Source organism: Henriciella aquimarina, assembly GCF_002088975.1.
Classification (GTDB): Bacteria; Pseudomonadota; Alphaproteobacteria; order Caulobacterales; family Hyphomonadaceae; genus Henriciella; species Henriciella aquimarina.
This window is the reverse complement of record NZ_NCST01000062.1, coordinates 55474-111511: the sequence shown is the minus strand read 5'-3', so window position 1 is coordinate 111511 and position 56038 is coordinate 55474. Positions and strand designations below refer to the sequence as shown.

Below are 56038 nucleotides of genomic sequence, written 5' to 3'. Positions count from 1 at the left end.
TAGAGGGCTTCGACGGGCCGCTCGACATAGGCGAGGTCACGCGCCCGCCGGTTCGAGTTGCAGGCTGCCAGCAGGAGGACGGCGCTCGCAATTGTCAGGCTAGTCTTCAGCTTAAACGTCATGGTCGGGTCCGAATTGGGTCATCAACGCCCCGCACTTTGACCGGGAGCGCCCTGATGTAAAGACCAGGATACAGGAACTTCCCGTCATGTTGCTTGTTTGAAATGTGAGGGCGGACTAGTTTCCCCCTTGGAAGTACGCCGAAACCGGGGATTACTGGCGCCCGTGCAGGAAGGCGAAAGACAATGCAAGAGAAGGACGAGAGCGGCTTTACGGCCACCGAGGTTGATACGATTGTCGGTGAGCGCATCCGCCGCCGGCGTATCCTGACAGGGCTGACCCAGGACCAGCTGGGCGAAGCGCTGGGTGTATCCTATCAGCAAATCCAGAAATACGAGACCGGCTCGAATCGCGTGAGCGCCGGACGGCTCTATCTGCTGTCCCAGACGCTCGACGTATCGCCAGCCTGGTTTTTCGACGGACTGGATGATGAGACCGAGCCTGAGAGCGATGACGACATGCTGTCTTCCTCGCGTCTGGCCATAGAGTGTGTGCGCAACATGTCGCGCATCAAGGACGAGAAGGTCCGCTCGGCCATTCTCACCATGATCCGCACGCTTGCAGAATCGGATTCGCCGGATACGGCGATCATTGCCGGCTCGCTGAGCGATGCAGGACAAAGGCCGGACAGCTAAGGCCAGGCCTTTCCCTTCTTTGACTTTCCGCAGAAATGTCCCTCGCCGCGTCTAGCGGCTGAGGGCTGTTGCCCGTGTCTGGGCCAGGCTTTCCAGCTCGTCGGTTTCCCAGCACCAGGCCGACGGCGTCTCGAGCAGGGCACGCACGAGCTTGTTGTTGAGTGCATGGCCCGGCTGGCGGGCTTCATAGACGCCCGCAATCGGCGCGCCGGCGAGCATCAGGTCGCCCACGGCATCGAGGATCTTGTGCCGGATGAACTCGTCGCCCGAGCGCAGGCCTTCGGGATTGACGACCTTGTCGCCATCGAGAACGACCGCATTTTCAAGCGACCCGCCGCGGGCAAGCCCCATGGCCTGAAGTTTCTCCACGTCCTGGGCAAAGCCGAAGGTACGCGCAAAGGCGATGTCGCGCGCGAACATGCCCGGCAGGAGCCTGAGCGACATCTGCTGCGTGCCGATGGCGCGGCTCTCGAATTCGATGCGGGCATGGATGGACAGGTAATCGTCAGCCGAGGGCGCCAGCCGCGCGGTCTTCACGCCGTCGCCGACCTCGACGGTGTCGAGGATACGGATACGGCGGCGCAGCGCGCCCTGGCGGCGCAGACCGGCCGAGAGCAGCAGCTCGCAATAGACCGCCGAGGAGCCGTCCATGATCGGCACTTCCGGGCCGTCGATCTCGATGATGAGATTGTCCACGCCGACACCGGCGCAAGCGGCCAGCAGGTGTTCGACCGTCGCGACGGTGACACCGGCCTCGTTGCGCAGCGTCGTGCCGAGCTGAACCTCGCTGACACGGTCGCCACGGGCCACGATGACATTGTCGCGGTCGGTGATGTCGCTGCGGCGGAAGCGGATGCCCGTGCCCGGCTGGGCCGGCTTCATGACGATCCGCGCGCGCTCACCGCTGTGAACGCCGACGCCCGCACACACGACCGGGCAGTTGATGGTCTGCTGAAACTGTACGCTACTCATGGGATACGCACCCTTTGGCTTACCCTGCTTAGAAAGGGAGTCGCGGGAGAACTTCAAAACAAGGAATGTTTCGCAATATGACAAACAGGGCTCCGATCACCTCAGAGCCCTGTTCTTGAAGGGAATTTATTGTAACAGACGGGGCTGTTTTCAGTGGTTTGCAGACCGTCTCAGGAAGGCCGGAATCTCGAGGTCGGCATCGTCGAACGGGGCCGCATCCGGATGGTCTTCCGGCGAGGAGACGATCTTCTCCGGCAGGTCGACATCATCTTCGTCATTGTCGCCCTGAGCGGTGCCCTTGCGCCAGCCGAAAAGGTTCGCGAACCCCGCCCCGCCATGATCGTCTTCCGACTTGGCGGCCGGCTTCGGCTTGCTGCGTCCGAAGGCCTGGTCGGCAGAGACCTGCTCATCGCCTTCCTGACGCTCCATATGGGCGGGCGGAAGCTGGCGGCCACGGAAGTCCGGGCGCGGATCGGTCTCGAACATGTCTTCCTGGTCGCTCTCAGGCTCGGCCTTGGTCTCGCTGACGACCACTTTCGGGCGTTCGGCCGGCTCGGAAACCTCTTCGGTTTCAGGGGTAGCGACCTCGACCGGCTTGGCCATCTCGACGGTTTCCTCGGTATGGATCCCGAGCGCCTGGCCGGCCTCGAGACCGGCGGCAACCACGGAGACCCGCAGGCGGCCTTCAAGCTCGGCGTCGAAGGTCGAGCCGAGAATGATGTTCGCGTCCGGATCCACCTCGCGGCGGATCTCGTTGGCCGCTTCATCCAGCTCGAACAGCGTCATGTCATAGCCGCCGGTGATGTTGATGAGCACGCCCTTGGCGCCCTTCATCGAGACATCGTCGAGCAGCGGATTGTCGATGGCGGCGCGGGCGGCTTCGAGCGCGCGCTCCTCGCCCTCGCCTTCGCCCATGCCCATCATGGCAGAGCCCATGCCCTTCATGATGGTGCGCACGTCGGCGAAATCGAGATTGATCAGGCCCGGCATGACCATGAGGTCGGTGATGCCGCGCACGCCGGAATAGAGCACGTCGTCGGCCATGCGGAAGGCTTCGGCGAAGGTCGTGCGCTCATTGGCGACGCGGAAAAGGTTCTGGTTCGGCACGACAATCATCGTGTCGACGGCGGTGCGCATCCGGTCGAGACCGCCTTCGGCGATCGCCATGCGGCGTCCGCCTTCAAAGCTGAACGGCTTGGTTACGACGCCAACGGTCAGGATGCCCTTGTCATGCGCGGCCTTGGCAATGATCGGCGCAGCGCCTGTGCCCGTCCCGCCGCCAAGCCCGGCAGCGATGAAGACCATGTGTGCGCCTTCGAGATAGGCGTTGATATCCTCGATGGACTCTTCGGCAGCCGCCGCCCCGACATCGGGACGCGCCCCTGCGCCCAGGCCGGAGGTGGTTTCCAGGCCGAGCTGGATGCGGTTCTGGGTGGTCGCCCGCTCAAGCGCCTGCGCGTCCGTGTTGGCGACGACGAACTCGACCCCCTGGAGCTTGGCTTCGATCATGTTGTCGACAGCGTTTCCGCCAGCACCACCGACACCAAACACGACAATCCGGGGCTTGAGTTCCTGAGTCATTCTGGTCTGCCTTTGCAAGTCTACATACGGGGCTTCAGGCAACAAACTGACCGTCTCAGACTAAAAGACAGTTAAGTCAGGCCTACGCGGCTCAAAAATTTTCACTGAGCCAGCGAAAGATCCGATTCAGAAGTCCGCCCTTGCCCGGCACTCCTCCACTGTCGGACGCGCTGCCAGCCTTCGCCACGTCCGTGAATCCCCTGAACTCGTAGGATAACAGACCTGCGGCTGTGGAAAAGACGGGATTGGCATGCGATTCGCCCAAAATGTCGGCTTCCACAGGCTTTCCGAGGCGAACGGGCTGATTCAGCTGCCGCGCGGCGATGTCGCGGACGCCCGGGAGCAGGCTTCCGCCGCCTGTCAGTACGGTGCGTCTCGGCATGATTCGTCTGAGGTCGCTGCCGGAAATCATCTTCGCGGCATATTCGAAGGTTTCCTCGATGCGCGGCTCAATGATGGCGGCAAGATCGCCGCGGGCCATCTTGCTGGCATTGAGCCGGCCATCGTCGCCAAGGCGGGCGGCCTCGATGCGTTCGGCCATGCCCGCGCTCTTGGTGTCGGCATTGCCATAGACCGTCTTCAGGCGCTCGGCAGCGGCAAAGGTGGTGCCGATGCCCTGGGCGATATCGGAGGTGACCTTCGCCCCGCCTGCCGGAACGAGGCCGAGCCAGGCCGGCGCGCCGTTGATGAAGGCGCAGGCAGACGTCACACCAGAGCCCATATCGATGCAGATGGCGCCATTCTCGATTTCATCGTCGATCAGCGCGCCGGCCCCGCTGGCCACGGCTGACGGGATGATGCGGTCGACATGCAAGTGCGCGCGGCCAACGCATTCGACGAGGTTGCGCACCAGCGATTTCGGCGCGGTGATCACGGAAATAAGCACGCGCAGCTTGTCGCCGATCATGCCGGCCGGATCCTTGATGCCTTCCTGGTCGTCGAGTTGATAGACGACCGGATGGGCCGAGAGCACTTCAAGCTGTTTCGGATTGACCTTGCCGAGCGCGACGGCGTGCAGCTTCTTCATGTCCTTGCGCGTGATCTCGCGCCCGCCAATGTCCATGGCGGCGGTGACGAAATCGCAGGTCACTTTCGGCCCGGTGATGCCGAGCACGACCTGCTCGATGCGTTCCCCAGCCTGGCGTTCGGCGTCTTCCACGGCGAGGCGGATGGAGCGTTCCAGCGCTTCCATGTCCTTGATCGAGCCGCCATTGAAGCCGCGGCTCTGCTGGCGCCCGCCGCCAAGGAAAGTGAAGCCGGCCTTCGAGGACGGATCGTACCGCCCGATCAGGCAGGTAATCTTGGATGAGCCGATATCCAGCGACGCAATCGCATTGCCGATGCGAGCGGCTTTGGCGGGCTTCAGTCTTGCGTCTGCTCTGGCCATTCTAGCTATCCGCCGGCGCACTGCCCGCGCCAACGCTCCTTGTCGGTTTCAGATAGGTCTTTCCCGGCACGCGCAGGTCGATGCGGTCGACGGCGCGCGATGTCAGTTTCTCTGACTGGTCGAGCTCCGCCAGCGCCACGGCGGCGCGGTCGATGCGCGCGTCCGAAGGCAGCTGGATGGTCATGCCTGACTTCAATTTGAGATCCCAGCGGCGCTGCGAGACGCGCTGGGCATAGGACACCTTGCCGGCGAGATCGTGATGACGGGCAAAGGCGCGCATCAGGGCCGGCGTGCCATCGGGCGCGGCCTTTCCGGCAATGCGCAGCAGCCTGGCATGATCCTTCGGATCGGCAGCCGTCATGATCCGGCCGAGACTGTCGACCACTTTCCATTCCTCGCCATTGTGCCAGAGCGCGACCGGCTCGGCGGGCGAGGCATGGACCAGGATCTGGTTCGGCCAGAGACGGTAAACGCGCGCATCGGTGACTTGTCCGGTCGCCATGATGCGGCGGCGAATGGCATGCGGATTGGCGCGGAACATGTTGTCGCCATGCTCGATCTCGGTGAAACGCTCGACCATGCCGGCCAGCTGGCGGTCGGTTTCCAGCCCGACGACCTTCACGTCGGCCACGCCAAAGCCGAGCGCGCCGGCCGTGCCGTCAATCGCGCCGCCGAACCGGTCGCCGATCTTGGCGAGCGAGCCGCCCATCAGGGCCGCACCCGTGACGATCACGGCAAACACCATGACCAGGCCGAAGACCACCGATGAGGCCTCGACGCGATCATATTCCGGCTCGGGCGGGGGCGGCGGCGCCTTGCGCCGGCTGCGGCCCTTGCCGGTCTGCTGGGTCTGTCTGCCTCTTACCTGCGGCATGAAGCGTCCTCGATCATCCACGCGACGAGGTCCTCGAAGGTCATGCCCGTATGGGCGGCCTGTTCGGGGACAAGCGAGGTCGGCGTCATGCCTGGCTGGGTATTTGTTTCCAGTATCACGAGCCGGTCCTTTTCCTCGTCAAAACGAAAATCCGACCGCGACACACCCCGGCAGCCCAGGGCTTCATGTGCCTTGAGCGCGGCCTCCAGAGCCTGTTTCGCTACGGACTCCGGAACGTCTGCCGGCACCTCGTGACGCGATCCGCCAGCTGCATATTTTGCATCAAAATCGTAAAACTCCCTTAACGTTGTGATCTCGGTGACAGCCAGCGGCCTGTCGCCGATCACGGCAACGGTGAGTTCGCGCCCGGGGATGTATTCCTCGGCCATGAGATTGTCGCCATAGTGCCACTCCTCCGACAGCACGATCTGGGACGGGCCATTGCTCTGCTCGCGCACGAAAACCACCCCGAAGCTCGAGCCTTCATTGACCGGCTTGATGACATAGGGCGGCGCCAGCGGATGGGCGCGGGCAGCCTCTTCGCGGGTGACGGCGACATCCTTCGCCACATCGAGCCCGGCCTGGACATAGACCGCCTTGGACTTGCGCTTGTCCATGGCGATGGCCGACGCGGTGACGCCGGAATGGGTGTATGGAATGTCGAGAATCTCGAAGAGGCCCTGCACGCAGCCATCCTCGCCCCAGGGCCCGTGCAGGCCGTTGAGGATCACATCGGGCTTTGCTTCCGCGATCTGGCGGGCAAGGTCACGGGTCGCATCGATGCCGACCGCGTCATAACCGGCTGCCTTCGCCGCGCGCAGCATCTGCTCGCCCGACGAGATGGACACCTCCCGCTCCGACGACCAGCCACCATAAACGACCGCGACACGCTTCATGTCTTCCTCCAGAATTGTCTCAGGGCCCCAAACCGGCCCCGGACTTAACCAATCATGGTGAGGGCGAGAAATTAAGGCAGTCCTTCCGGACACTGCACACGCGGAATGAAATGAACATTGCCGCGCGCCCGGCGTTGAGACCCTCATGTCAGGTACGGTCCAGAAATCCCCGGAACACGCAGAAGAAGACCAGATTACCGAGGAGGAACGCTTTGAAGCCGCGCGGCTGACCAAGCTGAAATCCCGGATGGTCTATGAGGTTATCCGCCAGGAGGGCCGCTCGGAGCTCTCGCGCCCGCAATCCTCCATCTGGTGGTCGGGCATCGCCGCGGGCATCAGCATCTCGATATCGCTCGCCATGGAAGCCATGCTGCGCACCGGCCTGCCGGACCGGGAGTGGCGCCCCCTGATCGAGAATTTCGGGTATGCCTCCGGCTTCCTCATCGTGATGCTCGGGCGCATGCAGCTGTTTACCGAGAACACGCTGACCGTTGTCCTGCCAACACTGGCAGACCCGTGCAAGCGCACCATTCTCGGCACGGCGCGGCTGTGGAGCACGGTCTTCCTTGCCAATATGATCGGCACGGCGGTGGCGGCTGCCTTCTTCGTTTATGGCGGCGCCCTGCAGCCCGAGGTCAAGCAGGCCGCTGTCGAAATCGGCCACCATGTCGCCGGCTGGACGGCCTGGGAGACCTTCCTGAAAGCCATGCCGGCGGGCTTCCTCGTGGCCGCGCTGGTCTGGATCCGGCCCGGTTCGGAAGGCAATGAGTTCTGGGTGATCGTCTTCTTCACCTACCTCATCGCGCTTGGCGATTTCGCCCACGTTGTGGTGGGCGCGACGGAGCTGTTCCTGGTCGGGTTCGAAGGCGATCAGAGCTTTCTGAAACTGATCGGGGTCAATCTGCTGCCGACCCTGATGGGCAACATTATCGGCGGGGCCGGCCTCTTCGCCATGCTGGCCTGGGGACAGGTCCATGCCGAAGTGCAGGAGCCGGAGAAGTCGCGCTGAACCGGGCGCCTATTCGGGCGCTTTCAGTCGCCCGATGCGGCGGATCTCCCAGCGCAAATCGACGCCGGTGACATCCAGGACGCGGGCGCGCACGAGCTCCCCCAACGCCTCGATATCGGCGGCGCTCGCCTCGCCGGTATTGATCAGGAAGTTGCAGTGCTTCTCGCTGACCTGCGCGCCGCCCACTTTCAGGCCCCGGCAGCCGGCCGCATCGACCAGCTTCCAGCTTGAGCGCTGGTTGGGCGTGCCGGGCGGATCGGGATTGGCGAAAGTGGAGCCTCCGGTCTTTTCGCGGATCGGCTGGGTTTCGGCGCGGCGCAGCTGATGCTCGGCGATCTCCTGGTCCAGTGCGGCCGGATCGCCATCGCCCGAGCCTGTCAGCAGGATGCCGGTGACGATGATGTCGTCCGGGAAATTGGAATGGCGGTAGGAGAAGTCGATCTTCGGATCGCCATATTGCGCGATCTCGGCTTCGAAACGCACTTTCTCGCCGGACCGGGTGATGCCCTCGATCTGGTTGGCGACGTCCTTCAGCTCGCGGCCATAACAGCCGGCATTGGTGCGCACCGCACCGCCCACCGAGCCCGGAATGCCGGAGAAGAAGGAGAGCCCGGCAATGCCTTCCTTCGCGGCGGTCTTCGCAACCGCCAGGTCGAGCGCCCCGGCGCGGGCAAAGAGCGAATGCGGCCCGGCCGGCTCGACCTTGCCCCAGTATCCGCCCATCAGCCGGATGGTGACGCCCTCGATCCCGCCATCACGGATGATCGAGTTCGAGGCCACGCCCATGAAATGGACCGGCACCTCTTCGGGCAACGCCTTCAGGAAGTCGGCCAGGTCGTCCTCATCCTTCGGCAGGAAGAGCACATCGGCCGGCCCGCCGACCCGGAACCACGTATAGGGCGCGAGCGCCTGGTCGCGTAGCAGCTTGCCACGCACGGGTGGGAGATTATCACGCCACATGGCAGACCCTTTCCGGATTGGCTGTCCCACGGCTTGTCCGTGGGATCCATCTCATGCATGGGCGTCTTGCTGCACCGGCATGAGATGGGCACCACGGACAAGCCGTGGTGAAGCGGGACTGAAACCTTCCGCAAGCCTCATCCTTCGACAGGTTCAGGATGAAGGTCGGGAGATTCAGGATGAGAGACGCGCTTGCCTGCCATCCGTCTCTTGGAAAGACCTCATGCTGAGCTTGTCGAAGCATGGGCCTCACGCCCCGAATTTCCCGGCGAGCGCATTGGCATGGGCGGTGATGTCGCCCGCGCCGAGGCAGACGATCAGGTCGCCCGGCTGCACGATCTCGCGGATGACATCCGGCAGCTCATCCAGCGATGAGAGCGTGCGCGCATCCTTGTGGCCATGCGCGGTGATGCTGTCGACGAGTTCGGTGTGCGTCGCGCCTTCGATCGGGTCTTCGCCAGCGGCATAGACCGGCGCGATGAGGGCGATGTCGGCCTCGCGGAAGCATTGCGAGAAGTCCTCGAACAGGTCGTGGAGGCGCGAATAGCGGTGCGGCTGGGCGACCGCGATGACGCGGTTCTGGCCCTGCATGGCACGCGCGGCTTTCAGCACGGCGGAAATCTCGACCGGGTGGTGGCCATAGTCATCGATAACGCGCACGCGGCCATCCGGCCCGGCGCCTTCGGGCACCCATTCGCCAGCCGGGGTAAAGCGGCGCTTCACCCCGCCAAAGGTCTCGAAGCTGTGCTTGATCTGCTCGACGGTGGCGCCGAGTTCGAGGGCGACGGTGATCGCGGCCAGCGCATTGGCGACATTGTGATCGCCCGCCATGGGCAGGCGCACACCGGTAATCGTCCGGTCCTCGCGGCCCTGCCGGCCACGGACCATGACGTCGAAGGTCACCCCGTCCGGATCGGACTGCAGGTTCACCGCGCGCACATCGGACTGGCGGTTGAAGCCGTAAGTGATGATGCGCCGGTCGGAGACGCGGCTGACCATGGCGGAAACTTCCGGATGGTCGGTGCAGAGCACGCCGAAACCATAGAAGGGAATATTGCCGACATAGGTGTCGAACGCCTTCCTCAGCGCCTCCATGGAGCCGTAATGCTCCATGTGTTCGGGGTCCATATTGGTGACGATGGCAATGGTCGGGCGCAGCTTGATGAAGGTGCCGTCGCTTTCATCGGCTTCCAGCACGATCCAGTCGCCCGTGCCGGCCTTGGCGTTGGAGCCATAGGCGTTGATGATCCCGCCATTGATGACGGTGGGGTCGATGCCGGCGCCGTCAAGCAGCGCGGCGACCATGGTGGTCGTGGTCGTCTTGCCATGGGTGCCCGCGCAGGCGACCGTCCACTTCATGCGGATGATCTCGGCCAGCATGTCGGCGCGACGCACCACCGGAATGCCCCGGGCGCGCGCGGCCTGCACCTCGACATTGTCGCCTTTGATGGCAGACGAAATGATCACCGCCCCGGCACCGGCGACATTCTCGGGCTTGTGACCGATATGGACAGTGGCGCCCTTCTCGCGCAAGCGCTCGACATTGGCGCTCTCCTTCACGTCGGAGCCCTGCACCTTGTAGCCGAGATTCATCATGATCTCGGCGATGCCGGACATGCCGATACCACCGATCCCGACAAGGTGGGCCGGGCCGATATCGAAGGGAGAAGGTTTCAGGGTCATGTGCGCGGTGTCTTCAAAAGGCATGGGTGAGATCTCCTCGCGATAGCGTGCACTGCCCGGCCTAGGCAAGGACCGGATGCTGAGCATGGCGGCAGGAGGGCATTTTCAGGGCATATAACGCGTCTTTCACTTGCAATGGGCCGCGCTTCCATAAGGTTACCCTGAGGAAACGCACTGAAAGGCCCGCCCATGACCATGCACCTTGCCGAGCTGAATGTCGGCCGCCTCATCGCTCCGCCGGGTGACCCGCGGGTCAAGGACTTCATGGACAATCTCGACCTCATCAACGGGCTGGGCAAACGCATGCCGGGCTTTGTCTGGATGATGGAGGGCTCGGGCGAGCCGGGCACCGGCAACACCGAAACCAAGATCGGCGGCGACCCGCAGCTCGTCTCCAACCTCACCGTCTGGAAGGACGTCAAAAGCCTCGAACGCTTCGTCTGGGGCACCATCCACAAACGTTTCTATGAGCGCCGGGCCGACTGGTTCGAGGTGCTGGGCGAGATGCATTTCGTCATGTGGTGGGTGCCCGAAGGCCATCAGCCGACGCTGGAGGACGCGCTGGCACGGCTGGAGATGCGCCGCCAGCATGGCGACAGCGAAGAGGCGTTCGGCTGGGACTGGCTGAAGGACGCCGAGATGCACATCAGTCATGCCTGCCGCTCGGCGGCCTAGCGTTTCGCCACCTGTTCGGCGAGATCGGCCAGGTCGCTCGCCGCTGTCACCGTGCCCGTCACCCGTGCGAGCGCGGCCCGGTTCTTCAACTCGCCGGCATCGCCCAGACGCGCGGCGATCAGCTCCCCCAGCAGGTTCGGATAGAGATTGTCCTCGACAATCATGTCGGCGGCACCCGCCTCGACCAGCGCCTCGGCATTGGCTTCCTGGTGATTGTCCATCGCGATCTTGAGCGGGATGAGGATGGAGGGCCGGCCCACCGCGGCTATCTCGCTGACGGTGCCGGCACCCGAGCGCGCAATGATGAGATGGGCGGCGGCCAGCCGGTCGGGCATGTCGGAGAAGAAGGGTTTCAGCTCGTGGCGGAGCTGGACCTTGTCATAGACCGCGCGCACCTGATCCATCTGCTCCTCGCGCACCTGCTGGACGACTTTCAGCCGCGCGCGCAGCGTCGGGGGCGTGTGGTTCGCAATCGCCAGCGGCAGGATGTCGCCGAGGATCTTCGCGCCCTGGCTGCCGCCGGTGATGAAGATGGTCAGCTCGCCATCGGTCGGCGGATAGGGCACCTCGCGCTTGGCGGCGACGGCAGACCGCACCGGATTGCCGACGGCATGGTGTACCGCCCCGCCCGGCAGACGGTCGAGCCGCTCGAAGCCGGAGGCGACGATGGCCGCCTTGCCCGCAAAGCGCCGGTTCACCCGGCCGAGCACGGCGTTCTGTTCATGGATCAGGATCGGCACCTTGCGGCGCGTCGCGGCACTGAGCGCCGGAAAGGCCGGATAGCCGCCAAAGCCGGCCACCAGCGCGGGCTGCAGCCGTTTCATGGTGCGCGCGGCGGAATTGATGCCGCCCCAGATTTTCAGTGCCGCGCCGGGCAACGTCCAGGGCTTGCGCATGTTGGGGCTGGCGGCGCGGACCTCTTCCTTCCAGTCGGCGGGAAAGTCCCCGGCATAGCGCAGGCCGCGCGCATCGCTCATCAGGCCGACAGCCCAGCCGCGCGCGCGCATCTCGTCGGCAAAGGCCGCCGCCGGAAACATGTGTCCGCCGGTGCCCCCTGCCCCGATGATGACGAGCGGTTTGTCTGTCTCGCTCTCAGCCATGCTCACTCCAGGCCGCTGCTGTGCTCTGACGCCGAATTAGCGCCAGGGCGAGGCCCAGAGTCAACGCGATCCCCAACATCGAGGAGCCTCCATAGGAAATGAAGGGCAAGGTCATGCCCTTCGGCGGGATGAGGCTCACATTCACCGCGATATTGATGGCAGCCTGAAGGCCGAAAAGGGCAAAGAGTCCGGCCGCTGCCGAGCGCGGATACGGGTCACGCACCCGCGAGGCACCGCGCAGGCCGCGCCAGCAGATGAAGCCGTAAAGCGCGATGAGTGCGAGCGCGGCGATATAGCCGAACTCCTCGCCCAGCACGGCATAGATGAAGTCGGTATGGGCATCCGGCAGGTGCGTCTTCACCGTCCCCTCGCCCGGCCCGGCGCCGAGAAAGCCGCCGCGCGCAATCGCTTCGGATGCCTTGTCGATCTGGTAGGTGTCATAGTCGGACGGGTTGATGAAGCTGTTCACCCGGTGGCGCACATGCGGCAGCAGCCCGTAGAGCGCGACCGACAGGCCGAGCCCGCCACCGAAGAACATGGCCGCCCAGCGCCAGGGCAGGCCCGAGACGAAGAAAGTCACGATGAAGGCGGCTGTCAGCAGCGCCGACTGGCCGACATCCGGCTGCAGCAGGAGCAGGCCGAGCGTGACGACATAGAAGACCAGCGCGACGACCGCCCACGGCCCGCCGGGATAGAGCTGGCGCTGGGCGAGCAGCCAGCCCGCCATGACGACGAGTGCCGGCTTGGCGAACTCGGACGGTTGCAGCGTGAAGCCGCCAAGCTCGATCCAGCGCTGCGCGCCCTTGGCCTCGTGGCCGATAATCAGGATGGCGGCCAGCATCACGAAAGAGCCGCAGAAGACGACCGCCGAAATCCGCCGCACCCAGACGCGGTCGAGCATGCTGGTGCCAACCATCAGGACAAGCGCGGCGCCGGCGAAGACGACATGGCGTTTGACGAAATAGAAGGCGTCGGTGAGGTCGAGCCGTTCAGCCGCCGGCGGACCGGCCGCCAGAGACAGCATCAGGCCCAGGCCCAACAGCATGGTCGAGGCGGCCAGGATCTGCCAGTCGACGCTGCGGCGCCATTCGGTAACATGCGAGCCATCGGCCCGGGGCAGGATGAGGCTGTCGCCCATCTGCACGCTCATGCCGATTCCTTGATCTTCACGAGCGAGTTGCCGCCAAGGTCCTCGACGATATCGCGGAAGGCGTCGCCGCGTGCTTCGAAATCCTTGTACTGGTCGAAGCTCGCACAGGCCGGCGACAGGAGCACAACCGGATTGGCCTCACCGGAGGCGCGCGCATCCTCATAGGCCGCCGAGACGGCATTCTCGAGCGTGCCGCACTTCTCATAGACGGCCTTGCCATCCAGCGTGCGGGCGAAGGCGTCGGCGGCGTCCCCGATGAGATAGGCCTTGGCGACATGATCGAAATAGGGCGCGAGCGGGCCAATCCCTTCGGCCTTCGGGACGCCGCCGGCGATCCAGTAGACCTTGGGATAGGCGCGCAGCGCCTGTTCGGCGGCTTGGGCATTGGTCGCCTTGGAATCGTTGACGAAGCGCACACCGTCGATCTCGCCGACCTGCTCCATGCGGTGGGCGAGACCCGGGAAGCTGAGGATGGCGGCGAAGATCCGGCCCGGCTCGAGCCCGAGCGCGCGGCAGGCGGCATAGGCAGCCGCCGCATTCTGGAAATTGTGCCGGCCGGGCAGCGTGGCGGCATCGGCAAGATCGCCGACCCGGATCGCATTGCCGAGCAGGCTGTCATAGAGCTTGCCGTTCACCGCGCTGATGCCGCGGCCAAGCGCAAACTCCGACGAGACCTGGCTGACGCGCACGCCGCCGCGGGTCGCGAGATCCATGGCGAGCGTCTGGGTGATGGTGTCGTCGACCGCGATGACGGCGGTGTCGCCCGGCTGCTGGTTCAGGAAGATGCGGCGCTTGGCATCGATATAGCCCTTCATCCCGCCATGCCGGTCGAGATGGTCCGGCGAGATGTTGAGCAGGACCGAGACGTCGCAATGCAGGCTTTTCACCAGGTCGAGCTGGTAGGAGGAGAGCTCCAGCACATAGACGGCATTGGCATGCAGCGGCGCCATGTCGAGCACGCCCTTGCCGATATTGCCGCCGACGCGGGCATCCATGCCGCACTCTTTCAGGATATGGCCGATCAGCGCGGTCGTGGTCGACTTTCCGTTCGTGCCGGTGACACCGATCACCTTGGGCCGGCCGCGCTCGGGCAGCGACTGCACGGCGCGCGCGAACAGCTCCATGTCGCCGACCACCGGCACATTGGTCATCTGCGCGAGGCGGACCAGGCGGTGCGGCTGCGGGAAGCGGTAGGGGATGCCCGGCGAGAGGACGAGCGCGGCAAAGCTCTGCCAGTCGCGCTTGTTGAGATCCGACAGCGGGATCCCGGCGGCTTCGGCCTTGGCCCGGGTCTCTTCATTGTCGTCCCAGGCATGCACGCGCGCATTGCCGGCCCTGAGCGCCTTTGCGGCGGCCAGCCCGGTGCGGCCCAGTCCGAAGACTGCCACATCGCGTCCTGCATACTCGGTAATCGGGATCATGGGTTCGGCCTCACCTCAGCTTCAGCGTTGCGAGGCCCGCAAGGGCGAACAGAACGGACAGGATCCAGAAGCGGACCACGACCCGGGTTTCGGGCCAGTTCTTCTTCTGGAAATGGTGGTGCAGCGGCGCCATCAGGAAGATGCGCTTGCCGGTGCCGGTGAGCTTCCGGGTGATCTTGAACCAGGAGACCTGCATCATCACCGACAGCGCTTCCAGCACGAACAGGCCGCCAATGATGGCGAGCGCGAATTCGTGCTTCACCGCCACGGCGACAACGCCGATCAGCCCGCCCAGGCCGAGCGAGCCGGTGTCGCCCATGAAGACCTTGGCCGGATAGGCGTTGAACCAGAGAAAGCCCATGCCCGCCCCGATCATCGAGCCGAGCAGGACACCCATTTCCCCGGCGCCCGGCGTGAACTGGATGCCGAGATAGTCGGAGAAGATGAAGTTGCCGGTGAGATAGGCGATCAGGGCATAGGAGGCGCCGGCGAACATCATCGGCACGATGGCGAGGCCGTCGAGGCCATCGGTGAAGTTCACCGCATTGGCCGCACCGACGATGACGATCATCGCAAAGACGATGAAGAGCCCGCCCAGCGGGACGAAATAGTCGTTGACGAAAGGCACCGCGACGCCGCCGGAGAAGCTTTGATCGTTCGGCTCGACGGTGGTTTCCGGCGCAATCGCGGCAATGGCCTGCGCGACATCGTTGAGCGGCCCCCACTCGGCATGGCCGAGCGGCGTGTTCGCGCCGTGCAGGCCCATTATGAAGGCGCCGGCAAGCGCGGCCACGACAAACTCGACCAGCAGGCGCACCTTGGCCGAGACGCCGGCATCGTCCTGCTTGGTGACTTTCGCATAGTCATCGAGGAAACCGAGGAAGGCGTAGGAGACGCTGACGAAGAGGACCGTCCAGATATAGGGGTTGCCCAAATCGGCCCAGAGCAGCGTGGCGACGATCAGGCCGATCCAGATGAGCAGGCCGCCCATGGTCGGCGTACCCTGCTTGGAGAGCTGGGCTTCGAGCGAGAGATCGCGGATCGGCTGGCCCTTGCCCTGGCGGGCACGCAGCTGCGTGATCACCCAGTCGCCGACGAGAACGGAGAAGAGGAACGCGGTGACGACCGCACCGCCGGTGCGGAACGTCGTGTAGTTGAAAAGACGGAATAATCCGTCGTCTGATGCCAGCAGCTCATACAGCATCCATACCCCCTGCAGCCCCTTCTGGACCGCGATCCATCACTTGCCCGTCAGCGGCCACACTCCATTGGCGCAGCCTGTCTGCGAGCAAACCCATCCCGGATGCATTCGAGCCTTTGATCAAGAGGAGATCGCCGTTGGTTAATGAGTTTTTAACAACCGAATCCAGCTCTTTTGCGTTGACCGCCCAATGCGTCTCGATTCTCGTCTCAAGAGAATCGGCCAGCGGCTTCATCCCCTCTCCCGCGAAGAAGGCAACACTCGCGCCCGAGGCCAGGACCGGCTCGGCCAGGCCCTTGTGCTCTGCCTCTGACGTTGAGCCGACCTCAAGCATTTCGCCCAGGGCCACGATGTGGCGCCGGCCTTTCCGGCTCGCAAAACTGGCAAGCGCCGCGCGCATCGATTCGGGGTTGGCATTGTAGGCGTCATCGACCAGCAGGATCCGCCCGCCTTGCGGCAGCTCGAGAACTTCAGCAGCGCCCCGGCCCGGCGGCGGCGTATAGCCCGACAGGTCGAGCGCGGCCTGGTAAAGATCGAGCGGCGCGTTCAGACGAGCCGCCAGCAGCGCGCAGGCGACATTGTCGGCCCAGTGGGCGCCAACGGCATGGATCTCGACATCGAGCTGGCAGGTCAGCGTGTCGAGCCCGATCCGGCTCATGCCGCCCACGCTCTCGTAGGACTCGATCACCGACCAGCCGTCGAGATTGCCAAGCCCGGTCTCCCGGTCCCAGGTCTCGCGCCATCCAAACAGCGCAATCGGCGCGTCGGGCTTCAACTCGCGGATGCGCTTGGCGAGCACGGGCAGCATCGGATCGGCCTTGGGCAGGACCATGATGCCATCCGGCTCGACCAGCCCGGCGGCGATGTCGGCCTTTTCGCGCGCCACGCCCTCGATGGAGCCGAGGCCCTCAAGGTGGGCGGGCGCGATCTTGGTGATCACGGCGACATGCGGCTGGACCATGTGCGAGCGCGGCGCGATCTCGCCCGGCGTCGACATGCCGATCTCGAAGACGGCGAATTCGGTCTCGGCGGGCATGCGGGCGAGCGTCAGCGGCACGCCCCAATGATTGTTGAAGCTCTTGACCGACCAGTGCGCCTTGCCCTGTCCGCGATGGATGCGCGCGATCATCTCTTTCACGCTGGTCTTGCCGACCGAGCCGGTGACGGCGATGCGCACGGCGTCCTTTGCCCGCTCACGGGCATAGCGGCCCATGGCTTCCAGTGCCGCCATCACATCCTCGACAATGATGAGCGCCCCTGGAACGCCCTTGATCTCGCGGCTGACCAGCGCGGCACTGGCGCCAGCTTCAAAGGCGCTCGGCACGAATTCGTGGCCGTCGCGGATATCCTTCAGCGCGACGAACAGGTCACCCTTTTCCAGCGAGCGGGTATCGATGGACACGCCGGTCGCTTCGAAGGCGCCGGTGACGCGCCCGCCCGTGGCGTCGGCGATCTCCTCGGAGGTCCAGAGCGGGCGGCTCATGCGTTCACCCCCTCCAGTGCGGCCTGGGCGGTCTCCTGGTCGGAGAACGGGATGACGGTGGAGCCGACGATCTGGCCGGTCTCGTGGCCCTTGCCCGCGATCAGCAGCGTGTCGCCGGCGCGCAAATCGGCCACCGCCTTGCGGATCGCCTCGCCACGGTCGCCGATCTCGATGCCGTTCGGCACCGCTTCAAGGATCGCCTTGCGAATGCTGGCAGGATCTTCCGAACGCGGATTGTCGTCGGTGACGATCACGAGATCGGCATGCTTGGCGGCCACCTCGCCCATGAGCGGACGCTTCTTGCGGTCGCGGTCGCCACCGGCGCCAAAGATGACGACGAGCTTGCCTGCCGTGTGCGGGCGCGCCGCCCGGATCAGCACGTCGAGGCCGTCGGGCGTATGGGCATAGTCGACAAAGACCCCGGCCCCGTCTTTCGTCTCGCCGACATATTCAAGCCGGCCCTTCACAGGCTGCAGCGCGGCCATGCCCTCGCAGACATCCGCCAGCGACGTGCCGAGCGAAAGGGCGAGCCCGGCGGCGGTCAGCGCGTTCAGCGCCTGGAACTCGCCGATCAGCGGCAGCTCGACCTCGACTTCTTCGCCGCGCCATTTGAGGAAGAGTTTCTGCCCCGTCGCGCGCGGCATCAGTTCGCAGATCTTCAGGTCCTCGCCGCGCCAGCCGACGGAGACCGGCTTGAGCCCGGCGGCCCTGGCGGCCTCCTCGAACGCCCCGCGTTCATTGCTGTCGGCATTGACGATAGCCGGCGCGCCTTCCGGCATCAGCTCGCTGAAGAGCCGAAGCTTGGCGGCGCGGTACTCGTCCATGTCGTGGTGATAGTCGAGATGGTCCTGCGTCAGATTGGTGAAGGCGCAAGCGGCGAGCTTCACCGCATCGAGGCGGTATTGCGCCAGGCCATGCGAGGAGGCTTCCATCGCGCAATGTGTGACGCCCTGCCCGGCCAGCGTTGCGAGCGTCTCGTGGATGGCGACCGGGTCCGGCGTGGTGTGGCCGAGATCGATATGGCCCTGCGGCCCGATGGCACCGAGCGTGCCCATGGAGGCCGCGCCGAGCCCGGCGCTCTCCCAGATCTGGCGCAGAAAATCGACCGTCGAGCTTTTGCCGTTGGTGCCAGTGACGGCGACGACGGTTTCCGGCTGGCGCGCGAAGAAGGCCGCCGAGGCGACCGCCAGGGCGAGACGCGGCTCGTCGACCTCGATGGCGGTGATGGTGCCCGTGTCCGGCAGGTCCTTGCCGAGAATGGCGACCGCGCCATTGGCAATCGCTTGCGGGATATAGTCCCGGCCATCGGCGGTCACGCCTTGCAGGGCGGCAAAGACAAAGCCGGGCTTGATCTTGCGGCTGTCGGCCGAGAGGCCCGTCACTTCGGTGACGGCATCGACATCGTGTCCGGGGAACAGGGCGGTCAGTTTCATAGCGAGCTCCTTCTCTCAGAGACGGAGCGGACCATCGGCGCCTGCCGACCCCGGCCCAGATCCTCGAATTTCGGCTCGACACCCAGCATGGGCGCAATGCGTTCGATCACCCGGCCAGCCGTCGGCGCAGCATTCCAGGCTGCCGTGCGTCCGCGGCCCTCTCCTTCTTTGGGATCATCGAGCACGATCAATACGACATAATCAGGGCTGTCAGCCGGGAAGATTGCAGCAAAGGAGGCCATGTTCGCATCGTCGGAATAGCCGCCCGGCACAGGCTTTTCGGCGGTGCCCGTCTTGCCCGCGACGCGGTAACCGGCGACAGCAGCATGCTCGCCCGTGCCGGTGAGCACGGTTTCGCGCAGCATCTGCGTCACCAGCGCGGCGGTCGGCGCGGAGATCACACGGCGCGAGCGCTGGCGCTTGCGGTCCAGAACCAGGGTCGGGTCGACGACTTCGCCGCCATTGGCAAAGACGGAGAAGGCGCTGGCAAAGGCGATGGGCGACACGGCGATGCCGTGGCCATAGCTGACCGTGGCGGAGTGGATGTCATCGAATTGCTGCGGCAGGATCGGCGCGGCGCTGTCAGCGAGCTCGATCGGCGAGCGGTCGAACAGACCGAGATTGGCGAGCATCTCCTGCTGGCGGCGCGCACCAAGCATGATGGAGATTTTCACCGTCCCGATATTGGAGCTTTCCGAAACGATGGTCGACGGCGTGGCCGGCCCGTCGATAGCATGGGTGTCGGTGATGGTACGCCCGGAAATCACGACCGGCTCGCGAACGTCGAAGCGGTCACTCGGGCGGATCGCGCCGGTATCGAGCCCGGCGGCCACCGTGATCGGCTTGAAGACCGAACCCAGTTCAAAGACGGCGCCAGCGGCACGGTTGAGCTTGGCCGGGTCGTTGCGGTCAAGCTCATGGGCGCGGTTCGGATCAACCGGCGGCCAGCTGGCGAGGCCCAGCACTTCGCCATTGCGCGCATTCAGCACGATGCCGGCGGCGCCTTCGGCTTCATACTCGCCGGCAGCGGCGGAAAGCTCGGCCTCCAGCGCGAACTGCACATTGGAATCGACGGTCAGCTTCAGCGGATCGCCACCATCGGCCAGGTCGGTGTCCATGGAGTATTCCACCCCGGAGAGCCCCTGCCCGTCAGTATTAGCATAGCCGAGCAGATGGCCGGCGAGCGTGCCGCGCGGATAGGCCCGGCGGCTTTCCTCGCGAAAGCCCAGCCCCTCCAGACCAAGCTCGAAGACGGCGCGGCGCTGGCGCGGGGTCAGCCCGCGGCGCACCCAGACAAAGGCCCGGTCCCGGTCCGAAAGATCGGCGGTCAGCTCTTCCACGTCGATATCCGGCAGGACGCCGGCGAGCCCGTTGGCAACTTCGGCCGGGTCCCAGATGGCGCGCGGATCGGCAAATAGCGAGTAGACCGCCACGGATGTGGCCAGCAGCTCGCCATGGCGGTCGACAATGTCGGCCCGGCGCACCGGCTCCTCGAAGGCGTGCGAGACCCCGGTGCCGCCTTCCGACCCGGTCATCGCGACGAGACCGGCCTTGGCGGCAATGACAGCAAAGCCGAGGCACATGGCCAGCGAGACGAGCTTGGTGCGCATCGAAGAACCATCGACGGGGCCGGCGAAACGGAACTCATCCATTGTCGGCCTCCTTCCGGTTGCGGCGGGGCTCGCCGGTTTCGTCGCTGATGACAGGCGGGCCGACCAGCTGTTCGAGGTCTTCCGGGCGGGCGAACTGTTCGGCGCGGGCCGGAGCCATGCCGAGCTCCTCGCGGGCATATTCCTCGATCCACTCCTGACGCGAGAGGTGGCTCAGCTCCCCGAGCAGCACCTTGCGCTCCTGGATGGCGTCCTCGATCTCGGCCTCGACGGCGGCGATCTCCTCGGCGCTTTCCTGCGCGCCGTATTTCGCGCGGTAGAGGCTGAAGATCAGCAGGCCGATAATGACCAGCCCGGCGATGAAGGCGCGGCGGCTCATGAGCTGGCCTCCAGACGGGCGAGATCCGGCAGGTCGACACCGGTCGAGACCGGCAGATCCATGGCCGGCGCGGCTGTGCGCACAGCGACGCGCAGCCGCGAGGAGCGGGCGCGCGGGTTCTCGGCAAGCTCTGCCTCTGACGGCTCGATGGCCTTTTTCGAGGGCATGTCGAAGCTTGGGCGCGGGCCATCACCCTTCTGCGGCAGGTGGCGCGATCCGCCGCCCTGCAGGCCGGCGCGTTCGCGCATGAAAAGTTTCACCATCCTGTCCTCCAGCGAATGGAAGGTCACGATGACGAGCCGTCCGCCCTCGCTCAGAAGGTGCTCGGAGGCTTCCAGCGCCCGGGCCAGTTCGCCCAGCTCGTCATTGACGAACATTCTGATCGCCTGGAAGGAGCGGGTGGCCGGATGGGTCTTCGCGCCCCTGCGTCCCCCGAGCACTTCCTCGATCAGGCCTGCAAGATCGAGGGTTGTGGTGAAGGGAGCCTTAAGGCGGCGCTGGACGATGGCGCGCGCGATGCGGCGCGACTGCTTTTCCTCGCCGAGCCGGAAGAAGATGGTGGCGAGATCGCGCTCGTCCATCTGGTTGACGACGTCGGCCGCGCTGGGCCCCGAGCGGCCCATACGCATGACGAGCGGCCCGTCGCGCATGAAGGAGAAGCCGCGCTCGGCCTGGTCTAGCTGGAAGGAAGAGACGCCAAGATCGAGCGTAATGGCGTCGACGCTGGAGAAGCCCGCCTCCTCGACCAGCCGGATCATGTCACTGAAGCGCCCGAGGATCGGGGTCAGGCGTGGCTCTTTCTCGGCGGCGAGGCCGGCGCGTTCGATGGCGTCGAGATCCCGGTCGAGGCCGAGGACCCGGCATTTCGCCGCCGCCAGCAGCGCGCGGGCATAGCCCCCGCCGCCATAGGTGCCGTCGACCAGCACCTCGCCATCCTTCGGCGCCATGGCGGTGACAACCTCATCGAGCAGGACCGGCTTGTGACCCATCACTCACCTCCTGCCCGGTCGAGGCCCGGCAGTCCGCCGGCAGCCATGGCCTGCTGGAAGGGTTCGGCCAGCGCATCCTGGTTTTCCTTGGCGGTCTCGGCCATCTGCGCATCGAAGGCGGCAAAGCGCGACGGCTCCCAGATGTGGAAACGGTCGAAGCCGCCGGCGAAGACCAGCTTCTTCTCGATACCGGCCGCGTCCAGCAGGCCCTGCGGGATCGAGATGCGGCCCGTATCGTCCATCTTCAGGTCAGCCGAGCGGGTGAAGATCGTATGCATGAAGGCGCGGCGGTTCGGATCGTTCGGCGCCATGCGGGCCAGGGTCTGGCGGTAGAGCGCCATCAGCTCGTCGCCGCCGCCCTCGAGGCAGCCCGACCCGTCGATGGCCGGCCACAGGAAAATCCGGTTTCCGCCAGACAGGGCCGCGCGAAAGGGTGCGGGTACCGATACCCGTCCCTTCGCATCAAGCGATGTCTCATAGGTGGAAACAAACACCAGCCGTATCCCTTATGCCCCGTTACCCCATTTCTTGGGATAAGTTCATCAAGAATTGGGATAGCATGGGCAAACTTGGGAACCAATGGGGAAGCAACACGATTCGCTCCCTCCACAAGAGGCCAAAGCAAGAACAGAAGCAGAAAATAGATGAACGCCCTCAATAGGCATGGGGCGTCCAGCGCGTTAATCAATTGAAAAGGCTTTGTTTACAGAGCATTAAGGATAGCGAAGAAAAGCACAGATTTTTTTGCATTCCGGACCATGTCTTGCAGCCCGCTCTGCAGCCCTGCCGCCCCCGTCAGGCAGAAAGTGAAGAAATTGACGGCTTCTCAGGATTTTCGGTGTTAAGGGCTCCGCGACATGCAAATTCGCGCCGTCATATTTGCCATCGGCATCATGATCGCCATCCTGGGCGTGGCCATGCTGCCATCCGCCCTGCTGGACATTGCCGATGGCAGTGACCAGTGGCCGATCTTCCTGGTCTCCTCGGCGATCAGCGTCCTGATCGGGCTGGGCCTCGGCGTCCTGTCAGGCGGCGCGCCCTCCTCGACCAGCGCGCGCGAAGCCTTCCTGCTGACCGTGCTGATCTGGGTGGTGCTGCCGCTCATCGCGACGATCCCCTTCATCAGCTACGGCCTGTCCTTCACCGATGCCTTCTTCGAGACGGTCTCGGGCATGACGACCACCGGCGCGACGGTGATGACCGGCCTCGACACGACATCGCGCGGGATCCTGCTCTGGCGGGCCATCCTGCAATGGATCGGCGGCATCGGCATCATCGTGACGGCCATCGTCATCCTGCCGATGCTGAAGGTTGGCGGCATGCAGCTCTTCCAGATCGAGAGCTCGGACATGTCGGGCAAGTTCCTGCCGCGCATCAACGAGATCGCCATGCAGACGAGCATCGCCTATCTGCTTGTCTCCGTGCTGTGCGCGATCAGCTATGCCGCCTGTGGCATGACGGCCTTCGACGCGATCACCCATTCGATGACGACCATGTCGGCGGGCGGCTTCTCCACCCATGACGCCTCGTTCGGCTATTTCTCCGACACGCCGGCGGCCTATGCGGCGACCTTCTTCATGTTCGTGGCCGGTCTGCCCTTCGCGCTCGTGACACTGATGATCCTGCACGGGCGCTGGCGGCCGATGTTCAGCGACCCGCAGCCGCGGCTCTATTTCTGGCTGGCGGTGGGCTTTGCGACCGTCATCGTCATCTGGCACGAGGCGGTCGTCGATCCGCCGATCTTCGACCACATCTTCCACGGTTTCCGCACCGCGCTGTTCAACATCATCTCGATCATGACAGGCACCGGCTATGCCTCGGCGCCTTATGACACCTGGGGCCAGCCGGCGACGGTCATCTTCCTGGTGGCAACCTTCCTCGGCGGGTGTGCCGGCTCGGCGGCCTGCGGGATCAAGATGTTCCGGCTGGAAATCAGCTTCAAGGCGGTGTTCGCCTATGCCGCCCAGATCGTGCGGCCGAACCGGGTCGTGCGGGTGCGTTATGCCGGGCGCACCGTGCCCTCGGAAACCCTGCAATCGGTCATGGTCTTCGTCTTTCTCTACATGGCGACCTTCGTGACCGGGGCCGTCCTGATCTCGATGACGGGCGAAGACCTGATGACCGCCATCTCCGCCTCGGCCACGACCGTCTCGAATGTCGGCCCGGGCCTCGGCCCCGTCGTCGGCCCGTCAACGACCTTCCAGAGCCTGACAGACGTCGCCAAATGGGTCTGCATCACCGCCATGCTGCTCGGCCGGCTCGAATTCGTGGCGGTCTTCACCATCCTGACCGCACGTTTCTGGCGCGGTTAGGGCTTGCATGCCTTCACCTTCTTCTAAATTACCCTTAGAGAGACCGGTTACAGCCATTCGCTGCACAGAGACTTGTTCATGAGCCAGATCCTGAGGACACACGAAATATCGCTTGAAGACGCCATGCGCGAAATGGGCCAGCGCGCCCGTGCCGCCTCGGCCCGGCTGGCGTCCATGACAAGCGAGCAGCGCACGCGCGGGCTCAACGCCATGGCCGACGCGCTCGAAACCGCCGAGACGCTGATCCTCGACGCCAACAAGCGCGACATGGCCGCCGCCAAAAGCAAGGGCCTCACTGACGCCATGCTCGACCGTCTGGCGCTCGACCCGGACCGGCTGCACGGTATCGCCAATGCCGTGCGCGACGTTGCCCGCCTGCCCGATCCGGTCGGCACGGAGATTGCCCGCTGGACCGTACCTTCCGGGCTCGACATCGCCCGTGTGCGCACGCCTCTCGGGGTGATCGGCATCATCTATGAAGCCCGCCCGAACGTCACCGCCGACGCCGCCGCACTATGCCTGCGCTCGGGCAATGCCGCGATCCTGCGCGCCGGCAGCGAAAGCCTGCAATCGGCGCTCGCCATCGCCACGGCACTGCGCTCCGGCCTGGAAGGTGCGGGCCTGCCGGCCGATGCCATCCAGCTGGTCAATACGCCCAACCGCGATGCGGTCGGCTATATGCTGGCGGGCCTTGAGGGCAATATCGACGTCATCGTGCCGCGCGGCGGCAAGGGGCTGGTCGCCCGCGTCCAGGCCGATGCCCGCGTGCCGGTGATTGGCCACCTGGAGGGCCTCTGCCACGCCTATGTCGACGCCGATGCCGACGCCGACAAGGCGGTCAATATCGTGCTCAATGCCAAGATGCGCCGGACCGGCATCTGCGGCGCGCTCGAGACGCTGCTCGTCAACCGCTCTGTCGCCGAGACGTTGCTGCCGGCCATCGCCGCCCCGCTGCGCGATGCCGGCTGTGAGCTGCGCGGCGACAAGGCGGCCTGCGAGATCCTGCCGGACATCGCCGCGGCCACGGAAGAAGACTGGCAGACCGAATATCTCGCGCCGATCCTGTCGGTGAAGATCGTCGACGATCTCGACGCCGCGCTCGACCATATCGCCCATTACGGCACCGGCCATACCGAGCTGATCATCACCGAGAACGCCTCGACGGCAGAGCGCTTCCTCGCCGATGTCGATGCGGGGATCGTGCTGCACAACGCCTCGACCCAGTTCGCCGATGGCGGCCAGTTCGGCATGGGCGCGGAAATCGGCATCGCGACCGGACGCATCCATGCGCGCGGACCCGTCGGCGCCGAGCAGCTCACCATCTTCAAATATGTGGTGCGCGGCCATGGCGAGACACGGCCATAGAGATTGCTGACCGGTTGAGTTCTCCCATCCTGCCCCCTGTGCGCACCCTGCCACCGTCAGGGACGACGCAGCGCATCGGCCTGTTCGGCGGCTCGTTCAACCCGCCGCATTCCGGCCACCTGCATGTCGCCGAGACCGCGCTGAAACGCCTGCAGCTGGACTGGATTTACTGGCTGCCCGCCCGCGGCAACCCGCTGAAGGACAAGCCGGCAGACTTTTATGACCGGGTCCATGCCGTGCGTGAGCTGATCGGCCATCATCCGCGCATGTTCGTCAGCGATTTCGAGCACTGGGCCGGTGTGCGCTACACCGTCGACGTGCTCGGCGCCTTCATGCGCCATTCGCCCACGGCCCGCTTTGTCTGGCTGATGGGCGCCGACAGCCTGATGAATTTCCACGACTGGAAAGCCTGGCAGAGCGTGGCCGAAAACATCCCGATCTGCGTCGTCTCGCGCCCCGAAGCGGGCCCGCGCGCGCTGCGCTCGCCCTATGCGCGCCGCTATGCCGGGGTCCGCCTTCCCGAGCGCAATGCCGCCCGCCTGCCCTTCCTCGCCCCGCCGGCCTGGGTTTTCCTCAAGGCGCCCTTCGACCGCACCTCTTCAACACAACTGCGAACAGACGCTCAAAAATGGTAGAGAGCGCGCCTCTGGCGTGATATATTTCTTTGAGTCGAGATGAAAGGAACCGAAGCCCTGCCTTCTACCCATACGCAGCCTCTGAAGGCCGCCAAAGCCAGCGCTGACGACATTCGCGCGATTGCGGATACGGTCATCAGCAGCCTTGAGGACGACAAGGCCGAAGACATCACGGTCATCGACCTGGAAGGAAAGTCCTCGCTTGCAGACATGATGGTCATCGCCTCAGGCCGTTCGGCCCGCCATGTCGCCGCGATTGCGGACCATCTTGCCCAGACCGTCAAGGACGCCACCGGCCGGCCCGTAAAGCTGGAAGGGCTGCCGAATGCTGACTGGGTGCTGCTCGACATCGGCGACATCATCATCCACCTCTTCCGCCCGGAAGTGCGCGCCTTCTACAATCTCGAAAAGATCTGGTCGGACGACAGCGCCCACGGCCACGCCTGATCCAGGCGTCTGAGCCGGCGTGCGCATCACCATCCTGACCGTCGGGCGCCTGAAATCGGGCCCCGAGCGTGAGCTTTGCGAGGATTATCTCGACCGTTTCCGCAAGGCTGGCCGTGCGCTCGGCTATCGCAGCGCAGACCTCATCGAAACCGATAGCGGCGGCGGGCTCGACGCCGAAGCCGAACGGCTGGTGGCCAAGCTCCCGCAGGGCGCCCACGCCATCCGGCTCGACGAGTTCGGCAAGGAGCACCGCTCAACGGCCTTTTCCAGCTATCTCGCCCGCCTGCGCGACCAGGGTACGCCGGACCTCTGCTTCCTGATCGGCGGCGCCGAAGGCTATGGCGCCACGGTCACCCAGGCCGTGCCGGAGACCATGGCGTTCGGCAAGCAGACCTGGCCACACCGGCTGGTCCGCGCCATGCTCGCCGAACAGCTCTACCGCGCCGTCAGCATCGAAGCCGGGCTGCCCTATCACAAGGCATAGACGGCGCGGCGTTTGACACCCTGCCCCGGGGTGCGCATTGGTTTCGTCAATCGAGAACAATCGGCAACGGAGGAGAACGACATGGCGGACAAGGATCTCGAAGGACGCAAGGCGCTGGTGACCGGCTCGGCCACAGGGCTTGGCCGCTCGATCGCGCTGAAGCTCGCCGAACGCGGCGCCGATCTCATCATCAACTGCACCCGCAGCCTCGCCGAAGCCGAGGAGACGGTCGCCGAATGTAAGAAGCTGGGCGCCGAGACGCAACTGGTCGCCGCCGACGTCTCCACCGAAGAAGGCTGTGCGAAACTGGCCGAGGCCGCTGCCAGCTGGGGCCGGCTCGACATCCTGGTCAACAATGCCGGGATCACCCGCCATGCCCGCGACCATGCCGATCTCGACGCGCTGACCCGGCAGGACTTCATGGACACCTATGCCGTCAACGTCGCCGGGCCCTTCCTGGTGATGCAGGCCTGCAAGCCCCTGCTCGAAAAGACCTATCAGGAGACCGGGCGCGCGGCGGCCGTGCTCAACGTGTCCTCCATTGCCGGGGTGACCGGCATCGGCTCGTCTGTCGCCTATGCCGCGACCAAGGGCGCGCTCAACACCATGACCCTGTCTCTGGCCCGCGCGCTTGCGCCGGCCATCCGGGTGAATGCCGTCTGCCCGGGCTTTATCGGCACGCGGTGGTTCAAGGACCGTATGGATGAGAATCAATACCAGCGGATGGAATCGGGTGTCGCGGAATCCACGCCCCTGAAAGCGGCCAGCGGACCGGACGACATCGCTGATTCTGCAGTGTTTTTCCTGACGGATGCCTCGCGTCACGTCACCGGCGAAACACTTCTGGTTGATGCCGGAATGCACCTTGGTTACGCACCTTTGGTCGCCCGTTAGGCAGTTCGAGCGCCTTTTTTGCAGGCGATTTTTGCTCTTGCTGCCCGATTTTCGTGCTGCGGCGCAAAATTTGGCATGCCGTTTTGCACTGTAATGGAAATATGACGCGGCTCACCTCCACTCTGCGCTCCGTGATGAGGATGCAAAGGAGGTTACCAATGAGCAAATCATTCACACGCCTAGCTGTTCTAGCGGCCGCTGCGAGCGTCATGGCGACGCCGGCGATCGCCGAGGGGGAATGGAGCGGGAATGTCACGCTGACATCCAATTATGTCTTCCGCGGCATCACCCAGACGGATGAAGGGCCAGCCGTCCAGGGTGGTTTCGACTATGCGTCCGACAGCTTCTATGTCGGCACCTGGGCGTCCGCGATTGACTATGACAACGGCACCTCGGCCGAGATCGACTTCTATGGCGGCTGGACCCCGACGGTCGGCGTCTTCGATCTCGATATCGGCGCCATCTATTACTACTACCCGGACGCCCCGGACGATCCGGAGCAGAACTTCGCCGAAGTCTATGCCGGCGCCAGCACGACGCTGGGTGAGTTCGTCGATGTCGGCGCCTCGATCGCCTATTCGCCGGAATTCTACGGCGAAACCGGCGACGCCTTCTACTACTCCGCCAGCGCGGGCATCCCGCTCGGCGAGTATTTCGGCGTCGATGCCAGCGTCGGCTATTCCTCGGGCGACGAGGATGAAGGCTTCACCGACTATACCGACTGGTCGATCGGCCTGACGACGTCGGTCGAAGGCTTCGACTTCGACTTCCGTTACATCGATACCGACCTCGACTCCGTCGATGAGTCCTTCGTCGTGTCGGTGAGCCGCGCGCTCTAGGGCCAACACCGCCAAACGCCGGGCCGGGTTTTGCCCTCCTGTAAATCCCCGGTCAGGTGACGAGACCGCCGCTCCATTGGAGCGGCGGTCTTTCTTTTGCCCAAATAGTCTCCAATATGACAGAGTGGGAGGCTGGTGATGGCAGACGCGGCAACAACCCCTGTAGATGCACTGATCCCGGCCATGACCCTGCTCGCGGCCGGGGGCGCGGCTGCGCTTGTCTCAAAGGCGCTCAAACTCTCGCCAATCGTCGGTTATCTGATTGTCGGTGTCCTGATCGGCCCGCATGCCTTCGGCCTGATCGACGAGAGTCCGGCAACACACCTTCTGGCCGAGCTGGGCGTGGTCTTCCTGCTGTTCGACATCGGGCTGCACGTCTCGCTGCGGGAGCTACGCGAAAGCCGGCGCGACCTGATCGGGCTGGCCCCGGCCCACCTGGTCCTAACGGCCCTGCCCTTCACCATCACGCTCATGCTGTTCGGCCTCGCCTGGCCGATCGCGCTGGCGCTCGGCCTGTCTTTCGGGCTCTCCTCGACGGCCGTGGTCTCCCGCGTGATGGCCGAACGCGGGCTCGGCTCGTGCCCGCTCGGGCGCTCGTCCACACATGTCCTGATCTTCCAGGACATTGTCGCAATCTTCCTGCTGATCTTCGCCAACTCCATCAGCAATGGCGCCGACGGCATGGCGCTCGCCATCGAGCTGGCGCGGGCGGCCGGCTATGCCATCGTCGCCTTCGTGATCGCGTTTGCCGCCGGCCATTATCTCATGGGACCGATCTTTCGCGGGCTGGCCCATACGCGCAACCAGGAAGCCTTCACCGCCGTGACGCTGCTGCTTGTCCTCGGCGCGGCCTCGGCCACCGCCCAGATCGGCCTATCGCTGACGCTCGGCGCTTTCCTGGCCGGGCTTGCCGTCTCGGGGACAGCCTTCCGTCACCAGGTGCAGATGGAGACCGGCCCGTTCCGCGGGCTGCTGCTCTCCTTCTTCTTCATGTCTGTCGGGCTGTCGGTCGATCTCACCGTGCTCGCCCGGGACTGGCCGCTGGTGCTGCTTGTGGCGGCCTCCATCCTGACGGTGAAGACGCTGTTCGGCTTCGTGGCCGCGCGCCTCAACAAGTGGAGCAATCCCGGCAGCATCCAGCTGACCTTCCTGCTCGCCCAGGGCTCGGAATTCACCCTCGTCGTGCTGTCGATCCTCGCCACGGCGGCCGACGGCGTGCCGCCTGTCATCGAGACCATCGCGGTCGCCGGCATCGCCATCTCGCTCGCCATTGCGCCCTTCTGGGCAGCCGCCGGCATGCAGCTGTCGCGGAAGTTCGCCGCGATCTTCAAGGGCCAGACCCGGCCAGTCAACGAGATCACACCGGTGGCCCCGGACCGGCCCGTCATCATCTTCGGCATGACGTCCGCCGGGCGTGTCGCCGCCGATGCGCTGGCCGACTTCGACATTCCGCATGTCTGCCTCGATGCCGAGCCGGACCGTTTCGTCTCTGCCATCGCCGACGGCTACAAGGTGAGCTTCGGCAATGCGGCCAATATGCGCCTGGTCGAGGCGGTTGCCGGGCCCAATCCGCGCGCCGTCGTTATCGGCGCCCCGCGCTATGAGACCTCCCGTGACCTGACCCCGGCCGCGCAACGCGAATTCCCGAACACGCCGCGCTTCGTCAGCGTCGACAATGAAGCCGACCGGGAGCGGTTCGCCGCGCTCGGCATGCGCGCCTGGCTGTCCATGGGCGAACCCAAGGGCATCGAGATGGCCGCCGACGTGCTGCGCAAGCTGGGCGTGGAAGAGGCCAAGGTGGCCGAATGGATGTCACGCGAGGCCGACCGCTTCGACGTCGGCAATCCGTCCGACGTCTCCGAGCCGGCCGAGACCGAAACCGAAGCCGCCTGAGCCAGGCTCACCCCCAAGAAAAAAGGGCCAGCCCTTGCAGGCCGGCCCCATACTGTCGCGTCTCAGGCGCCCGCCTCTAGCCGGCGATCTTGCGCGCCTCGAACGTTTCTTCCTCGCCGCGCTTGCGGTCACGCTTGCGCTGCGGCTGGAAGGCGATCTTCGCATGCTCGGCGCAATAGGGCCCGCAATCGGACTTGCGGCCGCAGAAGGCGAACTTCGGGTCGGCCGGGTCACCGATCGGCCATTTGCACATGGAATCCCGCAGGGTGAGGATGGTGGCGGCTTCACCATCGGCCACGGGGGCCGGCTGCAGCGCGGAAACAATCGCGGTGTGATCCGAGCGGCGCAGGCGCGGTTCCGGCTGCTGCTGCGGGGGCGATGCCGAACTTCCATCGACACTCACACGTGGTTTCGGCCGGGCCAGACGCGGCGGGCGCTTGACCGGGCGCGACGGCGTCGCGCGCCCCGACAGGCCGAGCCGGTGCACCTTGCCGATCACAGCGTTGCGGGTCACTCCGCCGAGCTGCTTGGCGATCTGGCTGGCAGAATGGCCCTCGGCCCAGAGCTTCTTGAGAACTTCAACACGTTCTTCGGTCCAAGACATGACTTGCCTCCTGGCGCAAAGCACCGCTAGATATTGTAGCAGCTGTTTTCAGCCGCCCCCGTTGATATCTAGATATCGTATCCATCACGAAACGAAACACAATATAGGGGAATCGGTTCTCCACAACCTTTCAATATATAGTATGGGCTTGTGGACAGACTGAAAAAATCATTGCGACGAAGCCACTTACCTATCGTCATCGTGGCCAATCGCTCCTAAATAGCGGCGATGACCGATCAGATTTCTGCAGCCGCCCGCCCGCTTCCGAAGCCCCCAAGACGCTATGGCGCCGTCAACTGGGTCGGGCTCTGGACGCTCTACAAGCGCGAAGTGGGCCGGTTCCTGAAGGTCTGGATGCAGACCCTGTTCGCCCCGGTGATCACCACCCTTCTCTTCATGACGGTCTTCAAGCTGGCCTTCGGCGACCGCGGGCAGCTGACCGGCGACTTTGCCGGGCTCGACTACAACAACTTCCTGGCGCCGGGCCTGGTCGTCATGTCGATGCTGCAGAACGCTTTCCAGAACACCTCCTCCTCGCTGACCATCGCCAAGGTGCAGGGCAGCCAGGTCGACTTCCTGATGCCGCCGCTCTCGCCGCTCGAGCTGACGCTCGGCTTTATCCTAGGCGCGATGACCCGTGGCATCATGGTCGGCGTGATCGGTGCGCTGGCCATTCACCTGACCGGGCTGGCGGACCTCAATATCGTCAATCTGTGGCCGATCATCTGGTTCAGCCTGATGGCAACCGCCTTCCTCGCCGCGCTCGGCGCGGTCGGCGGGATCTGGGCGGAGAAGTTCGACCACCTCGCCGCCATCACCAATTTCGTGATCGTGCCGCTGACCTTCCTCTCCGGCACCTTCTACGACATCAAGGTGCTGGTCTCTCCCTTCCAGGAAGCGGCCCATTTCGACCCGATCTTCTACCTGATCGACGGCTTCCGTTCCGGCTTTATCGGGGTGTCCAATTCCGACCCGATGATCGGCATGGCGGCGTCGGCCGCCTTTACCTTCCTGGCCTGTCTCTGGGTCTGGTGGCTGTTCAAAATCGGCTACAAGCTGAAGGCCTGATCGCGGCGGCTTGACCCTTTCGCCCAGGGCGGACACGAAACACAAATGGCAGAGCTTCCCATCCTGCGCCTCGCCGATGTCGAGCTGACCTTTGGCGGGACGCCGATCTTTACCGGTGTAACCTTCACCCTCGCCAAGGGCGAGCGCGCCGCGCTTGTCGGGCGCAACGGGGCGGGCAAGTCGACGCTGATGCGGCTCGTCACCGGCCGCCACGACCCCGATGCCGGCGATGTCTGGCGCCAGCCGGGCACAGAGGTCGCCGTCGTCGAACAGGAGCCGGATCTCTCGGCCTATGAGACCGTGCTCGACTATGCCAGCGACGGCACCGATGAGCCCTGGATGGCCGAAGCCGAGCTTGGCCTGTTCGGCATCGATCCGGGCGCTAATCCGAACACGCTGTCGGGCGGCCAGATCCGCCGTGCGGCGCTCGCCAAGGCCTTTGCGCAAGGCCCGGACATCCTGCTGCTCGATGAGCCGACAAACCATCTCGACGTGCCGATGATCGAGACGCTGGAAGACCGGCTGAAAGCCTTCCCCGGCGCCGTGCTGCTGGTCAGCCACGACCGGCGCTTCCTCGAAAACGTTACCACGACAACGCTCTGGCTACGCCAGGGCAAGGTGTGGAAAAGCCCACGCGGCTATGCCGAGTTCGATGACTGGGCCGCCAGCATCGAGGCGGAAGAGGAAAAGCAGCTGCAGCGCATGAAGACGCAGCTGAAGAGCGAACAGCACTGGCTGGCACGCGGGGTCACGGCCCGGCGCAAGCGCAATATGGGCCGGCTCACCAAACTGCACGAGCTGCGCGCCCAGCATGCCAAGCAGAAGGCGCTGCTCAACGAGGCGAAGTCGACCGCCGGGCTCTCGGCCGAGAGCGGCGACAGCCAGAGCCGCAAGGTGCTGGAAGCCTTCGGCCTGTCCAAGGCGTTTGGCGAGACGGTGATCGCGAAGGATCTGTCCCTGCGCATCCTGAAAGGCGACCGGATTGGCATTGTCGGCCCGAACGGCGTCGGCAAGACGACGCTGCTGAAGCTCCTCCTCGGCGAGCTGACGCCGGATACGGGTTCGGTGAAGATCGCGCAGGCGCTGACCGTCACCTATCTCGACCAGACGCGCGAGACGCTGAAGCCCAATGAAACCCTCTGGGAAGCGCTCACTCCGGCGGGCGGCGACTCCATCATGGTGCAGGGCAAGTCCAAGCATGTCGCCGCCTATGCCAAGGACTTTCTCTTCACCTCCGAACAGCTGCGCCAGCCTGTCTCGGCGCTATCGGGCGGGGAGCGCAACCGGCTGACGCTGGCCATCGCGCTCGCCCAGCCCGCCGATGTTCTGGTGCTGGACGAGCCGACCAACGATCTCGACATGCAGACGCTCGACCTCCTGGAAGAGATGCTGACCGATTTCGACGGCACGCTGATCCTGGTCAGCCACGACCGGGCCTTCCTCGATGCCATCGTCACCTCCTGCCTGGTGCCGATGGGCGGCGGCAAATGGGTCGAGACGGCCGGCGGCTGGAGCGATGCGGCCCGGCAGGTACCCTCGCTGACCTCTCAGAAAGCCGCCCCAGCGAAGGACAGAACGAAGGCCAAAGGCGCCTCTGCCTCCGGCGGTCAGGCGCCCAAGCGCGAGGCGAAGCTGTCCTTCAAGGACAAACACCGTTTGAAAGAGGCCGAAGACGCCATGCCCCGGCTCGGCAAGGAGATCGAGGAGCTGGAGGCCCAGCTGGCCGATCCGGAGCTGTTCAACGCCGACCCGGAGAAATTCCAGGCCGTCAGCGACCGGCTGGTCGCCGCGCGCGGCGAGCTTGAACAGGCCGAGGAAGACTGGCTGGCCATCGAAGCGTTGAAAGAGGAAATGGGCGCGAAGGAATAAGGCAACGCCCTCTTAAAGCCTTCCCGCCTAGACTTGCGAAGACGATCCTTTCTTCAGGAGACGTGGCCATGCGGCGCGCCATGACAGTCCTTGCCCTACCCGTTCTCCTAAGCGCGGCCGCCCTGGCCGAAGAGGCCGGCGAGAGCGCTTCTTTTGAGAAGAATACCGCCCGGACGGGCCCGGCCTATTCGTCGGTGCGCGGCTCCACACCGGACGCCTGTGCGAGCCTGTGCGCCGAAGACAGCCAGTGCCGCGCCTGGACACTGACTCCACCGACCTTCCGCATCGGCCCGCGCTGCGAGCTTCACGACACGCCCGGCGAGGTCATCGCGCAGCCGGGCGCCGTGTCGGGGCGGATGCCTTCGCGGGCGCCGGACACAGCCGCCGCGCCTGTCACCCCAGCTGCCCCGGTCGTGGAAGCACCGATCCAGGACATCCCGCCGGAGCCTGCCCCGGCCCCAGTGACAGAGACACCACCGCCCGCGAAACCTGCGCTGCGGCGCAGCGAAGCCCCTGCTCTGGAAGGCGCGCCTGAACCGGGCTTGCAGGAAAGCTCTGAGCCGCCAGCCCCAGCGATGTCGCCCCCGCCAGCGCCCAAACCCGCACCGCAGGTAAAAGACACGCCTCGCTCCCCGCCGCCATGGGTGCGCAAGGACGAACGCGAGGCTGCTGCCGAGCCAACCGGCACGGGTATGCGCTCCTATTCGGTGCAGGATGTGGACAGGCTGCCGGGCGACCTGGAGGATTCCGCCGGGATCGAAGGCCGCCTGCCCGCGGGCAGCGGCGACACCGTGCCGGACGGCGAAACGCCCGGAAACTAGGCCGGCGCGCGCGTCTTCAGCGCCAGGGCGTGCAGCTCGCCGCCCATCTTCCCGCGCAGCGCGGCGTAGACCATCTGATGCTGCTTCACGCGCGGCACGCCGGCAAATTGCGGCGAGACGATCTCGGCCTGCCAGTGATCATTGTCACCGGCGAGATCGGTCAGCGTGATTTCGGCCTCCGGAAAGGCGTCCTTCAGATGAGTTTCGAGCGTGTCGCGGTCCATGGCCATAGGCTGTCTCCTTCGGCTGGCACATGGCCCGCATTGGCTCTAGGGTCAAGCCGCCTGCCTGCGCCGGAGCCCCTTTGCATGAAACAGATTTTTCTCGCGACCGCCCTGCTTCTGGCCGCCTGCTCAAACGCCCCGGCTTTCGAGACACAAGGTCCGGCGAGCGCGACGGAGAGCACCTATCAGGCCCAATACCATAACGCCGCCCGCGCCATGGAGGCTGTCGGCACGCTCGCCTCGGAGCAATTCGAAGGGCGCAAGACCGGAGAGCCCGGCAACCGCAAGGCGATGGAATGGATCGAGGCGCAGCTCGTCTCGCTCGGTGTCTCGCCGCCCCGGCGCGAGGGCTACCGCATGAGCTTCGACACCGATGCTCCCGACGATGCGGACAGGACGGTCGAGGCCACCAATCTCGTCGCCTTCATCCGCGGCAAGGATGAAGCCTCGCCCAAGGCCATCGTGATCTCGGCGCATTACGACCATCTCGGCATCCAGGACGGCGAGCTCTATCCCGGCGCCGACGACAATGCTTCCGGTGTGGCCGCCCTGCTTGAGACGATTGCCTGGTTTCAGGCCCACCCCCCTGAAACCACAATCATTTTCGCTTTCTTCGACAAGGAAGAGTATGGCCTCGGCGGGGCCGAGCATTTCCTCGAGGCGCTGTCGGAGGGCGAACGCGGAAAGATCGCGCTCAACATCAATCTCGACATGGTCGCGCGCGCCGACAAGGGCGAGCTCTATGCCGTCGGGGGCTATCACTTCCCGGACCTAGTCCCGCTGATCGACGCGGTGGCCGCCAAAGCCCCGATCACGCTTTTCCGCGGGCATGACAGCCCGGGCTGGGGCGATCAGGACTGGTCGCTGCTGTCGGATCATGCCCCTTTCCTGCAGGCTGGCATTCCCTTCATCTATCTCGGCGTCGAGGATCATGCCGACTATCACAAGCCGAGTGACACCGCAGAGAACATCGATCCAGCCATCTTCGCGCGCTGCATCGATACCATCATCCTCATGGCCGAGGCCGCCGACGACTGGGTGGCGAAGCGCTGAGCGTTCATGAAACGTCCGTAACCAAACGAATTGGAAAGGTTTTCGTAACCTTTGGGTAACCATTGTGGCGGCTCTCGCACGGGAGCAGGCCAATGGTTCGCCTTGTCAGGTCATTCTTTTTCGGGCGCTGGCTCAGGGTCCAGGGCGGGGATGTCTCCATCCTGCCGCTTCTCATCCTGCTCGCCATCGCGATCGGCATTTCCTATTTCGAGCGTCCGCGCCCGGAGCTGACACCGCTGCCCGATACGGTCAGCTTCACCGCCTGCAGCGGCGGCCCGCGCGTCAATTGCGTCATCGACGGCGACACGATCTGGGCCGAGGGAGAGAAGGTACGCCTCGCCGATATCGACGCGCCGGAAATCTTCTCCCCGGAATGCACCTGGGAAAAGCATATGGGCGACCGCGCCAGCGAACGCCTGACGGCACTGCTGAATGAAGGCCAGGTGGCGCTGGAAAAGACCGGCTCACGCGACCGCGACAAGTATGGCCGCCTTTTGCGTGTGGCGCGGGTCAATGGCCGCTCGGTCGGCGAGAAGCTGGTCAGCGAGGGCCTTGCCCACCGCTGGGGCGGGCCGAACCGCAGCTGGTGCACCTGACAGAAAAAAGCCCCGGACCTGGCCGGTCCGGGGCAGTCTCGACGTGATGAGGATGCGGCCCTATCAGCGCCGAGCACGGCCTGTGCAATGGTCGCGCAGGCTGTAGGAAGCGCCGGTCGCTTCGAGACGGTCACCGGAGACCTTCTCGCTGGCAGACAGCTGGCGCAGCGCGTCGTCGATCACGACATGCTGGCAACGCCGCTCCATGCGCATGGACTGGCGCGTCTGGGTGTGGCGACGGCAGTAGTCGCGGGCTTCGAGCTTCAGGCTCTCGCGCAGCTCCACGCGCCCGGCCATGCTGCTCAGCAGGGCGGGATCGTAGTCGAACCGGAAATCGTTTTCCGGAATCGCCGCATTGGCCTGGCCGCCAACGGCCGCCGTGCCGGCCACAAGGGCCGCAGCGGTCATGAGTGTTTTGATCGTTTTCATACGTCTCTCCATTCAGAGGCGCTGGCCCAGGGTTGGTTTCAGGGGTGGCCAGCACATGAGGCGGGAGATGAAGGTCAGGCGTTTGAAAGAGCGTGGTAGGCCGCGTTGGTTTGACGCCTGTATAACGTTGTAAAAGAGCTGAAATCGAAAAAGCCCCGGGCTATGCGGCGCCGGGGCTTTCCGGTTTCAAACGCTGTGGAGCTTATTTCCAGCCGCAGGAACGGCCTTCATTTTCCTCTTCGAGCCAGTCCACGAGCGGGTCGAAATATTCGACCATGGCCGAGCCATCCATCTCGCGCGACCCGGTGAAAGTTTCCAGCACGTCCGGCCAGGGTTCGGAGGCGCCCATTTCGAGCATCGCGTTGAAGCGCTGGCCGACCTCTTCATTGCCGTAGATCGAACAGCGGTGCAGCGGACCGTCCCAGCCAGCCTGCTCGCAGGCCGCCTTATGGAACTGGAACTGCATGATGTAGGAGAGGAAGTAGCGCAGATAGGGCGTGTTCGCCGGGATGTGATACTTCGCGCCCGGGTCGAACGCATCATCCGGACGCGGGCCCGGCGGCACGATGCCCTGATAGGCGGTGCGCAACTCCCACCAGTGCGGATTGTAGTCCGCCGGCGCCGTCGTGCCGTCGAGCACGTCCCAGCGCCATTTGTCGACGGTCAGCGCAAAGGGCAGGAAGGCGATCTTGTCGAGCGCGGTGTTGAGCAGCAGCGAGATGTCGGCCTCTTCGCCCGGGATCTGGCCTTCACTGATCAGGCCGATCTTTTCAAGATAGACCGGCGTGATGGAAAGCGCGACGAAATCCCCGACCGCCTCGTGGAAGCCGTCATGGGCGCCATCCTTGTAGAGATAGTCGACGTCCTTGTAGGCGCGCTGGTAGAAATTGTGACCGAGCTCGTGGTGGACGGTGTAGAAGTCTTCCGCATTCACCTCCGTGCACATCTTGATGCGCACATCCTCCTCGTCATCGAGGTCCCAGGCAGACGCGTGGCAGACAACTTCGCGGTCGTCGGGGCGCACGATCATGGAGCGTTCCCAGAAGGTCTCCGGCAGCGGCGCGAAGCCGAGCGAGGTAAAGAAGGCCTCGCCCGTCTCGACCATCTTGAGCGGGGTATAATCAGCCGCCTTCAGCTCTTCGGTCAGGTCATAGCCCTGCCCCGGAAGGCCCTCGGGCTCGACGACCGGATAGATGTTCGCCCAGCTCTGCGACCACATATTGCCTAGCAGGTCGGCGCGGATCGGACCGGTCTCGGGCTGGACCTCGTCGCCATACTGCGCGTTCAGCTCGGCGCGGACATAGCAGTGCAGCTCTTCATAGAGCGGCGAGACCTGGGTCCAGAGACGCTCGACCTCGGCCGACATCTCTTCCGGCGGCATGTCGTATTTCGACAGCCACATCGTCTTGAGATTGTCGTAGCCCAGCTCGGTCGCGCCTTCATTGGCGATCTCGACCATGCGGGCATAATCGTCCTTCATCGGTGGGGAGACGGTGCGCCAGCCTTCCCATACGGCTTTCAGCGCTTCCGGGTCGCGGCTCTGCTCGATGATGTTGGAGGCTTCGTCGAGATTGAGGTCCTCGCCCTGATACATGAAGGTCCCGGTGCCATAGGTCGCTTCCAGGCCGGTCGTGATCTCGGAGAGTTCTTCCGCAGCGCCCTCGGTGGACGGCGCCGGGATCGTCACGCCGGACCGCAGGCGCTCCATCTTGCGCGCCAGCTCAGCTGGCAGCTCCAGACCGTTGAACTGCTTGGATTCATTGGCGAGAGACACCGCCATCTTCGTGGCCTTCGCCCCGGCCTTTGCAGCCGCTGCATTGGTCTCGTCGGTGATGTTTGTCGCCTGCGCCCAGAAAACCGGGCTGATGTCTTTCGACATCTGCGCCAGTTCGCTCTCGGCGCGCGCGAGGAAGGCGCGCGCATCGGCGACCGTCGGGCCGGCCTCGGTAACACCGCTCATGCCGGCACTTTCAGACGGCGGCATCGGCGCCTCGGCGGGCGGCAGGTCGTCGGAGCGGTTGCCGGCACAGCCGGACAGCATCGCGAAGCCAAGGGCGGTGACACTGGCGGTGAAGAATATTCTTTTCATTTTGGGGACCTCCATGGTGGCGCAACCGAAGCGCCAAGCGCGCGGGAGGTCAATGGCCGGAGAAGCGATTTCATGCCTTCTCCTGCGGGCAAAGCCGGGAAACGCTTTTGCCTATGGGCGTGAAGGCGCAAGAAATTCGCGTTGGCGCTGCGGGGACGTATGCAGCGGCCAACGCGCAAGGTGGAAGAAGGAGCCCTCGACGCGAGAATGAGAGGGGGACCAGCGAAGGGGCTCTTTATGACTTCTGATACGCGCCCCCGCATGGGCTGGATCACCGCGGGCGGAGAGTTTTTTCCGACGGCGGTCAGCGCCCCATTTTGCGTGCGGCTCAGCCCTCGCCCTTCATGTAGCGGGGCAGCCAGCCTTCATGGGCCTCGCGGAGGCGGGCGACCGGCAGGCTTTGCGGGGCCGAGCCGACCAGCACGAAATCAATCGTCTCAGGCTTGAAGACGCCGGCCTGTGTGTAAGCCAGCCCCAGCGCCTTGAAGGCCTTATGGATCGTGTCTTCCTTCGACGGATCGACCGCGACGACATACCGGTTCTGGTCCTCGCCGAAGAGGAACCCCGCACGTGCCGTTTCCGGCCCGTGAATGTCCGCGCCGAGCCCGGCAGAAAGCGCCATCTCCACAATCGCACAGGCCACACCGCCATCGCTGACATCGTGGACAGCGCGCACCGCGCCGTCTTCGATCAGCTTGCGCACACTCTGGCCGGCATGGACGGCCGCTTCCAGGTCGACAGATGGCGGCGGGCCGAGCTCATCGCCATTCAGGCCCAGCCATTCGCGGGCATAGAGCGAGGCGCCAAGATGGCCGCCCTGCCCCCCGAGCACGAAGATCAGGTCGCCATCCTGCGCGCCTTTCAACGTCGCGACCTTCGAGACCTCCTCGATCAGGCCGACACCGCCAACCACGGGCGTCGGCGGGATCGCCTTGCCGTCGGTCTCATTATAGAGGCTGACATTGCCGGACACGACCGGGAAGTCGAGCGCGCCGCAGGCTTCGGCCATGCCTTCGATGGCCTTGACGATATAGCCCATGGTGGCGGGCTTTTCCGGATTGCCGAAATTGAGATTGTCCGTAATCGCGATGGGCTGCGCCCCGACCGATGACAGGTTTCGATAGGCCTCGGCCACAACGGCCTTGCCGCCTTCATACGGGTCGGCGGCGACATAGTGCGGGTTGCAATCGGAACAGATCGCCAGCGCCTTGGTCGTGCCGTGGATGCGCACAATGGCGGCATCGCCCTGGCTCTGCGAACTGTCGATCGTGTCGCCCATCACGTGGCGGTCATACTGCTCCCAGATCCAGCGTTTCGACGCCATGTCCGGACACGACATGAGCTTCAGCAGGACTTGCGCATAATCCTCCGGCTCATCGTATTCCGTCACATCGAAGGCCGCGCGCGGCTTGGGCTCGACCCAGGGCCGGTCGTAATTCGGCGCATCCTCGGCCAGCGGCGCGACCGGGATATCGCAGATCACCTCGCCAAACTGGCGCAGCACCATATGGCCGGTATCGGTCGTCATGCCGATCACTTCGGCATCGAGGTCGTATTTCTCGAAGACCTTCTTGGCGAGGTCTTCCTTGCCGGGTTTCAGCACCATGAGCATCCGCTCCTGGCTTTCCGACAGCATGATCTCATAGGCGGTCATGCCCTCTTCGCGCTGGGGCACCTTGTCGAGATCCATGTCGATGCCGATGCCGCCCTTGTCGGCCATCTCGACGGAGGATGACGTGAGGCCGGCGGCGCCCATGTCCTGGATCGCCTGGATGGCATCGGTCGCCATCAGTTCGAGGCAGGCCTCGATCAGCAGCTTCTCGGTGAACGGGTCGCCGACCTGCACGGTCGGGCGCTTTTCCTCGTCGCCTTCGGAAAACTCCGCCGACGCCATGGTCGCGCCATGGATACCGTCGCGGCCGGTCTTGGAGCCGACATAGAAGATCGGGTTTCCGGGCGTGGCGCCGCGCGCATAGAAAATCTTGTCCTGGTCGGCCAGGCCGACAGCCATCGCATTGACGAGGATGTTGCCGTCATAGCCTGCGTCGAACTGGGTCTCGCCGGCGACCGTCGGCACGCCGACGCAGTTGCCATAGCCGCCAATGCCGGAGACGACCCCGGCCACGAGCGAGCGCGTCTTGGGGTGCTCCGGCGAACCGAAGCGCAGCGCGTTCACCAGCGCGATCGGACGCGCGCCCATGGTGAAGACGTCGCGCAGGATGCCGCCAACCCCGGTCGCCGCGCCCTGATAGGGCTCGATATAGGAGGGGTGGTTGTGGCTCTCCATCTTGAAGATGGCCGCCTGCCCGTCGCCAATATCGATCACGCCCGCATTCTCGCCCGGCCCCTGGATGACATGGGCGTTTTTCGTCGGGAATTTGGAAAGGTGCCGGCGGGAGGATTTATAGGAGCAGTGCTCCGACCACATCACCGAATAGATGCCGAGCTCGACCAGGTTCGGCTGGCGCTCGAGCCGGGTGACCAGACGGCTCCATTCCTCGGCATTGATTCCATGCCCGGCGGCGTCGTCTTCGGTCTGCGTGGCGCGCAGATGTGCAAGAATGGCGGATGTGTCTGTCATTCGGGCTCCATAACGCCATGTGCTGCGAGTCGCCAGATAGGTGGTGGAAATTCCTGCCAGTGTTGCTTAAACCGGACCCGGTGAACATGTTTCGAGTTACTATCCAGACTGGATTGGAGGATATTTCCATGCGCCATCTCTCTCTGAGCCTGGCCGCTCTTGCACTTGCCGCCTGCGGCAGCGGCAGCGTCGATCCCGATGCGACCATGCCCACCCCGCACCCGGAAGGCCAAAGCGGTGAGCCGAGCAGTTCCGGCACGACCGAGTTCGAAAATTCGATCATGTCGACCGAAATGTCCGGCAGCGCCATCGAAGGCGAATGGGCGAGCGCCACGGTCAGCGGCAATGACGGGGCCGAATTCACCGATGCCAATGGCGACCGGCAGCTCGTCGTCTTCTGCCAGGACAATGGCGAAGACAGTGTGAACCAGATCGTCATGCGCCGCTATGTCGACGAGGATGCCGTCGCCGGCGACAACCCGTCCATCGCGGTCTACACCTCCGCCGGTTCGCGCTCCTACCAGGTCAATGGCACGCCGGCCCAGATCGCCGTGTCGGCCCAGGACCACTTCGCGAACATGCTGGGCGCCGCGAAAGGCGAAATCCGTATCGTCACCGGCTATGACACGGTCGTCATTCCGGCCGGCGAGCTGCTCAACACCCTCGTCGACGAATGCCGCCCGGGGCTCTCCTTCGACCCGAACGAGCCTGTCGAGGTCGACGTGTCCGAAGAGGACGAGGAAGACTCCGAATAAGCTTAGCGAATTCATCATCGCTGACAGGAATCGACCGGCTGCCATGCAGCCGGTCTTTTCTTTGGGCGCGATGAAACAGAAGGCTTGTGCCGGACCAGGCACCGCCGCAAGGATAGGGTTTTCGGATCACATGGAGACACACGATGAGACGGCGCGACGTCCTGTCAGGTCTGGGGCTTGCTTCACTCGGCGCCTGCACGACGCTGACGCCACCGCCCGGCCCGCCCTCCGGCAAGCCCTACCTGCCGGGGCGCAGCTATGCGCCGGTGCACTCCTCCATGGACCGGGTCACCCGCACGGTGGTGGGCCTGCGCCCTTACCGCCCGCAGGGCTACCGCCTCGACGCGGAAAGGCTGGGCGAGAAGGCCGTCATCCATAATTACGGGCATGGCGGATGCGGCGTTACCATGTCCTGGGGCACCTCTACCGTCGCGGCCGACATGGCATCTGCGCAGGGCAGACGCTCCATCGCCGTGCTCGGCGCAGGCGTCATGGGGCTGACCACCGCGCTTATCCTCGCACGGCGCGGCCACGATGTCCGCGTCTATGCCGCCGCCCTGCCGCCGCACACCACGTCGAATATCGCCGGCGTGTTGTGGCTGCCGACAAGCTATTACGACCCGGATGTAGCCAGCGAGGATTTCCTGCGCCGCAACCGGGTCCTGATCCGGGCGGCGCATCGCGGTTTCCTGCCCTATGTGAACCGGCCCGGCTATGGCGTCTACTGGTCCGATCACCATGCCCTGTCGCGCCGCGAGCCCGGCCAGTACCAGCCCCTGCCGGGCGGCGACGACCTCTATCCCGAGTTGCAGCGCGTGCATGAGAACACGCTGTTCGGCTATACCTATATGGAGCGCTTTCGCGCCATCATCATCGATCCGGACTATTATCTCGACCAGATCATGAAGGATGCGCAGCTGGCCGGCGCCCGGTTCGAGGCGCGTGACTTTGACAGTCTCGAGGCGGTGATGGGCCTACCGCAGGAGGTGATCGTCAACTGCACCGGCCTCGGCGCAGGGGCGCTGTTTGGCGACGAAAGCCTGACGCCGATCCGCGGCCAGCTCACCCACCTCCTGCCCCAGCCGGAGATCGACTATTCCTATGTCGCGCCAAGCGATGAAGGCGTGCTCTACATGTTTCCCCGGCGCACGGGGCTCGTCCTCGGCGGCACGCACGACATGGGCAATGGCAATATCGAGCCGGACCCGGCCCAGGTGAAACGGATCGTGGAAGGCCATGCCGCGCTCGCCAGCCGGATCACGACCCCGGCCTGAGTGCCCGGCAGGCGCTAGTCCCCCGTCTCGTTGGCGGCTTCGCGGGCCGTCCAGGTCTCGGCCTGGGCAGCCACGATGTCGAGCAAATTGCCCATGGCGACATTCACATCGATCAGGTGCAGGCCCCAGTCGCGCAGGATCTCGCCGCCCGCGACCACGTCGCCGGCAATGTCTTCGGTACGCGGATCGGACGGATCGCCCGCCACATCGACCGAGAGCCAGGTGTGGTTGTCGCCTTCAACGCATTCGCCCGACAGCATGCCGGGCAGCGCGGCATAGGGCGTCTCGATGGTCTCGTCGTCCACGAAGCTGACATTCTCAAGCCCGAAAAAACCGGCCTTCGACAGGCGCGCATCGAGCGCGCCGTCATCGCCCGACAGCTCCGCCGGATTGACGCAGAGAGCGCGGCGACCGTCTTCATCGCTCACACCGAAACGGCTTTCGGCCGGCGGCGGAAAATCGGAACGGAAGCTGACATAGCTGATCACACAGCCGGTCTGGCCTTGTGTGGTGCAGAGTTCGAAGGGGCCGACCGCGCCGCTCTCGTCATCGCCATAAATGGTAAAACCGAGCGGCATGGCCGACACGATGAGGTCTTCGGCCGCGCTGCCGCTTATATCCTCGCGCAGCAGCCGCTCGACCATGCGCGCGCCCTGCGAATGCCCGATCAGGACAACGCCGCGCCCATCATTCCCGGTGTCGAGATACTGATGCCAGGCCGCCTTCACATCATCGAAGGCGAGATCCTCGTCGGCCTTGTATTCCCCGCCGCGCATGATGGTCTGGAGGTGCGGCAGGGTCACCTGACGATAGACGGGCGCGAAGAGGCGGCAGGTCTCGGCAAAGCTGGAAAATTGCAGGGCCGTGACGCGCTTTTCCTCCGGGCCGGGCGTGAGGTCGCTGTTCGGGGTCATGTCCATGGAGATGGTCGGATAGACGTAGAAGCAGTCGATCTGCGGGTTCTCGGCAGCTTCGAACCGCTCGACCTCCAGCGTGCCATCCGCCTGGACGCGGGTGTAGTCGCGATCGCCCGAACAGGCATCCTCGCTCTTGCCTGGATGGCAGAGCCAGTTGGCCATGTCGCTGTAGTCTGCGGGCGTGGCAGCGGCCTCCTCAGCCGGGGCCTCGCCGGTTTCATCCGGTTGCGTCTCGGCGGGCGCTTCGGGCACTGGCGTCTCTTCACCGAGATCCCTTGACTCGCCACAGGCGCCGATGAAAAGGGCCGCGCCCAGGGCGGCAATCGACAGTGTTCTCATCCTTACGTCCTCCCCCGTTCGGTATAGTTCACTTCCTTAACCCGCTTCAAAGCGGGCACGAAAGCCTTTTCCAAAAAGCATCAAATTCAACAGGCCGCTTTCAGCAGATCTGAGCCAATCCCTGTTAATATCGGCAGACTGGGAGGCAATGCCGACATGATCACCATCCGGACCTTGAAGCCTGAAGACATGAAAGGCCTGATGAGCCTGGTCGCCGAAGCGGGCTTTCCGGCCCGCAGCGCGGAAGGCTGGCGCTGGGCCCTGTTCGGCAATCCGGATCAGGGCGAGATCGCACCGGGCCTGGTGGCCGAACGCGACCGGCGGATGCTCGCGGTAATCGGCCTGCAGACGCGCAGCTTCATGGTGAACGGCAAGCCGGAACGCGCCATCAACGGCCATACCTTCATCGCCAGCCATGACGGGCGCGGCGCCGGGTTCGCACTGGCGCGCCGGGCGCTGGCAACAGAAGGCATCTCCGCCGTCTATTCGCTCAACAACAATGCAATGGCCGGCCGGCTGCACAAGAAGCTCGGCCTGACCGCCTGGCTCGGCCAGGGCGGACGCGCGCGCCTGGAATGGCCGGTCCACTCCGTCACCATGGCCGCCGGCGTCGCCCTGACACGGGCCGCGCGCAAGGAAGCCATCTATGACTGGTTCGCCAGGCGTGAATGGTTTGCCCGCGCGCCGCGCTCGCTGGAGCGCTTCCTGCCCGCCAGCGGGCCAGTCTGTGCGCTGCATCCGGACGAAGCGTCGGATGCGGAAAGACTCAACGAGTTCAACGAAACCGCCAGCCATGCCCACCGCGCCGCACCGGTGCGCCGCGCGGACGTCTATGCCTGGCAGATGGCCGATCCGGATGCGCCCGGCCGCATTGCCCTGCTCGGCCTGCCGGGCCGCAACGGACTGGACGGGCTGATGCAGCTGGCCATCACCAAGCCGAACACCTTCGAGCCGGCCGACCTGGAAATCATTGATCTGGATGTGCGCCCCGGCGCCGACCAGGCCCGCGTCGTGCCGGAGCTGATCAAGGCCGCCCTTGCCGTTACGCGCCGCGCAAGGCTGAGCCGGCTGCGCCTGCCCTTTTCCGACCGGTTCGAGCCGATCTGTTTCCAGGGTACGGGCCTGCGCTTCACGCGGATGCAGAGCCACGACATTGCTCATGCCGCCTTTGCCGACCCGGATGGCACGCTGGCGCGCTACTGGGTCCCGACCGGGTTCGAAGGCGATCTGTTCTTCGCCCTGCGGCTCGTCCCGCCATCGGCCCATGCGCAAAGAATGGAGGCCCTGCAGAGCCCTCGCGATGGGATGTCTGTGGGAAAGCAGGTGCCGAACGCCTGAGGCGCGGCCGCGCCCGCCTAGACCGCGGCGAGCAGGCTTTCGAACATGGCGCGTCCGTCGCCGCCGCCTTCATGCCCGCCAATCGCCCGCTCCGGGTGCGGCATCAGGCCGAGCACCCGGCCATTTTCCGACAGGATGCCGGCAATGTCGCGCGCCGAGCCGTTCGGATTGCCGGCATAGCGGAACGCCACACGGCCCTCGCCTTCCAGCCGGTCCAGCGTCTCGTCATCGGCAAAGTAATTGCCGTCATGATGCGCGATCGGAATGCTGACCTCGCCCTGTCCGGCATAGGCGCTGGTGAAGGCCGAATTGGCATGCTCGACCTTGAGCGGCTGCGGCTTGCAGACAAAGTCCAGCCCGGCATTGCGCAGGAGCGCGCCCGGCAGCAGCCGCGTCTCGGTGAGCACCTGGAAGCCATTGCACACGCCGAGGACATAGCCGCCGCGCTCGGCATGCTGCTTCAGCGCGCCGATGACCGGCGAATTCGCTGCCATCGCGCCACAGCGCAGATAGTCGCCATAGGAAAAGCCGCCCGGCACGACGATGAGATCGGTGCCCTCGGGGATCTCGCCATCCTTGTGCCAGACCATGGCTGGCGCCTCGCCCGTGACACTCTCAAGCGCCGTCTGGGCATCACGGTCACAATTCGAACCGGGGAAAACGATGACTGCGGATTTCATGGGCGCCCTATTAGCAGGGAGTCGGCACATTTGGGAATAAGAGATGTCGGCAAAGCGCGCCAATTTTTCCCATTGCGAATTTTCATGGTTGGCAGAATATGCACCTCCCTTACTGAGGAGACTCATCATGAAGAAGCTTGCTCTGGTTTTTATCGCCCTGTTCGCTGTCCCGGCCCTGGCGGCCTGCAACACCATCTCGGGCATGGGCAAGGACGTCTCGTCTGCCGGCGATGCCGTCAGCTCGGCGGCCGACGAAGCCAAGTAAAACCACGTCACATAACAGGGCCCGTCATCTGCCGGACCAATCTGGAACCTCATCGCGCCCTCTGGCATAAGCGGGCGTGATGAGTGTTCGTGTTTCCGCCTTCTACAAATTTGTCCGCTTCGACGCGCCGGACGAGATCCGGGCCCGGGTCGAGCAGGCCCTGGCCGAGGCCGGCGCGAAAGGGACTGTCCTTGTCGCCGCTGAAGGCCTGAACGGCACGATTGCCGCGGAAGGGCCTGCGCTGGATCAGGCCATAGCCGCGCTGACCGCCCTGCCCGGCTGCGCCGATCTCGACTGGAAGGAAAGCCATGCCGAGGCGATGCCCTTCTGGCGCCTCAAGGTGCGGCTGAAGCGCGAAATCGTCACCATGGGCGTGCCGGGCACCGATCCGAACGCCCTTGTCGGCACCTATGTCGAGCCGGAGGACTGGAACGCGCTGATCAGCGATCCGGACACCGTCGTCATCGATACGCGCAATGATTATGAATTCGCCATCGGCACGTTCGAAGGCGCGGTGGATCCGGAAACAAAGACCTTCCGGGAATTCCCGGACTGGTTCCGCTCTTTCCAGCAAGACCTTGAATCCCAAGGCAGAAAACCGAAGGTCGCCATGTTCTGCACCGGCGGCATCCGCTGCGAGAAAGCGACCAGTTTCGTCAAGGCAGAGGGCGTGGACGACGTCTTCCACCTCAAGGGCGGCATCCTGAAATACCTCGAAACCGTGCCCGCGCCCGAGAGCAAGTGGCAGGGCGAATGCTTCGTCTTCGACCAGCGCGTCTCCGTCGGCCATGGGCTCGAACTCGGCTCCTATGAACTCTGCCATGGCTGCAAGCGCCCGGTGAGCGCCGAAGACCGCGCCGATCCGCGATATGAGGAGGGCATATCGTGCCCGGCCTGCCATGACAGCCTCAGCGAGGAACAACGCGCACGCTTTGCCGAACGCCAGAAGCAGGTCGAGCTCGCCCGCCAGCGCGGCATGGACCATATCGGGCGGACACCGGCCAAATCCTCGACCTGATGGCCCGGCCGGTCCTCTATTCCTTCCGGCGCTGCCCCTATGCCATGCGTGCCCGGCTTGCGATTGCCTCAGCCGGGCTGGAATGCCGCCTGCGCGAGGTCGTCCTGCGCGACAAGCCGGCCGCCATGCTGGAGGCCTCGCCCAAGGGCACAGTGCCGGTTCTCGTTCTGGAGGATGGCACCGTCATCGAAGAGAGTCTGGACGTCATGCTGCACGCCCTGCGCGCAAACGATCCGGAGGACTGGCTTACACCGGACGAGGGTTCCCTCGAAGATATGCTGGCGCTGATTGCCGAATGCGATGGCGGCTTCAAGCACCATCTCGACCGCTACAAATATGCCGCCCGCTTCGAGGACGCCGACTTCGAACATCACCGCCGCGAAGGGCTGGCCTTCCTGGCACGGCTCGATGAGCGGCTGGCAAGCCGCGCGCAACTGTTCGGAGACCGGGTCTCGCTCGCCGACATGGCGATCATGCCTTTTGTCCGCCAGTTCGCGAATGCCGACCGGGCCTGGTTCGACGCCCAGGCCCTGCCGAACCTTCAGCGCTGGCTGACCGGACACCTCGAAAGCGCCCGGTTCAAGGCCGTCATGCCGAAATTTTCGCAATGGACACCGGGCGATGAAGAACCGGTCTTCCCGCCTGCGGCCTGAAGCCTAGCCGGCCAGCGTCTTGCGGACAGCCTCCAGCGCGGCTTCAGCCTTTGAGCCATCCGGGCCGCCGGCCTGGGCCATGTCGGCACGTCCGCCGCCGCCCTTGCCGCCGACTTCGGCGGCCGCCACGCGCACGAGATCGACCGCGGACACCTTGTCCGTCAGGTCGTCGGTCACGCCGACCGCCACAGCGGCCTTGCCCTCATTCACACCGATGAAGACGGCAATGCCGGAGCCGAGTTTCGCCTTGGCCTCGTCGACCAGGCCGCGCAGATCCTTGCCGCCAACGCCTTCGGCGACGCGCGCGATCAGCTTGTAACCGCCAATCTCTTCCGGGCCCGACGGCGCGGATGAACCACCGCCGCCCATGGCGAGCTTGCGCTTGGCGTCGGCAAGATCGCGCTCCAGCGTGCGGCGCTCTTCATTGAGCTGGGCGACCTTGCGGCCGACATCCTTGAGGGGGACCTTGAGCTGGTCGGCGAGATCGACAGCCACCTGGGCGCGCGCCTTCAGGAAGTCGAGCGCCTCGGCGCCGGTCGCCGCCTCGATCCGGCGGACCCCGGCCGATACGCCGCTCTCGGACGTGATGACAAAGGCGGCGATATCGCCGGTACGGGCGACGTGCGTGCCGCCGCAAAGCTCGACCGAATAGGGCCGCGGGCCGTCTTCCAGCGGCTGCCCCATCGAGAGCACGCGCACCTCGTCGCCATACTTTTCGCCAAAGAGGGCCAGCGCGCCGGCCTCAATCGCCTTGTCGGGCGCCATCACCTCGATGCGCGCCTCGTCATTCTGGCGGATCACTTCATTGACCTGGTCCTCGATGGCTTCGAGTTCAGCCGCCGTCACCGGGCCGCTATGCGAGAAGTCGAAGCGCAGCCGATCTTCCTCCACCAGCGAGCCCTTCTGGGTGACATGCGGCCCAAGCACGCTGCGCAGCGCGGCATGCAGCAGGTGGGTCGCGGAATGGTTCGCGCGGATGCGCTGGCGCCGGGCATAGCTTGCCGAAAGATCCGCGCTGTCGCCGAGCGCAATCGGGCCATCGGTCAGTTCGCCAACATGGACATGCAGGTCGCCGGCGCGCTTCTGCACGTCGCGGACGATGAAGCGCGCGCCATTGGCGAAGTGGATTTCGCCGTGATCGCCGGCCTGGCCGCCGCTTTCGGCATAGAAGGGCGTGCGGTCGAAGACGAGTTCGCATTCGCCACCCTCGCAGCTCTCGGCCATCGCACCATCGGCAACGATCGCCTTCAGCATGCCCTTGCCTTCGGTCCCGGCATAGCCAAGGAAGTCGGTCGCGCCGACCTTGTCGCGGACGCGGAACCAGACCGCCTCGGAGGCCTTGTCGCCGGAGCCGGACCAGGCGCTTCGCGCGGTTTCCTTCTGCTGGGCCATGGCGTCGTCGAACCCGGTCTGATCGACGCTCATGCCGCGCCCGCGCAGGATGTCCTGCGTCAGATCGAGCGGGAAACCGAACGTGTCATAAAGCTTGAAGGCCGTTTCGCCGGGTAATTCGCCGCCGGCGCCCATGCCTTCGGTCGCCTCGTCCAGCAGGGCGAGGCCGCGGCCCAGCGTGCGCTGGAAGCGGGCTTCTTCCTGCTCGAGCGCGGCCTCGATGGCCGGCTGGGCGCGGTAAAGCTCGGGATAGGCCTCGCCCATCTCCCTGGCGAGCTCGCCGACCAGCTTGTACATGGCCGGCTCGCGCGCGCCGAGGAGATGGCCGTGGCGCATGGCGCGGCGCATGATCCGGCGCAGCACATAGCCGCGGCCTTCATTCGACGGCGTCACGCCATCGGCGATCAGGAAGGCGGAGGTGCGCAAATGGTCGGCAATGACGCGGAAGGACGCCAGATGCTCGCCCTCGGCCTTCGCCTTGTAGACCTCTTCTTCGGCCGCGATCAGCTTCAGGAAAAGGTCGGTCTCGTAATTGTTGTGGACCCCTTGCAGCACGGCGGCGATGCGCTCCAGCCCCATGCCGGTATCGATGGAGGGCTTGGGAAGATCGGTGCGCGTGCCGTCGGCATGCTGCTCATACTGCATGAAGACGAGGTTCCAGATCTCGATGAACCGGTCGCCGTCCTCGTCCGGCGATCCGGGCGGGCCACCGGCGACGCCGGGGCCATGGTCGAAGAAGATTTCCGAGCACGGCCCACACGGGCCGGTATCGCCCATCGACCAGAAATTGTCAGAGGTCGGGATGCGGATGATGCGGTCTTCCGGCAGGCCGGCCACTTTCTTCCAGAGGGCGGCGGCCTCTTCATCCTCGGAATAGACCGTGACCAGGAGCCGGTCCCTGGCCAGGCCGAAATCCTTCGTCACCAGCTTCCAGGCAAAATCGATGGCGTCATCCTTGAAATAATCGCCAAAGGAGAAATTGCCGAGCATCTCGAAGAAGGTGTGGTGGCGGGCAGTGTAGCCGACATTGTCGAGATCGTTGTGCTTGCCGCCGGCGCGCACGCATTTCTGCGAGGAGACCGCGCGCGGGGCAAAGGGGGTCTCGGCGCCGGTGAAGATGTTCTTGAACGGCACCATGCCGGCATTGACGAAAAGCAGGCTCGGATCATTGTCCGGCACAAGCGGCGCGGAGGCACGGCGCGTATGGCCCTTGTCCTCGAAAAAGGACAGGAAGGTCTCGCGGAGGTCATTGACGCTTGTCATATCGGGTCCGTTCAGGTCTGCTTCGTCATTGGCCGACAGACACAGAGCGCCTGTCATTCCTTACAGGCGATATAAAGTGTCACCTGCGGCGCGCCAAGCGTCGGGCACGCCGCAGGCCCCGATCATTTGCAGTAGAAGCGTCTGGCCGGGTCAGCCGGTCTCGGCTTCGCCGGGGCCGTCATCGGCCTCGTCGTCCTGGTTTTCCTCTCCCAGCATGACGTTGGAGAGCAGGCCCGACTGCGTGCGAATCGCGGTCTCGATCTCGTCGGCAATGTCGGGATTATCTTTCAGGAACTGGCGGGTCTTCTCCCGGCCCTGCCCGATTCGGTCATCCTTGTAGGAATACCAGGAGCCCGACTTGTCGATCACTTCGCATTTGACGCCGAGATCGATCAGTTCGCCGGTCTTGGAGATGCCCTCGCCATAGATGATGTCGAATTCGACCTGCCGGAAGGGCGGCGCGACCTTGTTCTTGACCACTTTTACCCGTGTCTGGTTGCCGATCACCTCGTCACGGTCCTTGATGGCGCCGATCCGGCGGATGTCGAGACGCACCGAGGAATAGAATTTCAGGGCGTTGCCGCCGGTCGTGGTCTCGGGGCTGCCGAACATGACGCCGATCTTCATGCGAATCTGGTTGATGAAGATCACCATGCATTTCGACTTGGAGATCGAGCCGGTCAGCTTGCGCAGCGCCTGGCTCATCAGGCGAGCCTGGAGGCCGGGCAGGCTGTCGCCCATCTCGCCCTCGATTTCGGCCCGAGGCGTCAGGGCGGCCACGGAGTCGACCACCAGGAGATCGACCGCGCCGGAGCGTACCAGCGTATCGGCGATTTCCAGGGCCTGCTCGCCGGTATCGGGCTGGGAGACCAGGAGGTCGTCCAGGTCCACACCGAGCTTGGCGGCATAGGAGGGGTCGAGCGCATGTTCGGCGTCGACGAAGGCGCAGACCCCGCCATTCTTCTGGGCTTCTGCGACGGCATGCAGCGACAGTGTCGTCTTGCCGGAGCTTTCCGGACCGAAAATCTCGATCACGCGGCCCTTGGGCAGGCCGCCAATGCCGAGCGCGATGTCGAGCCCGAGCGAACCGGTCGAGACGGCTTCTATATCGGCGACCTTCTTGTCGCCCAGCCGCATGACCGAGCCCTTGCCGAAGGAGCGTTCGATGTTGGAGAGCGCTGTTTCGAGTGCTTTCTGCTTATCCACGCCGGATTCCTTGTCCACGAGTTGCAATGCAGGTTTGGCCATGAGTCGTCTCCTTTGGTCCATATCTAGCCCTGTAATGCAAGGCCGCCGTTTCATCCGAAGGGCATCCTGTACCACAAATGTTCCGTGGAACAAAACAAAAACTTTTGTTCTCACCTGGTGGCTTGCGCGCACGCGGAAAACCCTCCTAGGATTGCGCGACCGAGAGCGGCAGAGGACGGACCCGATGAAAGCGGCGGCAGTTTCAGGATCCGTACTGGCGCTCGGGCTGCTGGCCGGGCTGGCGACGGCCTTGCCCGTGCAGGCCCAGGAAGATCCACCGACCACCCTGCCCTTCGAGCCGACCGTGCCATCGGCCCCGCCGGAACGCTCCACCTATCCCGACCGCCGGCCGCAGGCCGAAACCCCGCCGCCAGGCGACCCGTTCTGCAACGAGATCGGCCCGATCATCCGCGCCGGCGTCGTCGCCAGCCGCTTTGCCACGCTCTCGCCCTCAACCGCCGAGGGCGCCGCGATCGGCCGTTTCGAGGCGGGCGAAGCGCTGAAGTCGCTGGGCGCCGACACCTGCATCGTGGTGATCCCGGCCGCTGCGCCTGAAACCGCAGACAGCCCGTATAACCAGGTGACATGCCGGCTGGAGAGCGAACAGGGCGATGCGGCCTATCTCGACGATATGCGCGAAACCCGCGACAGGCTGGGCAAACGGATCGGCAAATGCCCCGCCGTCTCGGAATGGACGGCCGCACCGCCGGACGCCGTCTCGCTCGAGCAGGGCGACGTGATCGAGGACTATCGCTTCACCCATCCCGATGTCGGGGTCGAAATGCTCGTGCGCGCCGCGCATCACAGCAAGACCGGGCAATGGCCGCAGGACCATCTGCGCACCCTGTCGCTGATCTTCCGCACGCCAAATCCGGACCGCCCCGAACCGCCGGAACCGGAGACAGACGCCGCCAGCGGCGGAAACTGAACAGCCACCGCGATCGCCCTCTTCCGCTGGCGCGCGAAAAGGCCCATTATAGGGCCATGCTGACACGCACTGGAAAACCCGCCGGCGAAGCCAAGCTTCGCTATCTCGACGCCGATCTCGATGTGATCGAGCCCGGCGATTATGTCGTCTGCGCGGTAACAGGCCGCAAGATCCCGCTCCAGGCCCTACGCTACTGGAGTGTCGACCGGCAGGAGCCCTATATCGACGCCGCCGCCGCGGCGAGCCGCATGGTGCCCGACGCGAAGGCATGAGGCCGATGCGTGCCCTCGCCCCACTGACGGCGCTCGCCTGTCTGGCCCTGTCGGCGATGGGCGACCCATCGCCAGCGCCTGAGCTCAACTGCACGGGTGCGGCCAAGCAGAGCGGCCTGCTCATCTGCGAAGGTCCGGCCGATACGGATATCGGTGTCGCCGGCCCGGACGGCGAGAACGCCCGCATGGTGCACACCGATGCGGACGGTCATGTCCTGATCGGCCTGCATCAGAAAGAGACCTCGCAGCTGATCCTGACCCCGCAGGCGCCGGACGCCACGCCGCTTCACGTCGAGATTGCTCCACGCAAGGATGATTTCCGCCTGATCAAGGGCTTCAATTGCGACAAGGTCGATGCGCGCACCGAGGCCCAGAAGCAGCATGCCGCCGACAGCTGGGTGAAGAAGCAGGCGGCGTTCAAAACCTTCAATGACGGCCCGGCGACGAGCGAAGGCTTTGTCCGCCCGGTGACCGGACCGGCCTCCTCGCCCTTCGGGCCGACGCGGAAATATGTCGGCACCGGCGGCGACGGCAAGCCGTGCGAAAAAGTCTCCGTGCACGAAGGCTTCGACTATGCCGTGGCGACAGGAACGCCGGTGATCGCGCCGGCTGGCGGCACGGTCGTGCTGGCCGACAGTGACCTCTATTATGAAGGCGGCACCGTCTTCCTCGACCATGGCGGCGGGCTGGTCTCGGTCTTCCTGCATCTCTCGGACGTTTCGGTCGAAGCCGGCGATACGGTCGACCAAGGCGAGCGGCTCGGCGCGTCGGGCAATACCGGGCGCACGACGGGCCCGCACCTGCACTGGGCGGTCAAATGGCGCAATCCGGCAAACGAAGACCGCGGCGAAGACTTCTATATCGACCCGGCCATCCTGCGCGCGCTGGAGCCCTGAGACCGCCAGCGGGCCGTGATCAGCTTTTGGGAAACCATGTACGGGCTGTGCCGTTCATGTCATGAAAGTTTCATGGGCAAAGGTGCATCATGGACGGACTGACTTTCGCGACATCGACACCGCTCAACGTCCTGGCGATCCGGCTGGGACTGGCGGCCTTGTGCGGTTTCCTGATCGGCTTCGAACGCGAAGCCCATGACCGCCCGGCCGGCCTGCGCACCCATATGCTGACGGCACTCGCCGCCGCCCTGTTCGTGATCATCGCCATTGAGATGATCCACCAGTTCGGCTTTTCCACCGAGGACGAGAATACGCGCCTCGACCCGATCCGCGTGGTCGAGGCGGTCACCAGCGGCGTGGCTTTCCTCGCCGCCGGGACCATCATTCAGGCGCGCGGCTCGGTGAAGGGGCTCACGACCGGCGCGGCCATGTGGCTTGCCGGCGCTGTGGGGCTGGCGAGTGGCGCCGGCTTCATCACGATTGCCATTCTCGGCACGGTCTTCGCCCTGCTTGTCCTCGTGCCGCTCAAGATCATGGAGCGAAAATTCTTCGACAAGAAAAAGAAGAAGGCTCAGGGTACCAAACCGTCAGAAGCCGAAACCTCACGGCTTGAGCAGGGTTGAGGCTTTCGTCTTGCCGCTTTCGATGGCGCGGTGCGCGTCAGCCGCTTGTTTGAGCGGGAAGGTCTGGCCGATCTTCGGCTTCAGCGTCCCGGCCCTGAGCGCGCCGAAGACCGCCGCCGCGCCCTTGCGCAGCCCCTCCTCGGTGTCGATGAAGTGGAACAGGCTCGGCCGGACCATGACCAAGGACCCGCGTTGCGACAGCTCGACGGGGGCAATCGGCTCGACCGCGCCCGAGGCGTTGCCATAGGTGACGAACCACCCCCGCGGCTTCAGGCTGTCCAGGGACGCCTTGGCCGAGACCTTGCCGACACTGTCATAGGAGACATCGACGCCTTTCCCGCCGGTCAGCGCGCGGGCGCGCCCGGCAACGTCCTCATGGCTGAAGATCACCTCAGCCGCGCCGGCCTTGCGGGCCA

54 protein-coding genes (2 of these 54 running past the window's edge) are annotated in these 56038 nt (G+C 64.8%); 26 read left to right on the top strand and 28 right to left on the bottom strand.

Annotated features, from left to right (window positions below; translation table 11 throughout):
* A protein-coding gene (locus B8784_RS10205) for an outer membrane protein assembly factor BamD (RefSeq protein ID WP_084397864.1) crosses the window boundary here: on the bottom strand, positions 1-122 show its beginning. 682 nt of this gene lie to the left of the window's left edge; only the first 122 of its 804 coding nucleotides appear in the window; the start codon lies at positions 120-122; its stop codon lies beyond the left edge, outside the window.
* A 183-nt stretch (positions 123-305) separates the two neighbouring features.
* On the opposite strand from B8784_RS10205, the gene B8784_RS10200 reads away from it, so the two are divergent.
* A complete protein-coding gene (locus B8784_RS10200; RefSeq protein WP_084397863.1) occupies positions 306-755 on the top strand; it encodes a helix-turn-helix domain-containing protein in 450 nt (149 codons plus the stop codon).
* Between the two features lie 51 nt (positions 756-806).
* Here the strand turns inward: B8784_RS10200 and lpxC are convergent, their stop codons facing one another.
* From lpxC to B8784_RS10175, 5 genes are all read right to left on the bottom strand, one after another.
* A complete protein-coding gene (gene lpxC / locus B8784_RS10195; RefSeq protein WP_084397862.1) occupies positions 807-1727 on the bottom strand; it encodes a UDP-3-O-acyl-N-acetylglucosamine deacetylase in 921 nt (306 codons plus the stop codon).
* Between the two features lie 150 nt (positions 1728-1877).
* A complete protein-coding gene (ftsZ, locus tag B8784_RS10190; protein ID WP_084397861.1) occupies positions 1878-3308 on the bottom strand; it encodes a cell division protein FtsZ in 1431 nt (476 codons plus the stop codon).
* A gap of 91 nt (positions 3309-3399) precedes the next feature.
* Complete coding sequence (gene ftsA, locus B8784_RS10185) at positions 3400-4695, bottom strand: cell division protein FtsA (RefSeq protein ID WP_084397860.1); 1296 nt, start codon at positions 4693-4695, stop codon at positions 3400-3402.
* 1 nt (position 4696) lies between these two features.
* On the bottom strand, positions 4697-5569 hold the full coding sequence (locus B8784_RS10180; protein ID WP_084397859.1) for a cell division protein FtsQ/DivIB: 873 nt from the start codon (positions 5567-5569) through the stop codon (positions 4697-4699).
* Entirely contained in the window at positions 5557-6465 is a 909-nt protein-coding gene (locus B8784_RS10175; protein WP_084397858.1) for a D-alanine--D-alanine ligase, read from the bottom strand. Before B8784_RS10175 ends, B8784_RS10180 begins: the two co-directional genes overlap by 13 nt.
* Before the next feature lie 145 nt (positions 6466-6610).
* On the opposite strand from B8784_RS10175, the gene B8784_RS10170 reads away from it, so the two are divergent.
* A complete protein-coding gene (locus B8784_RS10170; RefSeq protein ID WP_084397857.1) occupies positions 6611-7474 on the top strand; it encodes a formate/nitrite transporter family protein in 864 nt (287 codons plus the stop codon).
* Between the two features lie 9 nt (positions 7475-7483).
* On the opposite strand, the gene murB is transcribed toward B8784_RS10170, so the two are convergent.
* Together murB and murC are read right to left on the bottom strand one after the other, a co-directional pair.
* Positions 7484-8434 (bottom strand): UDP-N-acetylmuramate dehydrogenase, encoded by a 951-nt coding sequence (gene murB / locus B8784_RS10165; RefSeq protein WP_084397856.1) that lies wholly within the window; start codon positions 8432-8434, stop codon positions 7484-7486.
* A gap of 249 nt (positions 8435-8683) precedes the next feature.
* Positions 8684-10141, bottom strand: coding sequence for a UDP-N-acetylmuramate--L-alanine ligase (gene murC / locus B8784_RS10160; RefSeq protein ID WP_143435411.1), 1458 nt, complete (start codon positions 10139-10141; stop codon positions 8684-8686).
* Between the two features lie 165 nt (positions 10142-10306).
* Here murC and B8784_RS10155 point away from each other — a divergent pair, with 165 nt between their 5' ends.
* Complete coding sequence (locus tag B8784_RS10155; protein ID WP_084397854.1) at positions 10307-10792, top strand: DUF3291 domain-containing protein; 486 nt, start codon at positions 10307-10309, stop codon at positions 10790-10792.
* Here the strand turns inward: B8784_RS10155 and B8784_RS10150 are convergent.
* Genes B8784_RS10150 through B8784_RS10105 form a run of 10 tightly spaced genes read right to left on the bottom strand, consistent with a single transcriptional unit; the run spans position 10789 to position 22052 of the window.
* Positions 10789-11892 carry a UDP-N-acetylglucosamine--N-acetylmuramyl-(pentapeptide) pyrophosphoryl-undecaprenol N-acetylglucosamine transferase gene (locus B8784_RS10150; protein ID WP_084397853.1) on the bottom strand — a complete coding sequence of 368 codons (1104 nt, stop codon included), beginning with the start codon at positions 11890-11892 and terminating at the stop codon, positions 10789-10791. The genes B8784_RS10155 and B8784_RS10150 overlap by 4 nt on opposite strands.
* Positions 11885-13042 carry a putative lipid II flippase FtsW gene (ftsW, locus tag B8784_RS10145; RefSeq protein ID WP_084397852.1) on the bottom strand — a complete coding sequence of 386 codons (1158 nt, stop codon included), beginning with the start codon at positions 13040-13042 and terminating at the stop codon, positions 11885-11887. The genes B8784_RS10150 and ftsW overlap by 8 nt, the downstream gene beginning before the upstream one ends.
* A complete protein-coding gene (murD, locus tag B8784_RS10140) occupies positions 13039-14463 on the bottom strand; it encodes a UDP-N-acetylmuramoyl-L-alanine--D-glutamate ligase (protein ID WP_084397851.1) in 1425 nt (474 codons plus the stop codon). The genes ftsW and murD overlap by 4 nt, the downstream gene beginning before the upstream one ends.
* A gap of 10 nt (positions 14464-14473) precedes the next feature.
* A complete protein-coding gene (mraY, locus tag B8784_RS10135; protein WP_084397850.1) occupies positions 14474-15667 on the bottom strand; it encodes a phospho-N-acetylmuramoyl-pentapeptide-transferase in 1194 nt (397 codons plus the stop codon).
* Entirely contained in the window at positions 15657-17147 is a 1491-nt protein-coding gene (locus B8784_RS10130; RefSeq protein WP_084397849.1) for a UDP-N-acetylmuramoyl-tripeptide--D-alanyl-D-alanine ligase, read from the bottom strand. Before B8784_RS10130 ends, mraY begins: the two co-directional genes overlap by 11 nt.
* Positions 17144-18580: a UDP-N-acetylmuramoyl-L-alanyl-D-glutamate--2,6-diaminopimelate ligase gene (locus B8784_RS10125; RefSeq protein ID WP_084397848.1), complete on the bottom strand. Its 1437-nt coding sequence runs from the start codon at positions 18578-18580 to the stop codon at positions 17144-17146. Before B8784_RS10125 ends, B8784_RS10130 begins: the two co-directional genes overlap by 4 nt.
* Positions 18577-20232: a peptidoglycan D,D-transpeptidase FtsI family protein gene (locus tag B8784_RS10120; protein WP_084397847.1), complete on the bottom strand. Its 1656-nt coding sequence runs from the start codon at positions 20230-20232 to the stop codon at positions 18577-18579. Before B8784_RS10120 ends, B8784_RS10125 begins: the two co-directional genes overlap by 4 nt.
* Positions 20225-20569 (bottom strand): cell division protein FtsL, encoded by a 345-nt coding sequence (gene ftsL, locus B8784_RS10115; RefSeq protein WP_084397846.1) that lies wholly within the window; start codon positions 20567-20569, stop codon positions 20225-20227. Before ftsL ends, B8784_RS10120 begins: the two co-directional genes overlap by 8 nt.
* On the bottom strand, positions 20566-21558 hold the full coding sequence (gene rsmH, locus B8784_RS10110) for a 16S rRNA (cytosine(1402)-N(4))-methyltransferase RsmH (RefSeq protein WP_084397845.1): 993 nt from the start codon (positions 21556-21558) through the stop codon (positions 20566-20568). The genes ftsL and rsmH overlap by 4 nt, the downstream gene beginning before the upstream one ends.
* Positions 21558-22052 carry a division/cell wall cluster transcriptional repressor MraZ gene (locus tag B8784_RS10105; protein ID WP_084397844.1) on the bottom strand — a complete coding sequence of 165 codons (495 nt, stop codon included), beginning with the start codon at positions 22050-22052 and terminating at the stop codon, positions 21558-21560. The genes rsmH and B8784_RS10105 overlap by 1 nt, the downstream gene beginning before the upstream one ends.
* A gap of 363 nt (positions 22053-22415) precedes the next feature.
* On the opposite strand from B8784_RS10105, the gene B8784_RS10100 reads away from it, so the two are divergent.
* The 8 genes from B8784_RS10100 to B8784_RS10065 all read left to right on the top strand — a co-directional run bounded on the left by B8784_RS10100 (position 22416) and on the right by B8784_RS10065 (position 30427).
* On the top strand, positions 22416-23870 hold the full coding sequence (locus B8784_RS10100; RefSeq protein ID WP_233356061.1) for a TrkH family potassium uptake protein: 1455 nt from the start codon (positions 22416-22418) through the stop codon (positions 23868-23870).
* A 78-nt stretch (positions 23871-23948) separates the two neighbouring features.
* Positions 23949-25235, top strand: a complete 1287-nt coding sequence (locus tag B8784_RS10095) for a glutamate-5-semialdehyde dehydrogenase (protein ID WP_084397843.1) — start codon at positions 23949-23951, stop codon at positions 25233-25235.
* A gap of 14 nt (positions 25236-25249) precedes the next feature.
* Positions 25250-25870, top strand: coding sequence for a nicotinate (nicotinamide) nucleotide adenylyltransferase (gene nadD, locus B8784_RS10090; protein WP_233356060.1), 621 nt, complete (start codon positions 25250-25252; stop codon positions 25868-25870).
* 39 nt (positions 25871-25909) lie between these two features.
* On the top strand, positions 25910-26317 hold the full coding sequence (rsfS, locus tag B8784_RS10085) for a ribosome silencing factor (protein WP_084397841.1): 408 nt from the start codon (positions 25910-25912) through the stop codon (positions 26315-26317).
* A 19-nt stretch (positions 26318-26336) separates the two neighbouring features.
* Positions 26337-26801, top strand: a complete 465-nt coding sequence (rlmH, locus tag B8784_RS10080; protein ID WP_084397840.1) for a 23S rRNA (pseudouridine(1915)-N(3))-methyltransferase RlmH — start codon at positions 26337-26339, stop codon at positions 26799-26801.
* Positions 26802-26882: 81 nt separating this feature from the next.
* A complete protein-coding gene (locus tag B8784_RS10075; protein ID WP_084397839.1) occupies positions 26883-27695 on the top strand; it encodes an SDR family NAD(P)-dependent oxidoreductase in 813 nt (270 codons plus the stop codon).
* 158 nt (positions 27696-27853) lie between these two features.
* Positions 27854-28534: a TorF family putative porin gene (locus B8784_RS10070; protein ID WP_084397838.1), complete on the top strand. Its 681-nt coding sequence runs from the start codon at positions 27854-27856 to the stop codon at positions 28532-28534.
* A gap of 138 nt (positions 28535-28672) precedes the next feature.
* The gene (locus B8784_RS10065) at positions 28673-30427 is read left to right on the top strand and encodes a cation:proton antiporter domain-containing protein (protein WP_084397837.1); all 1755 of its coding nucleotides are present in this window, start codon (positions 28673-28675) and stop codon (positions 30425-30427) included.
* A 76-nt stretch (positions 30428-30503) separates the two neighbouring features.
* Here B8784_RS10065 and B8784_RS10060 read toward each other — a convergent pair whose 3' ends face one another.
* Positions 30504-31031 carry a GcrA family cell cycle regulator gene (locus B8784_RS10060; RefSeq protein WP_084397836.1) on the bottom strand — a complete coding sequence of 176 codons (528 nt, stop codon included), beginning with the start codon at positions 31029-31031 and terminating at the stop codon, positions 30504-30506.
* 228 nt (positions 31032-31259) lie between these two features.
* Between B8784_RS10060 and B8784_RS10055 the strand changes: the two genes are divergently transcribed.
* From B8784_RS10055 to B8784_RS10045, 3 genes are all read left to right on the top strand, one after another.
* On the top strand, positions 31260-32099 hold the full coding sequence (locus tag B8784_RS10055; protein ID WP_084397835.1) for an ABC transporter permease: 840 nt from the start codon (positions 31260-31262) through the stop codon (positions 32097-32099).
* 45 nt (positions 32100-32144) lie between these two features.
* Positions 32145-33968, top strand: a complete 1824-nt coding sequence (locus B8784_RS10050) for an ABC-F family ATP-binding cassette domain-containing protein (protein WP_084397834.1) — start codon at positions 32145-32147, stop codon at positions 33966-33968.
* Positions 33969-34048: 80 nt separating this feature from the next.
* Positions 34049-34789 carry a PAN domain-containing protein gene (locus B8784_RS10045; RefSeq protein ID WP_158085647.1) on the top strand — a complete coding sequence of 247 codons (741 nt, stop codon included), beginning with the start codon at positions 34049-34051 and terminating at the stop codon, positions 34787-34789.
* Here the strand turns inward: B8784_RS10045 and B8784_RS21300 are convergent.
* On the bottom strand, positions 34786-35019 hold the full coding sequence (locus B8784_RS21300; RefSeq protein ID WP_143435410.1) for a BolA family protein: 234 nt from the start codon (positions 35017-35019) through the stop codon (positions 34786-34788). The two genes, B8784_RS10045 and B8784_RS21300, sit on opposite strands and share 4 nt — an antisense overlap.
* 78 nt (positions 35020-35097) lie before the next feature.
* Between B8784_RS21300 and B8784_RS10040 the strand changes: the two genes are divergently transcribed.
* Both B8784_RS10040 and B8784_RS10035 read left to right on the top strand, forming a co-directional pair.
* Positions 35098-36066 carry a M20/M25/M40 family metallo-hydrolase gene (locus B8784_RS10040; protein WP_158085646.1) on the top strand — a complete coding sequence of 323 codons (969 nt, stop codon included), beginning with the start codon at positions 35098-35100 and terminating at the stop codon, positions 36064-36066.
* 92 nt (positions 36067-36158) lie between these two features.
* On the top strand, positions 36159-36662 hold the full coding sequence (locus tag B8784_RS10035; protein WP_233356059.1) for a thermonuclease family protein: 504 nt from the start codon (positions 36159-36161) through the stop codon (positions 36660-36662).
* A gap of 63 nt (positions 36663-36725) precedes the next feature.
* Here B8784_RS10035 and B8784_RS10030 read toward each other — a convergent pair whose 3' ends face one another.
* The 3 genes from B8784_RS10030 to purL form a co-directional block, all read right to left on the bottom strand.
* Complete coding sequence (locus B8784_RS10030; protein ID WP_158085645.1) at positions 36726-37091, bottom strand: UrcA family protein; 366 nt, start codon at positions 37089-37091, stop codon at positions 36726-36728.
* Between the two features lie 202 nt (positions 37092-37293).
* Complete coding sequence (locus B8784_RS10025; protein ID WP_084397830.1) at positions 37294-39180, bottom strand: M2 family metallopeptidase; 1887 nt, start codon at positions 39178-39180, stop codon at positions 37294-37296.
* 328 nt (positions 39181-39508) lie between these two features.
* On the bottom strand, positions 39509-41761 hold the full coding sequence (gene purL / locus B8784_RS10020; RefSeq protein ID WP_084397829.1) for a phosphoribosylformylglycinamidine synthase subunit PurL: 2253 nt from the start codon (positions 41759-41761) through the stop codon (positions 39509-39511).
* A gap of 128 nt (positions 41762-41889) precedes the next feature.
* Between purL and B8784_RS10015 the strand changes: the two genes are divergently transcribed.
* Positions 41890-42516, top strand: a complete 627-nt coding sequence (locus tag B8784_RS10015; RefSeq protein ID WP_084397828.1) for a hypothetical protein — start codon at positions 41890-41892, stop codon at positions 42514-42516.
* 143 nt (positions 42517-42659) lie between these two features.
* Entirely contained in the window at positions 42660-43790 is a 1131-nt protein-coding gene (locus B8784_RS10010) for an FAD-dependent oxidoreductase (protein ID WP_084397827.1), read from the top strand.
* A 14-nt stretch (positions 43791-43804) separates the two neighbouring features.
* Here the strand turns inward: B8784_RS10010 and B8784_RS10005 are convergent, their stop codons facing one another.
* Positions 43805-45046 carry a DUF3089 domain-containing protein gene (locus tag B8784_RS10005; RefSeq protein ID WP_084397826.1) on the bottom strand — a complete coding sequence of 414 codons (1242 nt, stop codon included), beginning with the start codon at positions 45044-45046 and terminating at the stop codon, positions 43805-43807.
* A 156-nt stretch (positions 45047-45202) separates the two neighbouring features.
* Between B8784_RS10005 and B8784_RS10000 the strand changes: the two genes are divergently transcribed.
* A complete protein-coding gene (locus tag B8784_RS10000; RefSeq protein WP_084397825.1) occupies positions 45203-46384 on the top strand; it encodes a GNAT family N-acetyltransferase in 1182 nt (393 codons plus the stop codon).
* Between the two features lie 17 nt (positions 46385-46401).
* Here B8784_RS10000 and purQ read toward each other — a convergent pair whose 3' ends face one another.
* Positions 46402-47064, bottom strand: a complete 663-nt coding sequence (gene purQ / locus B8784_RS09995) for a phosphoribosylformylglycinamidine synthase subunit PurQ (RefSeq protein ID WP_084397824.1) — start codon at positions 47062-47064, stop codon at positions 46402-46404.
* A gap of 127 nt (positions 47065-47191) precedes the next feature.
* Between purQ and B8784_RS09990 the strand changes: the two genes are divergently transcribed.
* The 3 genes from B8784_RS09990 to B8784_RS09980 all read left to right on the top strand — a co-directional run bounded on the left by B8784_RS09990 (position 47192) and on the right by B8784_RS09980 (position 49000).
* On the top strand, positions 47192-47329 hold the full coding sequence (locus B8784_RS09990; protein ID WP_084397823.1) for an entericidin A/B family lipoprotein: 138 nt from the start codon (positions 47192-47194) through the stop codon (positions 47327-47329).
* Between the two features lie 79 nt (positions 47330-47408).
* Positions 47409-48347 (top strand): oxygen-dependent tRNA uridine(34) hydroxylase TrhO, encoded by a 939-nt coding sequence (trhO, locus tag B8784_RS09985; protein ID WP_084397822.1) that lies wholly within the window; start codon positions 47409-47411, stop codon positions 48345-48347.
* Positions 48347-49000, top strand: a complete 654-nt coding sequence (locus B8784_RS09980; RefSeq protein ID WP_084397821.1) for a glutathione S-transferase — start codon at positions 48347-48349, stop codon at positions 48998-49000. The genes trhO and B8784_RS09980 overlap by 1 nt, the downstream gene beginning before the upstream one ends.
* Positions 49001-49003: 3 nt before the next feature.
* On the opposite strand, the gene alaS is transcribed toward B8784_RS09980, so the two are convergent.
* Positions 49004-51655 (bottom strand): alanine--tRNA ligase, encoded by a 2652-nt coding sequence (alaS, locus tag B8784_RS09975; RefSeq protein ID WP_084397885.1) that lies wholly within the window; start codon positions 51653-51655, stop codon positions 49004-49006.
* 150 nt (positions 51656-51805) lie between these two features.
* On the bottom strand, positions 51806-52903 hold the full coding sequence (gene recA, locus B8784_RS09970; protein WP_084397820.1) for a recombinase RecA: 1098 nt from the start codon (positions 52901-52903) through the stop codon (positions 51806-51808).
* 184 nt (positions 52904-53087) lie between these two features.
* Between recA and B8784_RS09965 the strand changes: the two genes are divergently transcribed.
* The 4 genes from B8784_RS09965 (at position 53088) to B8784_RS09950 (ending at position 55622) form a co-directional block, all read left to right on the top strand.
* Positions 53088-53831: a hypothetical protein gene (locus tag B8784_RS09965; protein WP_084397819.1), complete on the top strand. Its 744-nt coding sequence runs from the start codon at positions 53088-53090 to the stop codon at positions 53829-53831.
* 56 nt (positions 53832-53887) lie between these two features.
* Entirely contained in the window at positions 53888-54103 is a 216-nt protein-coding gene (locus tag B8784_RS09960; RefSeq protein WP_084397818.1) for a DUF2093 domain-containing protein, read from the top strand.
* Between the two features lie 5 nt (positions 54104-54108).
* Complete coding sequence (locus tag B8784_RS09955; protein ID WP_233356058.1) at positions 54109-54999, top strand: M23 family metallopeptidase; 891 nt, start codon at positions 54109-54111, stop codon at positions 54997-54999.
* Positions 55000-55088: 89 nt separating this feature from the next.
* The gene (locus B8784_RS09950; protein WP_084397816.1) at positions 55089-55622 is read left to right on the top strand and encodes an MgtC/SapB family protein; all 534 of its coding nucleotides are present in this window, start codon (positions 55089-55091) and stop codon (positions 55620-55622) included.
* On the opposite strand, the gene B8784_RS09945 is transcribed toward B8784_RS09950, so the two are convergent.
* On the bottom strand, positions 55602-56038 hold the 3' end of the coding sequence (locus tag B8784_RS09945) for a quinone oxidoreductase family protein (RefSeq protein ID WP_084397815.1). 535 nt of this gene lie beyond the right edge of the window; the window shows 437 of its 972 coding nt (coding positions 536-972); its start codon lies off the right edge, out of view — the gene reads right to left on this strand; the stop codon is at positions 55602-55604. The genes B8784_RS09950 and B8784_RS09945 overlap by 21 nt on opposite strands.

Coding starts and splice junctions, on each gene's coding strand:
- B8784_RS09955 (WP_233356058.1), top strand. CDS start 54,109: ATGCGTGCCCTCGCCCCACTGACGGCGCTCGCCTGTCTGGCCCTGTCG.
- B8784_RS10000 (WP_084397825.1), top strand. CDS start 45,203: ATGATCACCATCCGGACCTTGAAGCCTGAAGACATGAAAGGCCTGATG.
- ftsZ (WP_084397861.1), bottom strand. CDS start 3,308: ATGACTCAGGAACTCAAGCCCCGGATTGTCGTGTTTGGTGTCGGTGGT.
- murD (WP_084397851.1), bottom strand. CDS start 14,463: ATGATCCCGATTACCGAGTATGCAGGACGCGATGTGGCAGTCTTCGGA.
- B8784_RS10040 (WP_158085646.1), top strand. CDS start 35,098: ATGAAACAGATTTTTCTCGCGACCGCCCTGCTTCTGGCCGCCTGCTCA.
- B8784_RS10130 (WP_084397849.1), bottom strand. CDS start 17,147: ATGAGCCGCCCGCTCTGGACCTCCGAGGAGATCGCCGACGCCACGGGC.
- alaS (WP_084397885.1), bottom strand. CDS start 51,655: ATGACAAGCGTCAATGACCTCCGCGAGACCTTCCTGTCCTTTTTCGAG.
- B8784_RS10025 (WP_084397830.1), bottom strand. CDS start 39,180: ATGAAAAGAATATTCTTCACCGCCAGTGTCACCGCCCTTGGCTTCGCG.
- B8784_RS10095 (WP_084397843.1), top strand. CDS start 23,949: ATGAGCCAGATCCTGAGGACACACGAAATATCGCTTGAAGACGCCATG.
- B8784_RS10030 (WP_158085645.1), bottom strand. CDS start 37,091: ATGAAAACGATCAAAACACTCATGACCGCTGCGGCCCTTGTGGCCGGC.
- rsfS (WP_084397841.1), top strand. CDS start 25,910: ATGAAAGGAACCGAAGCCCTGCCTTCTACCCATACGCAGCCTCTGAAG.
- B8784_RS10010 (WP_084397827.1), top strand. CDS start 42,660: ATGAGACGGCGCGACGTCCTGTCAGGTCTGGGGCTTGCTTCACTCGGC.
- B8784_RS10035 (WP_233356059.1), top strand. CDS start 36,159: ATGGTTCGCCTTGTCAGGTCATTCTTTTTCGGGCGCTGGCTCAGGGTC.
- B8784_RS10015 (WP_084397828.1), top strand. CDS start 41,890: ATGCGCCATCTCTCTCTGAGCCTGGCCGCTCTTGCACTTGCCGCCTGC.
- ftsL (WP_084397846.1), bottom strand. CDS start 20,569: ATGAGCCGCCGCGCCTTCATCGCCGGGCTGGTCATTATCGGCCTGCTG.
- B8784_RS10005 (WP_084397826.1), bottom strand. CDS start 45,046: ATGAGAACACTGTCGATTGCCGCCCTGGGCGCGGCCCTTTTCATCGGC.
- lpxC (WP_084397862.1), bottom strand. CDS start 1,727: ATGAGTAGCGTACAGTTTCAGCAGACCATCAACTGCCCGGTCGTGTGT.
- B8784_RS10100 (WP_233356061.1), top strand. CDS start 22,416: ATGCAAATTCGCGCCGTCATATTTGCCATCGGCATCATGATCGCCATC.
- B8784_RS10070 (WP_084397838.1), top strand. CDS start 27,854: ATGAGCAAATCATTCACACGCCTAGCTGTTCTAGCGGCCGCTGCGAGC.
- B8784_RS10170 (WP_084397857.1), top strand. CDS start 6,611: ATGTCAGGTACGGTCCAGAAATCCCCGGAACACGCAGAAGAAGACCAG.
- B8784_RS21300 (WP_143435410.1), bottom strand. CDS start 35,019: ATGGCCATGGACCGCGACACGCTCGAAACTCATCTGAAGGACGCCTTT.
- B8784_RS10055 (WP_084397835.1), top strand. CDS start 31,260: ATGACCGATCAGATTTCTGCAGCCGCCCGCCCGCTTCCGAAGCCCCCA.
- B8784_RS10125 (WP_084397848.1), bottom strand. CDS start 18,580: ATGAAACTGACCGCCCTGTTCCCCGGACACGATGTCGATGCCGTCACC.
- B8784_RS10175 (WP_084397858.1), bottom strand. CDS start 6,465: ATGAAGCGTGTCGCGGTCGTTTATGGTGGCTGGTCGTCGGAGCGGGAG.
- B8784_RS09980 (WP_084397821.1), top strand. CDS start 48,347: ATGGCCCGGCCGGTCCTCTATTCCTTCCGGCGCTGCCCCTATGCCATG.
- purL (WP_084397829.1), bottom strand. CDS start 41,761: ATGACAGACACATCCGCCATTCTTGCACATCTGCGCGCCACGCAGACC.
- purQ (WP_084397824.1), bottom strand. CDS start 47,064: ATGAAATCCGCAGTCATCGTTTTCCCCGGTTCGAATTGTGACCGTGAT.
- B8784_RS10050 (WP_084397834.1), top strand. CDS start 32,145: ATGGCAGAGCTTCCCATCCTGCGCCTCGCCGATGTCGAGCTGACCTTT.
- B8784_RS10045 (WP_158085647.1), top strand. CDS start 34,049: ATGACAGTCCTTGCCCTACCCGTTCTCCTAAGCGCGGCCGCCCTGGCC.
- B8784_RS09965 (WP_084397819.1), top strand. CDS start 53,088: ATGAAAGCGGCGGCAGTTTCAGGATCCGTACTGGCGCTCGGGCTGCTG.
- recA (WP_084397820.1), bottom strand. CDS start 52,903: ATGGCCAAACCTGCATTGCAACTCGTGGACAAGGAATCCGGCGTGGAT.
- B8784_RS10120 (WP_084397847.1), bottom strand. CDS start 20,232: ATGGATGAGTTCCGTTTCGCCGGCCCCGTCGATGGTTCTTCGATGCGC.
- B8784_RS09960 (WP_084397818.1), top strand. CDS start 53,888: ATGCTGACACGCACTGGAAAACCCGCCGGCGAAGCCAAGCTTCGCTAT.
- B8784_RS09990 (WP_084397823.1), top strand. CDS start 47,192: ATGAAGAAGCTTGCTCTGGTTTTTATCGCCCTGTTCGCTGTCCCGGCC.
- rsmH (WP_084397845.1), bottom strand. CDS start 21,558: ATGGGTCACAAGCCGGTCCTGCTCGATGAGGTTGTCACCGCCATGGCG.
- murB (WP_084397856.1), bottom strand. CDS start 8,434: ATGTGGCGTGATAATCTCCCACCCGTGCGTGGCAAGCTGCTACGCGAC.
- B8784_RS10155 (WP_084397854.1), top strand. CDS start 10,307: ATGACCATGCACCTTGCCGAGCTGAATGTCGGCCGCCTCATCGCTCCG.
- B8784_RS10200 (WP_084397863.1), top strand. CDS start 306: ATGCAAGAGAAGGACGAGAGCGGCTTTACGGCCACCGAGGTTGATACG.
- B8784_RS10065 (WP_084397837.1), top strand. CDS start 28,673: ATGGCAGACGCGGCAACAACCCCTGTAGATGCACTGATCCCGGCCATG.
- mraY (WP_084397850.1), bottom strand. CDS start 15,667: ATGCTGTATGAGCTGCTGGCATCAGACGACGGATTATTCCGTCTTTTC.
- B8784_RS09950 (WP_084397816.1), top strand. CDS start 55,089: ATGGACGGACTGACTTTCGCGACATCGACACCGCTCAACGTCCTGGCG.
- B8784_RS10150 (WP_084397853.1), bottom strand. CDS start 11,892: ATGGCTGAGAGCGAGACAGACAAACCGCTCGTCATCATCGGGGCAGGG.
- trhO (WP_084397822.1), top strand. CDS start 47,409: ATGAGTGTTCGTGTTTCCGCCTTCTACAAATTTGTCCGCTTCGACGCG.
- B8784_RS10075 (WP_084397839.1), top strand. CDS start 26,883: ATGGCGGACAAGGATCTCGAAGGACGCAAGGCGCTGGTGACCGGCTCG.
- B8784_RS10180 (WP_084397859.1), bottom strand. CDS start 5,569: ATGCCGCAGGTAAGAGGCAGACAGACCCAGCAGACCGGCAAGGGCCGC.
- murC (WP_143435411.1), bottom strand. CDS start 10,141: ATGCCTTTTGAAGACACCGCGCACATGACCCTGAAACCTTCTCCCTTC.
- ftsW (WP_084397852.1), bottom strand. CDS start 13,042: ATGAGCGTGCAGATGGGCGACAGCCTCATCCTGCCCCGGGCCGATGGC.
- ftsA (WP_084397860.1), bottom strand. CDS start 4,695: ATGGCCAGAGCAGACGCAAGACTGAAGCCCGCCAAAGCCGCTCGCATC.
- B8784_RS10060 (WP_084397836.1), bottom strand. CDS start 31,031: ATGTCTTGGACCGAAGAACGTGTTGAAGTTCTCAAGAAGCTCTGGGCC.